Source organism: Marinobacter sp. OP 3.4, assembly GCF_036224885.1.
In the GTDB taxonomy this organism is placed as follows: Bacteria; Pseudomonadota; Gammaproteobacteria; order Pseudomonadales; family Oleiphilaceae; genus Marinobacter.
Genome location: NZ_JAVVLT010000072.1, coordinates 1 through 50,143 on the forward strand (window position 1 = coordinate 1; position 50,143 = coordinate 50,143).

45 protein-coding genes are annotated in these 50,143 nt (G+C 63.3%); 22 read left to right on the forward strand and 23 right to left on the reverse strand.

The window, feature by feature from the left end; genetic code table 11:
- Positions 1 to 400, reverse strand: a 400-nt coding sequence (locus tag RO069_RS12580) for a ZrgA family zinc uptake protein (RefSeq protein ID WP_328187943.1), incomplete at its 3' end; no start/stop codon positions are given.
- 150 nt (positions 401 to 550) lie between these two features.
- Here RO069_RS12580 and RO069_RS12585 point away from each other — a divergent pair.
- The 6 genes from RO069_RS12585 to fhuF all read left to right on the forward strand — a co-directional run bounded on the left by RO069_RS12585 (position 551) and on the right by fhuF (position 7,094).
- A complete protein-coding gene (locus tag RO069_RS12585) occupies positions 551 to 1,162 on the forward strand; it encodes a UPF0149 family protein (protein ID WP_328187945.1) in 612 nt (203 codons plus the stop codon).
- A gap of 21 nt (positions 1,163 to 1,183) precedes the next feature.
- Positions 1,184 to 2,503: a Xaa-Pro aminopeptidase gene (gene pepP, locus RO069_RS12590; RefSeq protein WP_328187946.1), complete on the forward strand. Its 1,320-nt coding sequence runs from the start codon at positions 1,184 to 1,186 to the stop codon at positions 2,501 to 2,503.
- 9 nt (positions 2,504 to 2,512) lie between these two features.
- Positions 2,513 to 3,796, forward strand: coding sequence for a 2-octaprenyl-6-methoxyphenyl hydroxylase (ubiH, locus tag RO069_RS12595; protein WP_328187947.1), 1,284 nt, complete (start codon positions 2,513 to 2,515; stop codon positions 3,794 to 3,796).
- The gene (locus tag RO069_RS12600; protein WP_328187949.1) at positions 3,793 to 5,016 is read left to right on the forward strand and encodes a UbiH/UbiF/VisC/COQ6 family ubiquinone biosynthesis hydroxylase; all 1,224 of its coding nucleotides are present in this window, start codon (positions 3,793 to 3,795) and stop codon (positions 5,014 to 5,016) included. Before ubiH ends, RO069_RS12600 begins: the two co-directional genes overlap by 4 nt.
- 274 nt (positions 5,017 to 5,290) lie before the next feature.
- Positions 5,291 to 6,193: a DUF808 domain-containing protein gene (locus RO069_RS12605; RefSeq protein ID WP_328187951.1), complete on the forward strand. Its 903-nt coding sequence runs from the start codon at positions 5,291 to 5,293 to the stop codon at positions 6,191 to 6,193.
- Between the two features lie 139 nt (positions 6,194 to 6,332).
- Complete coding sequence (fhuF, locus tag RO069_RS12610) at positions 6,333 to 7,094, forward strand: siderophore-iron reductase FhuF (RefSeq protein ID WP_328187952.1); 762 nt, start codon at positions 6,333 to 6,335, stop codon at positions 7,092 to 7,094.
- 44 nt (positions 7,095 to 7,138) lie between these two features.
- Here the strand turns inward: fhuF and RO069_RS12615 are convergent, their stop codons facing one another.
- From RO069_RS12615 to RO069_RS12650, 8 genes are all read right to left on the reverse strand, one after another.
- Entirely contained in the window at positions 7,139 to 7,906 is a 768-nt protein-coding gene (locus tag RO069_RS12615; protein ID WP_328187953.1) for an ABC transporter ATP-binding protein, read from the reverse strand.
- 91 nt (positions 7,907 to 7,997) lie between these two features.
- Positions 7,998 to 9,995 (reverse strand): Fe(3+)-hydroxamate ABC transporter permease FhuB, encoded by a 1,998-nt coding sequence (gene fhuB / locus RO069_RS12620; protein WP_328187955.1) that lies wholly within the window; start codon positions 9,993 to 9,995, stop codon positions 7,998 to 8,000.
- 8 nt (positions 9,996 to 10,003) lie between these two features.
- The gene (locus tag RO069_RS12625) at positions 10,004 to 10,939 is read right to left on the reverse strand and encodes an iron-siderophore ABC transporter substrate-binding protein (protein WP_328187957.1); all 936 of its coding nucleotides are present in this window, start codon (positions 10,937 to 10,939) and stop codon (positions 10,004 to 10,006) included.
- Positions 10,940 to 10,943: 4 nt separating this feature from the next.
- On the reverse strand, positions 10,944 to 13,121 hold the full coding sequence (locus tag RO069_RS12630) for a TonB-dependent receptor (protein ID WP_328187958.1): 2,178 nt from the start codon (positions 13,119 to 13,121) through the stop codon (positions 10,944 to 10,946).
- 44 nt (positions 13,122 to 13,165) lie between these two features.
- Positions 13,166 to 14,512 (reverse strand): lysine N(6)-hydroxylase/L-ornithine N(5)-oxygenase family protein, encoded by a 1,347-nt coding sequence (locus tag RO069_RS12635; RefSeq protein WP_328187959.1) that lies wholly within the window; start codon positions 14,510 to 14,512, stop codon positions 13,166 to 13,168.
- Positions 14,505 to 16,289, reverse strand: coding sequence for an IucA/IucC family protein (locus RO069_RS12640; protein ID WP_328187960.1), 1,785 nt, complete (start codon positions 16,287 to 16,289; stop codon positions 14,505 to 14,507). Before RO069_RS12640 ends, RO069_RS12635 begins: the two co-directional genes overlap by 8 nt.
- An 18-nt stretch (positions 16,290 to 16,307) precedes the next feature.
- Positions 16,308 to 17,279 carry a GNAT family N-acetyltransferase gene (locus RO069_RS12645; RefSeq protein WP_328187962.1) on the reverse strand — a complete coding sequence of 324 codons (972 nt, stop codon included), beginning with the start codon at positions 17,277 to 17,279 and terminating at the stop codon, positions 16,308 to 16,310.
- The gene (locus RO069_RS12650) at positions 17,257 to 19,026 is read right to left on the reverse strand and encodes an IucA/IucC family protein (RefSeq protein WP_328187964.1); all 1,770 of its coding nucleotides are present in this window, start codon (positions 19,024 to 19,026) and stop codon (positions 17,257 to 17,259) included. The genes RO069_RS12645 and RO069_RS12650 overlap by 23 nt, the downstream gene beginning before the upstream one ends.
- Positions 19,027 to 19,137: 111 nt before the next feature.
- Between RO069_RS12650 and RO069_RS12655 the strand changes: the two genes are divergently transcribed.
- The gene (locus RO069_RS12655) at positions 19,138 to 20,322 is read left to right on the forward strand and encodes an MFS transporter (protein ID WP_328187966.1); all 1,185 of its coding nucleotides are present in this window, start codon (positions 19,138 to 19,140) and stop codon (positions 20,320 to 20,322) included.
- Here RO069_RS12655 and RO069_RS12660 read toward each other — a convergent pair.
- The 9 genes from RO069_RS12660 to ubiE form a co-directional block, all read right to left on the reverse strand.
- A complete protein-coding gene (locus RO069_RS12660) occupies positions 20,294 to 21,013 on the reverse strand; it encodes a 16S rRNA (uracil(1498)-N(3))-methyltransferase (RefSeq protein WP_328187967.1) in 720 nt (239 codons plus the stop codon). The genes RO069_RS12655 and RO069_RS12660 overlap by 29 nt on opposite strands.
- The gene (gene tatC / locus RO069_RS12665) at positions 21,010 to 21,786 is read right to left on the reverse strand and encodes a twin-arginine translocase subunit TatC (RefSeq protein WP_328187969.1); all 777 of its coding nucleotides are present in this window, start codon (positions 21,784 to 21,786) and stop codon (positions 21,010 to 21,012) included. Before tatC ends, RO069_RS12660 begins: the two co-directional genes overlap by 4 nt.
- On the reverse strand, positions 21,783 to 22,379 hold the full coding sequence (gene tatB, locus RO069_RS22130; RefSeq protein WP_442915369.1) for a Sec-independent protein translocase protein TatB: 597 nt from the start codon (positions 22,377 to 22,379) through the stop codon (positions 21,783 to 21,785). The genes tatC and tatB overlap by 4 nt, the downstream gene beginning before the upstream one ends.
- Before the next feature lie 11 nt (positions 22,380 to 22,390).
- On the reverse strand, positions 22,391 to 22,636 hold the full coding sequence (gene tatA / locus RO069_RS12675) for a Sec-independent protein translocase subunit TatA (RefSeq protein ID WP_328187970.1): 246 nt from the start codon (positions 22,634 to 22,636) through the stop codon (positions 22,391 to 22,393).
- A 115-nt stretch (positions 22,637 to 22,751) separates the two neighbouring features.
- Positions 22,752 to 23,084 carry a phosphoribosyl-ATP diphosphatase gene (locus RO069_RS12680; RefSeq protein ID WP_328187972.1) on the reverse strand — a complete coding sequence of 111 codons (333 nt, stop codon included), beginning with the start codon at positions 23,082 to 23,084 and terminating at the stop codon, positions 22,752 to 22,754.
- Complete coding sequence (gene hisI, locus RO069_RS12685) at positions 23,077 to 23,508, reverse strand: phosphoribosyl-AMP cyclohydrolase (RefSeq protein WP_328188010.1); 432 nt, start codon at positions 23,506 to 23,508, stop codon at positions 23,077 to 23,079. Before hisI ends, RO069_RS12680 begins: the two co-directional genes overlap by 8 nt.
- Before the next feature lie 28 nt (positions 23,509 to 23,536).
- The gene (ubiB, locus tag RO069_RS12690) at positions 23,537 to 25,180 is read right to left on the reverse strand and encodes a ubiquinone biosynthesis regulatory protein kinase UbiB (RefSeq protein ID WP_328187973.1); all 1,644 of its coding nucleotides are present in this window, start codon (positions 25,178 to 25,180) and stop codon (positions 23,537 to 23,539) included.
- Positions 25,177 to 25,821, reverse strand: a complete 645-nt coding sequence (locus RO069_RS12695) for a ubiquinone biosynthesis accessory factor UbiJ (protein WP_328187975.1) — start codon at positions 25,819 to 25,821, stop codon at positions 25,177 to 25,179. Before RO069_RS12695 ends, ubiB begins: the two co-directional genes overlap by 4 nt.
- Positions 25,821 to 26,612, reverse strand: a complete 792-nt coding sequence (gene ubiE / locus RO069_RS12700) for a bifunctional demethylmenaquinone methyltransferase/2-methoxy-6-polyprenyl-1,4-benzoquinol methylase UbiE (protein ID WP_328187976.1) — start codon at positions 26,610 to 26,612, stop codon at positions 25,821 to 25,823. The genes RO069_RS12695 and ubiE overlap by 1 nt, the downstream gene beginning before the upstream one ends.
- A 207-nt stretch (positions 26,613 to 26,819) precedes the next feature.
- Between ubiE and RO069_RS12705 the strand changes: the two genes are divergently transcribed.
- On the forward strand, positions 26,820 to 27,095 hold the full coding sequence (locus RO069_RS12705; protein ID WP_328187978.1) for a polyhydroxyalkanoic acid system family protein: 276 nt from the start codon (positions 26,820 to 26,822) through the stop codon (positions 27,093 to 27,095).
- Here RO069_RS12705 and RO069_RS12710 read toward each other — a convergent pair whose 3' ends face one another.
- Positions 27,096 to 28,034 (reverse strand): alpha/beta fold hydrolase, encoded by a 939-nt coding sequence (locus tag RO069_RS12710; protein ID WP_328187980.1) that lies wholly within the window; start codon positions 28,032 to 28,034, stop codon positions 27,096 to 27,098.
- A gap of 223 nt (positions 28,035 to 28,257) precedes the next feature.
- Here RO069_RS12710 and RO069_RS12715 point away from each other — a divergent pair, with 223 nt between their 5' ends.
- The 3 genes from RO069_RS12715 to RO069_RS12725 are packed head-to-tail and all read left to right on the forward strand — an operon-like array spanning position 28,258 to position 31,833.
- Positions 28,258 to 29,697 (forward strand): WSD1 family O-acyltransferase, encoded by a 1,440-nt coding sequence (locus RO069_RS12715; RefSeq protein WP_328187982.1) that lies wholly within the window; start codon positions 28,258 to 28,260, stop codon positions 29,695 to 29,697.
- A gap of 37 nt (positions 29,698 to 29,734) precedes the next feature.
- Positions 29,735 to 30,901, forward strand: coding sequence for a nitric oxide-sensing protein NosP (gene nosP / locus RO069_RS12720; RefSeq protein WP_442915370.1), 1,167 nt, complete (start codon positions 29,735 to 29,737; stop codon positions 30,899 to 30,901).
- Positions 30,898 to 31,833, forward strand: a complete 936-nt coding sequence (locus RO069_RS12725) for a sensor histidine kinase (protein ID WP_328187984.1) — start codon at positions 30,898 to 30,900, stop codon at positions 31,831 to 31,833. The genes nosP and RO069_RS12725 overlap by 4 nt, the downstream gene beginning before the upstream one ends.
- A gap of 4 nt (positions 31,834 to 31,837) precedes the next feature.
- Here the strand turns inward: RO069_RS12725 and RO069_RS12730 are convergent, their stop codons facing one another.
- The gene (locus RO069_RS12730; RefSeq protein ID WP_328187985.1) at positions 31,838 to 32,515 is read right to left on the reverse strand and encodes a response regulator transcription factor; all 678 of its coding nucleotides are present in this window, start codon (positions 32,513 to 32,515) and stop codon (positions 31,838 to 31,840) included.
- 231 nt (positions 32,516 to 32,746) lie between these two features.
- On the opposite strand from RO069_RS12730, the gene exaC reads away from it, so the two are divergent.
- From exaC to RO069_RS12745, 3 genes are all read left to right on the forward strand, one after another.
- A complete protein-coding gene (gene exaC, locus RO069_RS12735; protein WP_328187987.1) occupies positions 32,747 to 34,267 on the forward strand; it encodes an acetaldehyde dehydrogenase ExaC in 1,521 nt (506 codons plus the stop codon).
- Positions 34,268 to 34,456: 189 nt separating this feature from the next.
- Positions 34,457 to 35,836, forward strand: a complete 1,380-nt coding sequence (locus tag RO069_RS12740; protein ID WP_328187988.1) for a class II fumarate hydratase — start codon at positions 34,457 to 34,459, stop codon at positions 35,834 to 35,836.
- A gap of 45 nt (positions 35,837 to 35,881) precedes the next feature.
- A complete protein-coding gene (locus tag RO069_RS12745) occupies positions 35,882 to 36,361 on the forward strand; it encodes a CDP-archaeol synthase (protein ID WP_328187990.1) in 480 nt (159 codons plus the stop codon).
- A gap of 9 nt (positions 36,362 to 36,370) precedes the next feature.
- Here the strand turns inward: RO069_RS12745 and RO069_RS12750 are convergent, their stop codons facing one another.
- On the reverse strand, positions 36,371 to 37,342 hold the full coding sequence (locus RO069_RS12750) for a metallophosphoesterase (RefSeq protein ID WP_328187992.1): 972 nt from the start codon (positions 37,340 to 37,342) through the stop codon (positions 36,371 to 36,373).
- A gap of 122 nt (positions 37,343 to 37,464) precedes the next feature.
- Between RO069_RS12750 and chrA the strand changes: the two genes are divergently transcribed.
- From chrA to RO069_RS12770, 4 genes are all read left to right on the forward strand, one after another.
- Positions 37,465 to 38,622 carry a chromate efflux transporter gene (gene chrA, locus RO069_RS12755; protein WP_328187994.1) on the forward strand — a complete coding sequence of 386 codons (1,158 nt, stop codon included), beginning with the start codon at positions 37,465 to 37,467 and terminating at the stop codon, positions 38,620 to 38,622.
- A 181-nt stretch (positions 38,623 to 38,803) separates the two neighbouring features.
- Entirely contained in the window at positions 38,804 to 39,430 is a 627-nt protein-coding gene (gene msrA / locus RO069_RS12760) for a peptide-methionine (S)-S-oxide reductase MsrA (protein ID WP_328187995.1), read from the forward strand.
- A gap of 57 nt (positions 39,431 to 39,487) precedes the next feature.
- Positions 39,488 to 39,910: a peptide-methionine (R)-S-oxide reductase MsrB gene (gene msrB / locus RO069_RS12765; RefSeq protein ID WP_328187997.1), complete on the forward strand. Its 423-nt coding sequence runs from the start codon at positions 39,488 to 39,490 to the stop codon at positions 39,908 to 39,910.
- A gap of 291 nt (positions 39,911 to 40,201) precedes the next feature.
- Positions 40,202 to 40,960, forward strand: coding sequence for a lysophospholipid acyltransferase family protein (locus RO069_RS12770; RefSeq protein WP_328187999.1), 759 nt, complete (start codon positions 40,202 to 40,204; stop codon positions 40,958 to 40,960).
- A 45-nt stretch (positions 40,961 to 41,005) separates the two neighbouring features.
- On the opposite strand, the gene RO069_RS12775 is transcribed toward RO069_RS12770, so the two are convergent.
- Positions 41,006 to 42,007: a calcium/sodium antiporter gene (locus RO069_RS12775; protein ID WP_328188000.1), complete on the reverse strand. Its 1,002-nt coding sequence runs from the start codon at positions 42,005 to 42,007 to the stop codon at positions 41,006 to 41,008.
- 369 nt (positions 42,008 to 42,376) lie between these two features.
- On the opposite strand from RO069_RS12775, the gene mqo reads away from it, so the two are divergent.
- The 3 genes from mqo (at position 42,377) to RO069_RS12790 (ending at position 47,426) form a co-directional block, all read left to right on the forward strand.
- On the forward strand, positions 42,377 to 43,864 hold the full coding sequence (gene mqo, locus RO069_RS12780; protein ID WP_328188001.1) for a malate dehydrogenase (quinone): 1,488 nt from the start codon (positions 42,377 to 42,379) through the stop codon (positions 43,862 to 43,864).
- Between the two features lie 244 nt (positions 43,865 to 44,108).
- Positions 44,109 to 45,347, forward strand: coding sequence for an ATP-grasp domain-containing protein (locus RO069_RS12785; protein ID WP_328188003.1), 1,239 nt, complete (start codon positions 44,109 to 44,111; stop codon positions 45,345 to 45,347).
- Positions 45,348 to 45,395: 48 nt separating this feature from the next.
- Positions 45,396 to 47,426, forward strand: a complete 2,031-nt coding sequence (locus RO069_RS12790) for a hypothetical protein (RefSeq protein ID WP_328188005.1) — start codon at positions 45,396 to 45,398, stop codon at positions 47,424 to 47,426.
- Positions 47,427 to 47,449: 23 nt separating this feature from the next.
- On the opposite strand, the gene RO069_RS12795 is transcribed toward RO069_RS12790, so the two are convergent.
- Positions 47,450 to 49,342, reverse strand: a complete 1,893-nt coding sequence (locus tag RO069_RS12795; RefSeq protein WP_328188007.1) for a methyl-accepting chemotaxis protein — start codon at positions 49,340 to 49,342, stop codon at positions 47,450 to 47,452.
- Between the two features lie 373 nt (positions 49,343 to 49,715).
- Between RO069_RS12795 and RO069_RS12800 the strand changes: the two genes are divergently transcribed.
- Positions 49,716 to 49,994 carry a hypothetical protein gene (locus RO069_RS12800; protein ID WP_328188008.1) on the forward strand — a complete coding sequence of 93 codons (279 nt, stop codon included), beginning with the start codon at positions 49,716 to 49,718 and terminating at the stop codon, positions 49,992 to 49,994.
- Positions 49,995 to 50,143 lie beyond the last annotated feature (149 nt).

Consider the following 50,143-nt stretch of genomic DNA (forward strand, 5'->3'; position numbering starts at 1 on the left):
CGTGCTCGTGCTCGTGCTCGTGCTCGTGCTCGTGCTCGTGCTCGTGCTCGTGCTCATCCCCACCCTCAAGGCCCCGCCCGTGATGGATGCTGCCAGCGGTCACGGTACAGTCGTTGCTGGCGGTCTGCACCAGCGGATTCGCAGTCAGCCACTCCCGGGTTTCCATGAGCACGGCTTCCTGTTCGGCGTTCTTTGGCTTGTGCTCGAACCCCAGCAGGTTGGCCGCCGGTGATTGCAGGATCAGCTCGGCGGTCCGGCCCTCGACAGCGACCTGGAGTTTTGCCTGGCCATGGACATGGGCCTGTTGATGGTGGCCGTGTTCGTCACCGGTTGCTGTGGTGGCAAAGCCTGCGCAGGCCAGGGCGAGCAGGGAAGCCCTGTAGATACCTGGAATAGCCATGTAATCGATCTCCTTTTGATATGTTATAACGTAAGTTACCTGAATCCGTTGCCAGGTCAAGCATGACGTCTTTCGGCGGATGGATATGCCGCTGCCACGGCGGAAATGCTAGGATTGGAGACCCATTCAACTGACAGGTACAGCGACTTCATGACCGACAACGCAGAACCCGGTGCCAGCGCTGGTGATTTCGAGGGCTGGGCGAACCTGTTTACCCGCTGCCGGGCGTTCAGTCATCCCTCAGAGCTACACGGCGGACTCTGTGGCCGGCTTGCCGCCGGTGCCCGCCTGAATCAGCAGCAATGGCTGGAAGTGGTGTGCGAGCATATCGGCATCGCACCGGAAACCCTGGCTCAGGGCGAAGACCTGCCGGCGGAACTGCCCGACTTCATGGCCGAGGCCTACCGGCAGACCCTGGACCAGCTGCGGGCAACCGATATGGCCTTCGAGCCCCTGCTGCCGGAAGACGACTATGCGTTCGAGCAACGCCTGCAGGCCCTGGCGGCCTGGGTGCGTGGTTTCCTTGAAGGCATGGCGCTGGCCGCCGGTGAGAAGCTGGGTCAGGCTCCGGACGAGATCCGGGAACTGATCGAGGACATGGTGGCCATCAGTCAGGTGGAAGAATCCGATGAGGGTGACGAGGCGGCGGAAGTGCAGCTTATCGACATTACCGAGTACGTCCGCCTGGGGGTGATTTCCGTATTCACGGAGTTCAATCCCCCGGAGTCGTCGACACCGTCCGCAGGCCAGACCCTGCACTGAGTTTGATGATCAGGAGACCCTATGAGTCCGTGGATTCCGATGAGTGAACATGCCGAGCGCCGTCGCCGGCTGATGGATGTGATGGCCAGGGACAGCATTGCCATCCTGCCCGCGGCCCCGGAACACACCCGCAACCGGGATGTGCTCTACCCGTTCCGGCAGGACAGTGACTTCCAGTACCTGACCGGTTTCAATGAGCCGGAAGCCGTGGTGGTGCTGATTCCCGGTCGCGAACATGGCGAGTCGGTACTGTTCTGCCGTGAACGGAACCCGGAGAAGGAACAGTGGGACGGTTCCATTACCGGCCCGGAGGGGGCGATTGAAAACTACGGGCTGGACGACGCCTTTCCCATCGCCGATATCGATGACATCCTGCCCGGGATGATCGAGGGCCGCAGCCGGGTCTACTACCCTCTGGGCCGGGACCAGGCCTTCGATGCCCGGGTCATGGACTGGGTCAAGCTGATCCGCAGCAAGGTACGGGCGGGTGCCCAGCCCCCCGGCGAGTTCGTGGCCCTTGAACACCTGCTCCACGACCTGCGCCTGTACAAGAGCCCGAAGGAAATCAAGGTCATGGCGGAGGCCGGCCGGATCAGTGCCGAAGCCCACTGCCGGGCCATGAAACGGGCCCGCAAGGGGGGCTACGAGTACCAGCTCGAGGCGGAGCTGATCCACACCTTCATGGAGCATGGTGCCCGCAACACCGCCTATCCCTCCATCGTGGGCAGCGGCGCCAATGCCTGCGTGCTGCACTATATCGAGAACAGTGCGCCACTGCGGGAGGGGGACCTGGTACTGATTGACGCCGGTTGCGAGGTGGACTGCTACGCCTCGGACATCACCCGTACCTTCCCGGTCAGCGGCCGCTTCAGCGAGGCCCAGCGGGCCATCTATGAAGTGGTGCTGGAGGCCCAGTACGCCGCCATCGACGCGGTGCAGCCCGGCCACCACTGGAACATGCCCCACGAGGCGGCGCTGGAAGTGCTGACCGAGGGACTGATTGACCTGGGGCTTATCGACGGCCCCCTGACAAAGGCCCTGGAGACGGAGGCCTACCGTCCGTTCTTCATGCACCGCACCGGCCACTGGCTGGGCATGGATGTCCACGATGTGGGCGACTACAAGGTGGGCGACGCCTGGCGGGTGCTGGAGCCGGGCATGGTGATGACCGTGGAGCCGGGGCTCTACATCGCCCCGGACAATATGGATGTGGACCCGAAGTGGCGCGGCATAGGCGTGCGCATTGAGGACGATGTGGTGGTCACCAAGGATGGCTGCAAGGTGCTTACGGACGCGGTGCCCAAGAACATCGCCGAAGTGGAAGCGTTAATGGCGGAGTGAAGCGGATCAATGGCTGACAGGCAGGCGTGGGACACGGACATACTGATCGCCGGTGGCGGGCTGGCGGGGGCGACCCTGGCACTGGCCATCTGCCGGCTGGTGCCCGGCTACCGCGTGACCGTGGTGGAGGCCTTCCCCCTGTCCGGCGATCCCGCGCCCGGCGATTACCAGCCCAGCTATGATGCCCGCTCCACGGCCCTGTCCTGGGGTTCCCGCCAGATCTTCGAGCGTCTGGGGCTGTGGCCGTCCATCAGTGCGCAGGCCGCAGCCATCCGGCATATCCACGTCTCCGAGAAAGGCCGTTTCGGCGTCACCCGCCTGGACGCATCGGACCACCAGCAGCCGGCATTGGGTTACGTCGCCGACAACCGCTGGCTGGGGCTGTGCCTGATGGAGTCCCTGGCACAACAGCCGGACATTCACTGGCTGGCACCGGCCCAGGCGGAGGGAGTGACCAGTCTACAGGGCGGTGTGCGTGTCATGATCCGGCAGGACGGCGAGGCGCGCAGCCTCACCAGCCGTTGCCTGGTGGTGGCGGACGGGGGTCGTTCCGGCTTGCGGGAGGCCCTGGGGATTGGCATCCAGAAGGAGGATTACGGCCAGTACGCGCTGATCGCCAATGTCAGTACCGAACAACCCCATCAGGGCGTTGCCTGGGAGCGGTTCACCGAGCGGGGGCCCATGGCCCTGCTGCCCCAGGTGGGCGGTCCTGAAGATGGTCACCGCTCCGCCCTGGTATGGACGTTGTCGCCGGCGGACCTGGAGGAGGTGCTGGCCCTGGACGAGGCTGGCCGTTGCGCCCGCCTGCAGCAGGTATTTGGCTGGCGCCTGGGGCGCTTCACCCGTTTTGGAGAGAGTCACCACTATCCCCTGGCCCTCACCACCGCCAACGAGTGCGTGCGCCCCGGCGTGGCCCTGGTGGGCAATGCCGCCCATGCCCTCCACCCGGTGGCGGGGCAGGGCTTCAACCTGGCGCTGCGGGGGCTGATGGCCCTGGTGGAGGCCTTCCGGTTTGCCCGTGACAACGACATGCCACCCGGGGACCTGCGGGTGCTGGAACGTTACCGGCAGCAGCATGCCCCGGACCAGCAGCAGACCATCGGATTCTCCGATTCCCTGATTCGCCTGTTTGGTGGCGGCTATCCCGCCCTGGGCCCGGTCCGTAACGCCGGCCTGGCGGGGCTGGATATCGTGCCTGGTGCCAAGCACTGGTTTGCCCGACGGGCCATGGGCGTGGCCGCCGGTGGACCATCCAGGCCGTCATCGGACCGCGACCGGGAGCACTGGCAATGAGCGATTTCGATATTATCGTGGTCGGCGGCGGTATGACCGGCAGTGCCCTGGCCCTGGGGGCCGCTGAACAGGGCTGGCGGGTGGCACTGGTGGAAGCCGCGCCGGTGGCAAAGCTGGTGGAGCCGCCAGGGCCGGCCCGCACGGTGGACGACTTCGAGCCCCGGGTCAGCGCCATCTCCGTGGCCAGCCAGCGCTTGCTGGAAGACCTGGGGGTCTGGCAGCGGGCGAGGCAATCCCGCCATTGCCCCTACACCGCCATGGATGTCTGGGACGGCGAGGCCATTGGCCGCATCCGGTTTGACGCCGCCGAGCTGGGAGTGCCCGCCCTGGGCACCATCATCGAGAACCGTCACCTGGTCCGCAGCCTGTTCGAGGCGGTCCGGGACAGCGACCTGACCTGTCTGGATGGCCAGTCGGTGGATGCCCTGGAGCAGCGCGGGGAGGGCTGGCAACTGACCTTGTCCGGTGGCGAGACGCTTACCGCCTCCCTGGTGGTGGGCGCCGATGGTGGCCACTCCCGCATCCGCCAGTGGGCCGGCCTGCCCACCCGGGAGTGGGACTATGACCAGGAAGCCATCGTCTGCACCGTGCAGACCGCACAGTCCCACCAGCACACCGCCTGGCAGCGGTTCACCGCCACCGGGCCCCTGGCTTTTCTGCCGCTGCAACCGGACAGTGGTGATGAGGGTGAACAGGGCGATCGGTTCTGCTCCATTGTCTGGTCCCAGGATACGCCGGAGGCCCGCCGCCTGCTGGCCCTGGACACCGATGCCTTCATGGCGGAACTGACCACTGCCCTGGAAGGGCGACTGGGCCCCGTGGAGGCCGTTTCCCGGCGGTTCTCGTTCCCCCTGCGGCAGCGTCACAGCAAACAGTACGTCCAGCCCGGTCTGGCCCTGGTGGGGGATGCGGCCCACACCATCCATCCCCTGGCGGGGCAGGGGGCCAATCTCGGGTATGGCGATGTCTCGGCCCTGCTGGCGGAACTGGAAACCGCCTTCCAGCGTGGGCAGTCGCCGGGCGACCTGCTGCTCCTCCAGCGCTACCAGCGTCGACGTAAGGGTGAGAACCTGTCGATGATGGTCGCCATGGAAGGTTTCAAACAACTCTTTGCCCGGGACGAGCTGCCACTGAAATGGCTGCGCAGCACCGGCATGCGCTGGCTGGACCGGGCGACTCCGCTGAAGAACCGGGTGGCCGCGGAGGCCATGGGGTTGTGACCGGTCGGCACGGTAGCCGCCAGCAAAAATCATTACATTCGCCCCGGGACGCTATATAGTGCCCGATAGCTTTCACTGTCCCATAGCAGCCTGTCGGACTTAAGGCTGATCTACTGCGCCGATGAGAAAGCGGCTCAAATTTCCCGGATTCTTCGTTGCATAGAACCACTATGCGCCTCAAAATCCGAAAAATTTGCGCTCACTTTCCCATCTTGCTCGCGACGATCGCTTAAGTCCGACAGGCTGCTAAGGTGTTGAATAGGAGTCCGATGCCATGGCCGGCGCCAGCCTGCTTACCCTGCTTGATGATATCAGTGTCGTTCTTGATGACGTTTCGGTGATGACCAAGGTGGCGGCCAAGAAAACCGCCGGTGTGCTGGGGGACGACCTGGCCCTGAACGCCCAGCAGGTGACCGGCGTCCGACCGGCCCGGGAGCTGCCGGTGGTGTGGGCGGTGGCCAAGGGGTCGGCCATCAACAAGGTAATCCTGGTTCCCCTGGCCCTGGCCATCAGTTATTTCCTGCCATGGCTGATCACGCCCCTGCTGATGCTGGGGGGCGCCTTCCTCTGTTACGAGGGCTTCGAGAAGCTGGTCCACAAGTGGCTGCACCGGGAACAGGAGGAGGCCCACCGGGCGGAACTGCGACAGGCCATGGCGGACCCGCAGAAGGACCTCAAGGCGGTGGAGAAGGACAAGATCAAGGGGGCCATCCGCACCGACTTTATCCTCTCCGCCGAGATCATTGCCATCACCCTGGGCACGGTGAGTGCCGAGCCCATCACCATGCAGCTGGCGGTGCTGGTGGTGATCGCGGTGGCGGTGACCGTGGGCGTTTACGGCCTGGTGGCGGCCATCGTTAAGCTGGATGATCTGGGGTTGCACCTGACCGAGCGTGATTCCTCATTCTCCCAGACCTTGGGCGCCAGCATCCTGACGGCCGCACCCTGGCTGATGAAAACCCTGTCGGTTGTGGGCACCGCCGCCATGTTCCTGGTGGGCGGTGGCATCCTGGTGCACGGTGTCCACCCGCTGTACGAATGGATCCGCGAGTTCACCGCCGGCCTGGGGTCTGTTATGGCCACCATCGGCCCAATGTTGGTTGATGGACTGATTGGGGTGCTGGCTGGGGCGGTGTTGGTGGCCCTGATATCGGGGTGGCAGCGGCTGAGAACCTGATCCCGTCCAGGCCACCGGTGGCCGATACCCTCGTTATCTCTGTCGCATTGCGTATAATGAGAAGCGTTTAGGCTAAGATTGTCGCAATTCATATTGGGCTCATGCCGAAAGCCTGAACGGACCACGACGCGGATACCTCATGACGATTCCTGCCCTCGCTCCCTTATTTGTCGGGGATTTCGAATACTATCGGGATATGCTGGTCTTGGCAGGCCAGGATCAGCGTCCGGGCATCCCGGCTGCGGACCTGGTTTCCGATGGCGGCCTGGAGTGGCTGTTATCGGGATATCGCCGGTCCCAGCCCGGTGATGATAATCGAGCCCTGCTGTCGCTCTGGTCCCGGTACTACTTCGTGAAACTCACGGTGCCGGTGGTGGCCGCCAACCTGGTGTTGGGCCGTGACCTGCCGGTGGCCCTGGACCGTATCGAGGTCGTCCTGGATGAGAATGGTTTGCCGGAGGCCTTCCGTCTGCCGGACGAAGGACGGCCATTTGAGGTGCCCCCGGAGGGGCCATTCGATCGTTTCCGGGAATTGCTGGAGGGCAACTTCGAGCCGTTGATCGAGGGCTGGTGCAGTCAGATCAAACTGTCACGTCGGGTGCTGTGGAACAACGCTGCCAACTACTTTGACTGGCTCATTGAAACCATGGCTGCGGGCGGTGTGCCAGACGCCATACTGGCGGATGGACATGGAATCATCGAGCGGGAAAAGCGCCCCGATGGCCGGCCCAACCCCATGGCGAATCCGGTACGTTACGTGGAGCGAGGCGAAGGCGGTGAGCCCCTGCGGCAACGGCGCCACTGCTGTATCCGCTATCGCCTGCCGGACCTTCCACTGTGCCGGAACTGCCCCCACATTGACCGTCCACCCAAGGGGGCTTTGCTGCCGGAAGACGTATAGCGCCTGTAACCGCGCCGTTGGCTGGGCGACCGTTTGGGCAGGACTCAGACCACGGCTATGCGCGCGCCCTGCTGCCGTGGATGGGCCAGGATCGACATGGGAATGCCGTATATATCCTTCAGGGTATCCTGATTCATCAGCTCGTCGGGAGTGCCCTCGGTTAGCAGGCGACCGCTATGCAGCGCCACCAGGTGATCGCAATAACTGGCGGCCATGTTGATATCGTGGAGCACCACGACCACGCCCATTTCCAGCTCCTTGCCCAGTTTGCGTACCAGTGACAGCACTTCCACCTGGTGGGCCACGTCCAGCGCCGACGTGGGTTCGTCCAGCAGCAGGTAACGGGCATTCTGGGCCAGCAGCATGGCGAGCCACACACGTTGGCGCTCACCGCCGGACAGTTCATCCACGCCGCGATCGCCAAACCTTTCCGTGTCCGTCAGGGCCATGGCGCGGTCCACCTGCTCGCGGTCTTCCCGGGAGAAACGCCCCAGGGCACCGTGCCAGGGGTAGCGACCGAAACTCACCAGTTCGCGGGCAGTCAGACCCTCGGTGGCCGGTGGCTGTTGGGGCAGGTAGGCGATCTGCCGGGCCAGGGGGCGGTCGCCCCACCGGTGCAGGTCCTTGCCCTCCAGGGAAATCTTGCCGGCGGACGGCTTCAACTGGCGGGCCAGCAATTTCAGTAATGTCGATTTGCCGGAACCGTTGTGGCCGATCAGCCCCACAATCTGACCATGCTCAATGGTGAGATCAATGGGATGCAGCAGGGTTTTCTCCGGTAGCCGATAGCTGACGTCGTCCAGTGTGAACATGGAAACGGACCTGTTATGTGAAAGCTCAGATACTAATTCAAGTGTAAATGGTTATCAATAACTGCTGCTGGCGGATCGCAGCCAGAGCCACCTAACGGGCGACCGGCAGGCGCATCATCCGCACCAGGAAATAGCCTCCGCCGATCAGTGTGGCCACCAGCCCGGCCGGCAGTTCATAGGGGTAGACCAGGGACCGGGCGAGCCAGTCCGCCCACAGCATCAGCAGACTGCCGATGACAAACGCCGCCAGCAGTTGCGGCAGGGCCCGCTGATAGCCCAGCATTCTTGCCAGGTGAGGCGCCATCAGGCCGACAAACGACAGTGGGCCCACCACTAGCGTGGCGGCTGCCGTCATCAGCGCTGCCAACAACAGTAGTGCCAGGCGGACCGGCGCAAGCGGCAGCCCCAGGGACTGGGAGGCGCTGTCGCCCAGGGGCAGCAGGTCGAGCCAGCGTACCGACAGGGTGGTCAGCAGTAACAGCGGCGGTGTCACTATTGACAGCACCAGCGCATCGGTGTCTCCGGACAGCCAGGTGGAGCCGGACAACCAGTTCAGCAGGGTGACCGACTGGGCGTCTCCCATGGCCAGCACCATGCGGATGCCCGCATCCAGCAGGGCGGACAGGGCGATGCCCCCTAATAGGAGTCTCTGGGGCGAAAACCCGTTGCGCCGGCTCAGCAACAGCAGCGCCAGCAATACCACAGTGCCGCCCAGCCCACCGGCCAGTATCTGCAGCGGACGGCTGCTGATGCCCAAGGTAAGCACCAGAACCACCATACCCAGGGCTGCACCGGTGCTGATCCCCAGCAGTTCCGGGCTGGCCATGGGATTGCGGGTCAGCCGCTGTACGATCACGCCGGCCCCGGCCAGCAAGCCGCCGGCCAGCAGGGCGGTGATCATGCGTGGCAGGCGCATGGCCAGTATGCCCGGATCGCCGCTGAAGCCGGTCCATTGCCAGCCGTTCCAGGCGGGACCCAGATTGAGGGTGATGGCAAGGCTGCCCAGAGTGGCCACGCCGAGAACGGCCATCCCGGCGAACGGTATCCCGCTTTTCCGGCGCGGTGTCGTCACCGACATGGATTCAGATGGGCGGGCGGGCATCAGTCTAGTCCGCGTGAGTACCCAGAGCAGAACCGGGCCCCCGATCAGGGCAGACGCCGCGCCGGTGGGGAAGAGCAGGTAACCAAAGGCGATAGTCAGTTGCTGGGCAATGCCATCCGCCACCAGGCAGAGCAGGGCGCCGGACAGGGCGCTGGCCAGCAGGCGCTGTCGCAGGGTGCGGGCACCCAGCAGTCGCACAATGGCCGGCGCGGCCAGGCCGATAAAGCCCACCACGCCCACATGGCTGACCGTCAGGGCGGTCAGGTAGACCGCCAGTGTTAAAGCCAGCACCCGGGTGATGCCCGGCGACAGCCCCAGGGAGCGGGCGCTTTCCGCGCCGAGATCCAGCGCCTGCAACGGCCGCCATAGCAGCAGGGTGAGGCCGGCGACCGCCAGCAGCCGGGGCAGCAGCTCCAGGGCGCTGCGCCAGTCGTTCTGGCTCAACTCGCCAGCGCCCCAGATAAACAGCCCGGCCAGTTGCTCCTGATTGAACAGCAGGATGACGGTATTGATGGCGCCGAGATACAGGCTGACGATCAACCCGCACAGGGTCAGTGACAGTGGATCGAAGCCCCGCCGGGCTCCCATCAGCAACACCAGTATCAGGGCGGTCATACCCCCGACCATGGCCCAGACTTCCCGCCAGACGAGCAGGGCGGGAGCCAGCAGCATCACCAGGCCGAGTACCAGTTGGGAGCCAGCGGCCACGCCCAGGGTGGTAGGCGCGGCCAGGGGGTTGCGTAGCACTTGTTGCACCAGGGTGCCGGCAAAACCCAGCGCCGCGCCGGTCAGCAGGGCCATGGTCAGCCTTGGCAGTTGGGTGTAATGCAGTACCGCCTGTTCAAAGCTGGCGGATGCGGAAAGCCATAGTGCCCCTGGCAGCCTGGCAAGGTTGTCGGGGCTGGCGAGGGGGGACAGCAACAGGCCAGCCGCCAGCAGTATCAGTACCAGCAGGGTCAGTCGTGCCCGGGGCTGTGGATGTGTCATGGGCTGGCTCATTCGCCGACCTCCCCGTTGCCTTCAATCAGTTGATCCGCCAGCATACGGGCCATCATCGGTACACTGAGCACGCCGCCAAAGGTCCATACCGGGCCCACGCCGGTGACGCGGCCGCTGCTGGCCATGGGCAGGTAGGGCCAGAGGTCGCTGGCCAGCAGGCGCTCCCGATCCGCCTCGGGCCAGGGCCGGATATAGATCAGCCAGGCGTCGGGGTGGCCGCCCAGGTCCGCCAGGGTGCCGGGGGTGAAGCCCCACAGGTTGGTGGCGCGCTGCCAGGCATTGCTGAGCCCGGCCTGTTCCAGGGCCTGGTCAAGCATGGAGTTGTCGCCGTGTATGCGCAGACGGCGGTCATCAAGGAAGCGGACGAGAAAGGCCTCCTGGCCTGCCAGTCCGGCGTTGGCGAGCCTGCGGCGGGTGTCGGCCAGATCCTGTTCGGCCTGTTCCAGGACTTTGTCCGCCTGCGCTTCCCTGTCCAGTACTTTGCCCAGGGTGATCAGATGGTCACGGGCCCGTTTCCAGGGATTGGATCCAGCCTCGTAGGTGGTCTGTACCAGCGTTGGAGCGATGGTTTCCAGCGCCGGAACCGCGGCCATCAGGTGACCGGTGACCAGGATAAGGTCCGGCTCCAGCGAGCGGATCGCCTCCAGGTTGGGGGATTGCCTGGCGCCGACGGATTTCACGCTATCGGGCAGGGGCGGTTGAGCCACCCACTCCCGGTACCCTTCGGCGTCTGCCACGCCGACTGGTGTCATACCCAGTGCCAGCAGGTGCTCCACCAGCCACCAGTTCAGTGCCACGATCCGTTGGGGCGGTTCCTCAAAACGCAGATCGCCGGCATCGTGGCTGACCACGGTGCCGGCGCTGCCTGTGCTGCAGAGCAGGAAAAGCACCAGGGCCCGCAGTGCGGGCCCTGGCCAATAGCGTTTCAGCATGCCATCAGTAGTCCACGGAGTAGGTCAGGGAGTAAGTGCGACCCTGGCCCTTGAAGTCGAACAGTTCTTCGTAGCCATAGAACAGCTGGGCGCGCTGACCCCAGACGGTGTCATACTGTTCGTCCAGCAGGTTGGTGACGGCAAAGTTGATCCGCCCCAGGGGCAGGCTGCGTGTTGCCATCAGGTCGAAGGTGGTGTAGCCCTCGATCTCATCACCAGCGTCGTCATCAATGTCGAACGCCTTGGAGCCCTGCAGCCGGACGGATGTCAGGCGATCCTGCCAGCGCACAAACGCGGTGGCATTGGGCAGGCTGGCGGCGGTGACCACATTCTTCTGCCAGTCGCCGTCGTCATCTTCCACTTCCGAGCGCACGTAGTGGCCGGTGCCGCCCAGGGACCACTGGTCACTGGCGTACCAGGTCAGCGCGCCTTCGAGCCCGTAGTCCCTGGTCTTGCGATCCACCACATCAACGGTCAGGGTGGTCCGGTTGGTTTCGGCTTCCTTGTCGGACCAGGTGTAATAGGCTGCAACCTGCGCATCCCACTGCGGCTGATAGGTACGCCAGCCCAGCTCGATCTGATTGGTTTCCAGGCCCGGGATCGGGTTGTCATCAATGTTCAGGGAATCGGTCAGCACATAGCGTCCGCCTGACAGGTTATAGGTGCCCCGTCCGGCTGCCTTGCCCGGATCCGGGATTTCGAAGCCCTGGCTGAAATTGGCCCAGACCTGATGGTCATCGGTGAGCTTGTAGATGGCCCCGGCGTTCACCAGGGTGACGTCGTAGTCGCTCTCCCCGCCGGGAATGGCGTCAGCGCCGCTGACCAGCCCACGACCAGACTCCACTGCCTGCTGAGTGCCAACAAAGTCTTCCATTTCAAGGCGCGCATGTCGCTGACGGATGCCGGCATTAAGCTGGAGCCGGTCGGTTGCCTGCCATTCGGCCTGAAAGTAGGCGGCGATCCCTTCAACCCGGTAGTCCGGGTAGCGGTCAACCGTGAACTCCTCGTCTAGGACCAGCCCGCCGCTGGGCATGGCGGTCGCGTTGTCAAAAATCATCTGGCTGGCGGAGAAGTCCTCGCGGTCCAGATCGATGCCGTAGGTCAGGTTGACGCTGCCCAGGTCTTTGGTCAGCAGCCCCTTGATGAGGTACTGGCGAGTGTCCTGCTTGGAGGCGCCGAAGTAGCTCTGGGGTACCGTCGCGCGAGAGTAGGGATAGGGGTAGAAACTGGATTCTTCGTTGCGCATGGACGCCTGGAGATACGCGGTATGGCCAAGAAAGTCGCGGTGCTGGTAGGCGGCGTTAACCATGTAGCGCTCGGTCGCGGGGTCCCGGTCGCTGGAAAACCCGTCGCGGATCTCAGGGGTGTTGATCGCCGTGGCGTAGGGCCCCAGCCAGACACCTTCGTCCCCTTCATACCGGGACCGGTAGAACTGCGCAGTCAGGTCCAGGCTCTGATTGTCATCAATGCGGATCTGGGTGCTGCCGAGTACGTCGACGCTGCGATTGTACTGCAGGTCGGTCTGTGAAATGTCGATCATGACCCGGTCGCCGTCACCATCGTACATGGCACCATTGTCCTGCACGGCGATGCCCAGCCGGCCCTTGATGGTCTCATTGCCACCCGCAATGGACTGACCGACCCGGAAGGTGCGGTCCTCGGTACTGTTGAAGCCGCTGGAGGCCCCCAGCTCGGTACTGAACCGGGTGTCGCCTTCGCGGCCTTTCTTGGTGATGATGTTGACGATACCGCCGGTGCTGCCGCCACCGTAGATGGCGGTGGCCCCGGACAGTACTTCAATGCGCTCGATATTGAACGGGTCGATGGAGTCGAATTGACGGCTCAGTCCCCGTGAACCGTTGAGGGAAACGCCGTCGATCATCACCAGCACGCTGCGACCACGCATGTTCTGGCCATAGTTGGTGCGGGTCTCCGGGGCCAGGTCCATACTGGGAACCAGCTTGCCGATCACCGTCTTCAGATCCTGCCCGGACTGGAACTGCTGTTCCAGCTCTTCGCCGTCCAGCACCCAGACGGTGCCCGGAATCTGACTGATCTGCGCCGGTGCCCGGCTGCCGACCACCACCAGTTCGTCCAGCGACTGGGAGGCGGCGTTGGCTGCCAGCGGTGCCGCCAGTGCCAGTGAAATCAGGGTTCTTGAGAAACGCGTTCGTACTTCCATCGGTATTTCTCCCTATGCAAATAAAGCGCAAGTGTAAACGATTATCAAAATGATTCAATTCCCATTTGCGCCGTTCTGCGTGGGACCTGTCGGTTCTGTGCAGTGGTTTGGGGTGTGCCGCTGCCCCAGCGGACGGACAGCCCCTCTTCTGACACCGGGTAGTGCTCGTGGCCAAGCAGGTGGTTCACGATGACGGCGGAGCGCCAGCTGGTCAGGCTGAGCTGGGATTCGGCGATGCCATGGCTGAAGCGGCCCTGGTTGACGGTATAGATGGTCCGGCCATCGGGGCCGTCCCAGTCCAGGTTGAATGACGGCTGCAGGCGCGGGCGGCCGTTGCTGTCCCCGCGGAGCCGGGATTTGATGGGCTCCAGACAGGGGGGAAGGCTGTGATCAAAGCCGGTACACAACAGCAGTTGGTCGGCCTGAAACTCTTCAAACTGGTCGTCAACCCGGTTCCGTGTCAGCAGATTCATGGGCGAGCCATCGGTCACCGCGTAGACGGAGCGCCCCGGCAGCAACTCGGGTACCGGGCGCCCGGGGTGTTCCAGGGGGTACTCGTACAGCCGCTGATAGAGTGCCCGCAGGGTGTCCGGGGAGATGCCGTCGGATGCCAGCTTCTGGTAGTGCACCAGCTCCCGCCGACGTTGCTCCGGCAGGTGGCGGAAGGTATCCACGTAACCGGGAGAGAAATACAGGTTGGTAAACGGAGTCTCATCCAGCGGCTCAAAGTTGGGTCGTCGGGAGAACCAGCGGATGCCGGCGGGCTGGCCCCAGAGGCCGTCGAGCAGACCCAGCATCACCTCGGCACCGGACTGGCCGCCACCGATCACCGCCACCTGCTGGCCGCTGAAATCCCTGTCCTGTTCCATGAGATGGATACAGTGCAGGCCGCGGTCGGATGGGAGCGCCTCGCAGGCGGGTGGTATATGAGGCCGCATGCCCGTGCCAACGCACAGGTTGCGGGCATGGACCGGAGTCTGCCCAGCCTGAAAGTCGAGCCGGAACAGGCCATCCTCGAGCGTCACCGATTTAACGCCATGGCTGAAATTCAGGCTGGGCAGGCGTCCGGCGACCCAGCCCAGGTAATCGGCAAACTCCCGGCGGCTGATGGCGGGCATCTCCGCGCTGAGAAAAGGGTAGAACCGCCGATGTTGCACCAGATAGTTCAGGAAGCTGTGAGGGTTGCAGGGATCGGCGCCGGTCACCAGATCTTTCAGGAAGGAGGTCTGTAGTCGGGCACCGGGGAGCTGCATGCCGGGATGCCAGTCGAACCTGGGCTTGCGGTCGAAAAAGGCAGCGTCCACGTGCTGATGCTGGTCCAGAAGGGCCGCCACACTCAGGTTGAATGGACCAATGCCGATGCCGGCCAGGTCGAGAATGTCCTTACTCATCGCAGGTCTCCTTGGTCTGATAACGGGGCTGATGGCTGGTTTCATGGGTGGATTGATCGCAAGCCTGATGGTTCGTCGCGTGCAGGGGGTTGGGTAGTTCCGGCCCCAGGGTCGGAGTCGGCCGGATCGCATCGTCGCCATAGCCGATCCGGAAACGCACACGGTTGAGGCAGACCCGTTCCATCACCGGTCGAAACAGGTCGAAGGTGCGGAACTGCTGCGCGAGGTCCGGGTGCGCCTGCTGGTACCGGACAATCCGCTCGTGGAGTAGCCGGTAGAAGTCCCGTTCCGGATAGCCGAGGTGATCCTCAAGCAACGGCGACAGGAAGCGTAGCCCGGTGACCAGGTGGCCGGTGTACAGATCGTGCAACAGGTGGGTGGCTGGCAGTCGTGGCAGGGCCCCGGCAAGGGCGTCTGGCATCCCCGCCTGTGACGGCAGGTCGCTTTCCACCAGGCGCAGGTCGCCGTGGAAATCCTTGATCACCACCCGGTCTGGTTGCCACTGGTGAAAGATGACCCCCAGGTTCTGGCCATGGGCCACCAGGCCGACGCCATAGCAACAGAGCAGGTGGTACAGCGGTAGGGTGACCCGATCGAACAGTCGGGTCAGCCAGTCCTTCACGGAACAGCCGGAGCGGCGGACCATCTCGGCGACCAGCGGGGTGCCATCCGCGTCGGTCTGCATCAGCATGGCGAAGATCCAGGCCTTCTCCCCGTCGGTGGTCTTGCTGGCCAGGCTTTCGCGCCACACCGCCCCGAGCATTTCCCGGTAGCGATAGGGCGTGCCGGCCACTTGCTGCTGATGCGGATGCGGCAGATGCACCCCGCCCAGTTCCCGCTGAACCGAGAGACCGGCAGCGGCCAGGAATGGGTCAGCGCTGGCGGTGGTTGCCAGCCAGGTGGACAGGTCCGGCGCCAGGGCCATGGGTTCCGGGGGTATGCCCCGGTAGCAGGAGGTGTTCAGAATGGTCAGCGACAGCTTCAGGTCGCAGGCCCCGGGGGCGTCAAGATCCGACAGGGTGCGGATCGACTGCTGGGGCAGGTAGCGGTGGCCCCGGGGGCCCAGATCCACCAGATTGCCACTCTGCAGCATGGCGGCGTACTGCGGCTGGATATGGTGCTGCCACTGCCAGGGGTGGATCGGCACCAGCTGCCAGTCCCGGGATCGCAGGTAGGGCGCCAGTTCCTTTCGCTCGCTGACGGTCAGGCACGGCTCAGCGGCAGGCTGGCCGAACACCCGCAACCCGGTGGCCCGGTGCGCGGCCAGCCAACGCAGCGTTACCGGCTGGTTGGCCTCCGGGCTGTATCGGTGCAGATCATCCATGCCCCAGCCGATGCGCCCACGGTTGGCCAGTACTTTCGGGTGACCGTCCAGCAGCGTCTCCAGCCGGGCGGGTGGCAGGTCGAGGAGTTCTGCAGCTTTACGGCCGGCCAGCGCCTGCTGGCGCAGCAGATCGCCGGCCAGGGTGTTGTTCAGTTCCTCGATGAAGTTGCCCAGGGTGATATCACCCATGTCGAATGCCTCACGGCAGTCCAGCACAAGCTGGATGGCGTCGCTGCAGGGGAAACCGTTGCGGAGCAGGGACTGCGGGCGGACCCACAGGAAGTCCCAGGGCGTGCGGCGGGCGTGGAACTGGTATCGGTTTTCGCCGGTGTCCAGCTCGAACCGATCTTCCCCTTTGTGTTCCGGCGTCAGCAATCCTTCATAGCTGCACTCGGCCACAATCCGCGCCATCAGGCGCTGGTTGACGGTCTGCCAGTGGTTGGCGTGTTCCATTTCAGTTATCCCTGTTGGTTACAGTCGTGTGTCGGCGAAGAATCGGCGGCGGGGATTGCATAACAACGCCGAGCGTTTGTGGGGAAAGTCGAACTCGCCGTGGTTTTCCCAGGTGGTGCTCCGCAGATAACGCAGCATGGCGCGGTTGTCAGACCTTGGCTCGCCCCACAGACTGCGGGTGCGCGGCTCCATCAGAAACAGGAAATGGCTGACGGTGTTGAGCCAGAGGTTGGTCTGGCCTTCGCCGAGGAATTGCCGCTCGCCGATCAGCACGTGCATGCCCTGATCAAACGGCCTCGCTTCACAGTAGGGCCCCAGCCGGTCTTCCGGCACGTAGTAGGTTTCGAAATAGCCGACCGCCTCGCCGTCGGCCTCGAGAATCAGTGGCAGCGAGTGCGGGTCGGCCCGTCGATCCTCCAGCATGGCGTCCAGTCGCTCTCGGCTCCAGGGATACTCCCAGAACCGGGCTGCCCGTGGCTCGTTCTGCCAGCGATGAAAGCGCTCACCATCGTGCGTGACTGTCGCCTGCCGGAGCGTGATGGTTCTGCCGGCGGACGGTGCGAAGCGTCGGTACAGGATCTGGTCGCCTACCGACGGGCGACGGGGATGACAGACGTCGTCGGTCTGCACGGTAGTTTCCGGCATGACCGGCCACAGGGCCGGATCCAGCCAATGTTCGCGGATCTGGTAGAAGGCGGCCCGCTCGATGGATGTGCTATCGGCGTGGTGTTCCCAGGCAGGGTGGCGGGTGTCAAAGGCCTCACGGGCGCTACCTGTCAGCTCTATCCTTGGTGCATCCAGTTCATGGAACAGGGCGTCCAGCACCCGCTGGCTGGCTGTGGTATCGAGGGGTGGTCCTTCCCACTCGAGCAGTTGTTCCGTATCGGGGCTGGTCTTTCGTTTCGCCTGCCAGTATTCACCGTCCAGGGCGATCTGCAGTTGCTGGCGGTCCGATGATGGCGTCAGTTCAATGGGCGGTAAGGGTTTCATGGTGGTCGCTGTCCTTGTGTTTTTCCGGCTGGTCAATCAGCAATGGGTTGGCCATGGGGTGATAGATGGATTCGAGGTCCTCGAGGGTGTTCTCGTTGACGGCCCGAAGGGAGCACAGGAAGTTGTTCTTGGCGTACAGGCACGGGCTGGTAAGCAGGTAGTCAAAGGCGCTGGTGTCAGCGGGCTGCTGTTCGCGCTGTTGCCGAAGCCATTGCCGCAGTTGGTGCCACAGACGGTCTTCGGCGCACAGCCCGCCCGCAGCCAGGGACGTAATGATATTGAAGGTGCTGTTGATGAACAGGTAATAGCAGAACAGTCGCACACCCAGGGTTTCGGGCAGTTCGTTCTCCCCGGCCTGTACCGACGCCGCCAGCCCGGGCCCAAAGCGCCGGTGGGCCAGCGACGAGAAGCCGGTGCCCTGGCAGTCACGGAACCAGGCCGCCACCGGCTGGAAATGCTCGTCCAGTCGCAGGATCAGGTTCTGCTGGTGGGCCCCGAACAGCAGTCCCAGGTTACTCTGGGCGTCGAGTAGTGGCTTTACCGTCAGCTCCAGGTAGGCGTGGAACCAGTCGGCTGCGTCTTCCTCGCTGGCGTTACGGGCCCTTAGGCAGGTGGCCAGGCGCGAGAGCCCTGTTTCCGGTGCGTCCTGCAGGAGTGAGGCGAGCAACTCGCAGTTGTGACTCACCCCACCGCGGAACGGATTGTCACGGAACACCACGGTGCTTTCGGCCATTGGCTCACCCTGGCGATCGCGGATAGCGGCAGTGACGGGCTCATTGAGAATGCGAAAGTGGCGGTGACGATCCAGCCAGTTCCGGGCCGGTGACGTCTTCAGCAGGTCGGCCAGTCCGGGCCCGCGAACGGCCTCCCGGGGTTGCAGGTGCCGGACGGAATTGGTGAGGCGAACGGACAGGGAGAATTTGAGCATCCAGTCCTGATCTTCGGCCCAGATCGCCCGCAGGGAGGATGTGGCCCGCCAGCGGCTGATCCCCATACCCAGGCATCGCAATTGCCCCGCCGACTGTAAGGCTTGTAGCTCGGGATGCGACTGCCACTGACGGTGTTGGAACGGGTGGCAGGGGATAAGGATGTGACCGTCCGCCCGGGCCGCTTCCGCTGCCTGTTGCACGGCGTGGGGTTCGTGTCGCAGCAGGGATTCAGCAGCATCGGTCAGCGAGATGGTCTCTGCGGCATGGGGTTGCAGTTGGTCGCCGGCCACGCCGTACCAGATTAGCGGAAACTCACCACTGTATTCCGGAGCAAAGGCGGTGGCTTCCTCCGTCGTCATGTTGCCGCGGTCCTTGGGGCAGGGATGAATCGAGTGGCCATTGACCAGGGCCTGTTCCGAGTCAATGAAGGCGAGTGGCGCCGTATCGGTGTGCGGTTGGCGGCTCGATCGGTAAGCCAGGGCATGATGCAGGTTGTCATGGCTGTTGCGCACTCGCTGGAGCAGATTCTTCAGTTCCCACAGAGACGCCTGGCTGGCGAGTTCGGGAAGTGTGAGGGTCCATTCCACGGCGTCGAGAAAGCTGACCGGGCCCAGGCCCTCGCTCCGGTCCAGCCAGAGGTCCGGGCCCAGCAGGTGGCGCCCACCCTGGCTGTGGAACCGACAGGGGATCAGCAGTGTTTCCCCGGTCTTTTGATGGGTGACGGCGTAGTGCCCTGGTGCGGGATGCCAGGGCCAGGGGCCGGTTTCCCGGAGCAGGGCGTTGAAGTAGGCGTTTACGGATGGGTCTAATGTTTCCATCAATGGAATCATGGCAATATCCTGTGCCGGTGAGTTGCAAATAACTGTAAAATAAATAATAATGATTCGCAATTACAATTCATGTGACGCAGAGCAGGAAATCAGATCAGGATGACGATTCGGGGAAGGGAAGCCTGGGGCCCGGTGCTGATGATGGGGGTGCTGCAGTCGGCGCTGGTGGCGTGTCTGCCGTGGCTGATGGAGCGTACCGGGCTCTCTGCGGGGGTTTGGTCGCTGATCCTGTCAGCGGGCATGATCCCGGTCCTGCTGGGCGCGCCACTGTGGGGGCGGTTGGTGGATGGCCGGGGGGCACGGCGGGTGTCCATGATGGCCTCGACGTTGGTGCTGGTGGGCTTCGGATCGCTGTTGCTGGTACTTGGAACGGGGCTGGAGGGAGCGGCTGCGGTCACCTGTCTGTTAGCGGCCCGGCTGATTCATGGTATCGGAGCGGGAGGCGTTTTTCCGGCTGCCCAGCGGATGGCTGTGGTAGGTGCTCGTCCGGAGGACTGGAGCTATCGGTTATCCCGCTTGCAGATGTCAGTACACGCCGGGCGTCTTGTCGGTCCGGTCCTGATCGCCCTGGCCGCCTGGCTGGGTATGATGACGGTGCTGTCACTCGCTGGCGTCCTGGCCCTGCTACTGGTTACTGGTAGCAGGAGGTCCGGGGAGCGGCCGTCACGACCTGATGTCGCGTGGGAGTCTGAATCGGTTGATCACGGTCGCCAGCCCTGGCTGGCTGGGTGGCCCTACTACCTCATGGCGCTGGTGCTGACGGCATCAGTGGGAGCCGTGCAGTTTGTGCTTGGGCCCAGGCTTACGGCAATGGCGGGAGTCTCCGCGGACATGGGGTCGTCCCTGACAGCGGCCGCACTCATCCTGGCCTCGGTTGTGGGGCTCGTGTTCGGGCCGTTGGTTCACGCCCGGGCCCGGACAAATCCGGTTCTGGTGGTAATCTGGGGGGGCGCGTTACTGGCGGCGGGTCTCCTGCTGGGCTATGGGCAAAGTCTGCCGGCCATGTTTGCCGGTATTGCGGCCCTGGCCTTTGGGGCGGCGGTACTGACCCCTTGGTATGGCAGTCTGCTGCGCCAGCGTTATCCGGATTTACAAGGCGAGGTGGCCGGTCGACTGACCAGCACCCATACCCTGGGATATATCATCGGAACCCTTGCTGGTGGCTGGCTGCTTGAGATCAGCCCCGAGCAACCGTTGCTTGCCCTGTTGCTGCTGGCACCCGCCCTGGTCATGTTGGCGTGGCGGGCGCGGGTGTTTATCCGCAGAGATCGTATAGTCTGCTGATCAGCACCGGCACGGCTGTCTCTACCCGCAGTATGCGCGGACCCAGATGAACGGATTGGCAGCCGGCCTCCACCAGCTTGTCCACTTCGTAGGGAATGAAACCGCCTTCGGGGCCAATACACAGGGTGGCCGGGTGCCGGATATGTACCGGGCAGGGGGTGTCGGTACCGGGGTGGGCCACCAGCCCGGGCCTGTCATGCAGCAACGACGGCAGCTCGTCTTCCACGAAAGGCTTGAACAGCTTGCGGGTATGGACCTTCGGCATACGGGTGTCCATGGCCTGCTCCAGGCCCAGGGTCAGGTTCTCACGCAGGTGCTCCGGCTGTAGCCAGGGCGTCTGCCAGAAGCTCTTCTCCACCTTGTAGCTGTTGATCAGCCAGATGTCCTTGACACCCAGGGCCGCCACCGTCTGCAGGACACGGCGGAACATCTTGGGGCGGGGCATGGCCAGGACCAGCGTCAGCGGCAGGGGAGACGGGGATGACCGGTCCAGCTCAAGATGGAGTTCCGCCACCGTCTCGGTCAGGCGGGTGACCGTGCCGGTACCCATGGGGCCGTCTTCCAGTCCGACCGGCAGGGTGTCACCCTCGCCGGCACGGAGTACCGAGACCAGGTGCTCCCGGCGCCGGCCGGTCAATCTGGCGTGGTTGTCGTCCAGCAGGTCCTGTGGTGACAGCAGGGCCAGGTTCATACGTCTTCGGGGTAGCCGTCGTCGGGCCGGTGGCGGACCGCCAGGCGACCGCACAGTACGCCAATCTCGAACAGCAGCCACATGGGCACGGCCAGCAGGGTCTGGGAGATCAGGTCCGGGGGGGTCAGCAGCATGCCGATGATAAAGCACCCCACCACCACGTAGGGCCGTTTGGCCGCCAGGTCCTGGGGTGTGGTGGCGCCGGACAGGATCATCAGCACGGTGGCAATGGGAATTTCGAAGGCGACCCCGAAGGCGAAGAACATCTTCAGCACGAAGTTCAGGTAGCTGGTGATGTCCGGCAGTTCCACGATGCCTTCCGGACCGATGGCCGTGAAGAAACCGAATACCAGGGGAAACACCACGTAATAGGCGAATATTGCCCCCAGGTAGAAGAGCAGTATCGAGGAGAACAGCAGCGGGAACGCAAGCTTCTTCTCATGGGCGTACAGCCCCGGGGCGATAAAGCTCCATAACTGGTAGAGGATGATTGGTATCGCCACGAACACCGACAGTACAAGGGCGAGCTTCATGGGGGCGAAGAAGGTGGCGGTGATGTCGGTGGCGATCATGCTCTGGCCCACCGGCAGCAGCTCCATCAGCGGGCCGGCCATGATCAGGTAGAGCTCATTGCGGAACGGGAACAGCACCGCGAAGCACACCAGCACCGCAAGCACCATCTTCAGCAGACGGTTGCGGAGCTCCAGCAGATGCTCAATCAGGGGCATTTCCTGCTGCTCGGGAGGAGGGTTGCCCGGGGAAGCTGAACTCATGAATCGCGTTCCGGTTTATCCTTTGGCGTCTCCGGATCTCCGGAGTCGGCGGCGGGGGCGGTCTGGCTGCCCTTGCGGATCATGGCGTGGGGGTCGTAGCCGGGTTTTTCCGGTGGTTCCCAGTCCCGGAACCGCTGGCGCTCGTCATCCCGGTGGTTCTCGTGATCATCGGGCTGGCCCTGGTCGGTGCCTTGGGGCGGATCTTCCTGCGGAGCCTGGTCACCCTCTTGGGGTGGCTCCGATGCCGTCTCCTGCTCACCGGCAACCCGGCGAGTGGCCGGGGCGGGTCTGGGCTTACGGGTGTCGTTGTCAGAGAGGATCATGTCCTCGTACTGTTTGGCTTCATCCAGCGCGCCGCGAACACTCTTTTCCACGTCTTCCAGACCGATATCCCCGGCCTTGCGCAATTCCTTGCGCAGTTCGTCGGCCTTGAGCTCCCGGTCCAGTTCGGTGGTGAACTGGGTGACCATGCGACGGGCACCGCCCACCCAGCGACCAGCGGTCCGGGCCGCCGAAGGCAGGCGTTCCGGTCCCAGGACCAGAAGGGCGATGACGGCACAGATCACCAGCTCAATAAAGCCGATATCGAACATGGGGGCGCGACTCAGCTATGGGTTTTTTCTTCGGTCTTTTCGGTGCTGGATTCCTGGGCCGTGGACTTTTCCTGGTTCTCGATGGAGTCCCCGTCGGTCCTGTCCTTGTCCTGCGGGTTTTCCTCGTCGCTCATGGACTTCTTGAAGCCCCGGATAGCACTACCCAGATCCGTGCCGATATTGCGCAGCTTCTTGGTTCCGAACAGGAGGATTACAATGCCCAGAACAATCAGAAGTTGCCAGATACTAATTCCCATCTCTCAGGACCCCTTTGGTTTACTTACCTGATGTTATTGTACGCCAACCCTGGCGTTAACCGAACACCCATGGAGGGAGACGCGGACACCAGGGGGTGCCTCGTCCGATTGACGGCTATGGTTTGTTGCGGGCCGCCTTTTCCTCCAACCCCGAGAGGTCGAAGCGACGGCCCAATTCTTCAAGAATATCATCCGGTCCAAGACCAAACCGTGACAGCATGACCAGAGTGTGGAACCAGAGGTCGGCAGTTTCGTAGACCAGCTCGTCGGTCTTGTCCGAGTGCTCGGCATCCTTGGCGGCAATCAGTGTCTCGGTGCATTCCTCGCCCAGCTTCTCGAGGATCTTGTTCAGACCCTTGGCGTGCAGGCTGGCCACATAGGAGCTGTCCGGGTCGGCGGCCTTGCGGGCCTCCAGGACGCGGGCGAGTTGCGACAGTATGTCACTCATGGTTATGGCCTCCCTTTCCGTAGATGGCGTCCGGGTCCTTCAGTACCGGGTCCTGGACGACCCAGGCACCGTCTTCCAGCACCCGGTAGAAACAGCTGCGGCGCCCGGTGTGGCAGGCGATGCCGCCCCGCTGTTCCACTTTCAGCAGGATCACGTCGTCGTCGCAGTCCACGCGGATTTCCCGGATGCGCTGTTCGTGCCCGGAACTCTCGCCCTTGCGCCAGAGCTTGCCCCGGGAGCGGGACCAGTAGATGGCCTGCTGTTCCCGGGCAGTGAGTTCCAGGGATTCCCGGTTCATCCAGGCCATCATCAGGATTTCGCCGGTCTCGGCGTCCTGGGCGATGGCGGGAACCAGGCCGTCGGCGTTCCAGCGGATGCTGTCGAGCCAGTCGGTGCCGGACACGGTAGAGGTTGATTCTTGCATTGTCATGACACAGTTCGGTTGTGTTGGTTTAGCGGCTTCCCCTGGCGACCAGCCAGGTGGCGCCGGCCAGCATGGCCCAGCCATACCAGGGCATGTCCCGGGCCAGGGGCTCCAGTTCACCCTGCAGGCCCAGCCAGGCGCCGACCGCCAGGGCCGCCGCGAGAGCCAGGCGTCGCCAGCGGCGGTCCGCCCGTCGCTCGGATGCCTTGATGGCTGCCAGTGTATCCTGTTTTGCTCCGGCCTGGCTGCCGGAATTGCGTAGCTGTACCAGGGTATCGTGCACCAGTTGTGGCATTTCCGGCGATTGTTCCAGCCATGAAGGCAGTCGTGACTGCAGGGTCTGGAACAGGCCGCTGGGGCCAATGCGGCGTTTCATCCAGGTCTCCAGGAACGGCTGGGCGGTGCTCCACAGGTCCAGGTCCGGGTAAAGCTGGCGGCCGAGGCCTTCCACATTCAACAGGGTTTTCTGCAGCAGTACCAGTTGCGGCTGGACTTCCATATTGAAGCGCCGCGCGGTCTGGAACAGGCGCAGCAGGAAGTGGCCGAAGGAAATATCCTTCAGCGGGCGCTCGAAAATGGGCTCGCAAACCGTGCGGATGGCGGCCTCGAACTCATTGACCCGGGTTTCCGGTGGCACCCAGCCGGACTGAATATGCAGTTCCGCCACCTGGCGGTAGTCGCGGCGGAAAAAGGCCAGCAAGTTGCGGGCCAGGTAACTGAGGTCGTCCGGCGCCAGGGTGCCGACAATACCGAAATCAATGGCAATGTAACGGGGATCCGCCGGATTGGTGGCATCCACGAAGATGTTGCCCGGGTGCATGTCGGCGTGGAAGAAGCTGTCCCGGAATACCTGGGTGAAGAAGATTTCCACGCCCTTTTCCGCCAGCACCTTCATGTCTACTCCGGCGGCGTTCAGGGCCTTGAGATCGGCGATGGGAATGCCCGACACCCGCTCCATCACCAGCACCCGCTGGCTGGTATAGTCCCAGTCGATGGTGGGGATGTAGATCAGCGGCGAGCCGTCGAAGTTGCGGCGCAGCTGGCTGGCGTTGGCGGCTTCCCGCTGCAGGTCCAGTTCGTCGTGGATGGTGTTCTCGTAGTCTTCAACCACGTCCACCGGGCGCAGGCGCCGGCCCTCGGACCAGTATCGCTCCAGCAGCCTCGCCATCAGGTACATCAGCGCCAGGTCCTGCTGGATCACCCGCTCGATGCCGGGGCGGATGACCTTGACCACCACGCGACGGCCATCGGGCATGGTGGCGGCATGGACCTGGGCTACCGAGGCAGAGGCCATGGGGTCCCGGGTGAACTCGGCAAACAGTTCGTCCACCGGTTTGCCGAGGGATTCCTCGATAATGGCCCGCGCGGCGTCACTGGGAAAGGGCGGGACATTGTCCTGCAGCCGGCGCAGGGATTCGGCCATGTCATCCGGCAGCAGGTCGCGCCGGGTGGAGAGGATCTGGCCGAACTTGACGAACACCGGCCCCAGTTCCTCCAGCGCCAGTCGCAGCCGGTCGCCGCGATCCAGCTTGCCCTTGGGGAACAGGTGCCAGGGGGCGAACAGGAAGAACAGTTTCAGGGGGGCGGGCAGCTCGGCGATGGGCAGGAAGGTGTCCAGCCGGTACTTGCAGAAAACCCAGGTGATGCGGAACAGGCGTTGCAGTCGGGTCACGGCGTCTCCGATCCGGACGGGCCGGAGGCTTTGGTTTCCAGGCGGTCGATGCGGGCGGCCAGGCGTTCGGTGCGCAGGCTGAGCTGGTCGATGTCCTCGAAGGTGGGCTCCAGTTCCCGACGACCGGGCAGGGTGCCGGTTTCCTCGTGGATGTACTCTTCCAGGCTGGCGGTGACCGAGGCCATGGCCTGGCGATTCCAGCGAACACTGCCACGAATCCGCCGACCGATGAAGTGGGCGGCGACATCGCCGGTATAGCGGGCCAGGGCCGCCTCCCAGTCCGGCGCCAGTTGCGCCAGGGCCTGCTGGAACTGGTGGGCAAGACCGGTATCGCCTTCCACCGTCAGGCGACCGTCGCTGATGGCCCGGTCATCACCCAGGGCGAGGGCGGCCATGGCCAGCGGGCGGCCACGGATCACCAGGGCCGGGTCGTCCGGACGCAGGCCAGATACCCGCACCCCGCGACGGGTGCCCTGCAGGCAGATGGCCATGGCCACTGGCTCGCTGACTTCGAAGCACACCGGGCCGGTCAGTGCACGCAGCAAGTCGCGGCGACCGGGCGGATCCAGCTCCAGGGCCCGGTTCAGCGCCAGCTCAAGGGTGCCGGTGATGGCTGCGTGCAGGGTGGGAATCCGTGACATCAGGGCTTGGTTCCCACGTGCAGGGCCACGATGCCGCCGGTCATGTTGTAGTAGCGGCAGTTCACCAGGCCTGCGGTTTCCATCATGCCCTTGAGGGTGTCCTGGTCCGGATGCATGCGGATGGACTCCGCCAGGTAGCGGTAGCTCTCCGAGTCACCCGCGAATAACTGGCCCATCAGCGGCAGGGCGCTGAATGAGTAGGTGTCGTAAGCCTTGCTGAGCAGCGGGTTGGTGGGCTTGGAGAACTCCAGCACCATGACCTTGCCGCCGGGCTTCAGCACCCGGGCCATATCCCGCAGGGCCTGGTCCTTGTCGGTGACGTTGCGCAGGCCGAAGGCAATGCTGACCACGTTGAAGGTGTTGTCCGGAAACGGCAGATGCTCCGCGTCTGCCTGCACGTATTCGATGTTGCCGGCATAACCCCGATCCAGCAGGCGATCACGGCCCACTTCCAGCATGGAGGCGTTGATGTCCGCCAGTACCACCTTGCCGTTGGTTCCCACCAGATCCGAGAACTTCATGGTCAGGTCACCGGTGCCGCCGGCAATGTCCAGCACCTGGTGGCCGGGGCGCACGCCGCTGAGCTCGATGGTGAACCGTTTCCACAGGCGGTGGATGCCCATGGACATCAGGTCGTTCATCAGGTCGTACTTGCTGGCCACGGAATGGAAGACCTCGGCCACCTGGCCCGCTTTCTGGCTCCTGGCCACCTTGCGGAAGCCGAAGTCGGTGGTGTCGTCCTGGGCAGGGCCGTTCTGATGTGAGGCCGGGGCTGACTGCTGTTCGCTCATGGGGCGTCCTGTGGAATGTCGCATCGGGGCGCTGGGTAACCCGCCACCGGACCCGGGGGCCGGTTATGGCGGGTGCAAGCGACCCTATTCTAGGGAACCTCCGGGCAAGTCTAAAGTTTTTTGCCGCAATATGTATCATCAGAGGCTGGTCTGGGCGTGTCGCTGCCCATAAACTGGAGACAAATCAACTTTCAGAGGGAATCGTTCATGTCCGCTATTGATGTCCGCCGCAGTCATTCCATGGACCAGGAACATGCCCGCGAGGCGGCTGAATCCCTGGCCCAGGACCTGTCCCGGAAGTTTGACGTGCACTACGAGTGGGACGGCGACCTGCTGAGGTTCCACCGGTCGGGGGTCAAGGGGCACCTGGACATCTCTCCCAGCGAGCTGCATGTTCACCTGGAACTCGGCATGATGCTGAGGCCGTTCAAGGGGCGGATCGAGGAAGAAATCCACAATGAGCTGGATCGTATCATCGTCTGATCAGACGGTGCCGCACTGGCCGCCATCCTGGCTTCCCGATGGGTGATCCAGCGCCGGGATCAGTGACTGGTCATCCAGGGCGATGAAGTGACTGGGGGCGTCGGTTTCCTGGATGGTCATGGTGGGGCAGGCCCGGGCACTTTCCAGCATGGCGGTCTTGTCCAGGATTCGGTCGGTGCCGGGAATCAGGAAGATGCCGTGGCTGACGTTCCGATAGATGTCCGTGGGCGTCTTCTCCATCCAGTCCAGCACGTCCTCCAGGTTGCGCACGATGGTGAGCTGGTCGCGGGTGGACGAGAACAGCTTGCTGAGCAGGGTCTTCTTGCGCGGGTTCATGCGACCGAAGAAGGTCTGCCCGTAGACCGAGGAGGGGGCGCTGTTGATCAGGCGGATGAGCCAGGGCCACATGCCGTGGCTGACGGGCTCCAGCATCATGCTGACCAGGGCATGGGTGCGGCCTTGCGGCAGGGCCGGGGCCTCCAGCAGCAGCTCCACATTGCGGAACAGGTCAGGGCGTCGCCGGGCCGCTTCCAGGATCACCGCGCCTCCCCGGGAGTGACCGTGGACACGGATGTGGTCGGAGGAGGGCAGGATCTCCATGGCCTGGATCAACAGTTCCGCGTCGTAGGCGACGGTGCCGGCGAGTTCATCGATCTCCGACTGCCAGCCGGCGTCTTCCGGTGTCACGCCGTTGACCGGAATGTGATAGTTGCTGCAGGTCAGCAGAATCAGTTCGGTGGTGGGCGCATCGTAGGTCTGGGTGAAGTAGCAGTGGTTTTCCAGGTAGCCGTGTACGCCGATGACCGTATGCAGGGCCTCGCCACTGTGGTTGCGCACCGACACCGCGCCTTTGCCGATACGATAGACCTGCCCGGAGAACATCTCCGAATAGGCAATGTCGATGGGCTTGATCAGTTTGCGTATATGGCTCGCTTTCATGTGCCACCTCCGGGGCCATACTGCCTGTCCCAGGGCGCCTGTGGCACCCTGCTCCAGAGTATACGATTACTTACCGGTCATGGCGTAATCTATATCAGTATCGCTTTTCCCATGATCGGGAGTGGAGCAGGTTTTTCGCCTCTGTCACAATGCCGGATCAGTGTTTTCAGACCTTTATCACAATTGATCATGACAATGATCAGGAAACCCGGGACCCGACACTTTGAGTGACGCCGTCAACGACAGGGAGCCGCTGCGATTACTGCCGATGGACGCGGCGTGGCTGAATCTGGAGAGTCCGCAGAACCCGTTGACCATCACGGTGCTGATGCGTGTCGATGGCCTCTCGTTTACCGAATTGCGTGCCTTCCTTCAACGTTACTGGCTGACCTGGGAGCGTTTTCGCATGATGCCGGTGGAGAAGGCCTGCGGCTGGTGCTGGGAGCGTGACCGGCACTTCGACCTGGTCAACCACCTGGTGCATGTGCCCGAGGCCATGGACGAGACCCGGCTGCAGCAGTGGGTGTCCGCGCGGCTGAACCAGCCGTTGCGCCGCAACCGGCCGCGCTGGGCCTTCTGGCTGGTGCCCAACGTTGAAGGCGGGGCGGCGCTGCTGTTCCGCATCCACCACTGCTACGGCGATGGCATGTCATTGCTGGATGTCTTCGACAGCATCTGCACACGATCCCCCGACGAGCGTCCCGAATCATTCGGAAGCCGTGAGTATCAAAGCGCCCGCCGATGGCCCCAGGTGATGCAGGCCTGCCGGGATGCGGTCTCATCTGGTCTTAGTGGCTGGTGGGGCCAGGCTACGGGGTCCGGTGAAGGGGTGCCGGATGGGCGACAGGACAGCGAGCTGCCGGAGTTCCACCAGGCCGGGGCCCTGGAGCAGGGGGCGATGGCCGGTCTGCGGGCGCTGAACGAAATGACCGGTATGGTCACCGAGCCGGAGGACACCCCGTCCAGCCTCAAGCGTCCCCTGTTGGGGCGCCGGCATTGCCGCTGGTCCGCGCCGGTGTCGGCGAGGCGCTTCCTGGCCCTGGCCCGCCGTTATGGCTGCAGTGCCAATGATGTCCTGCTGGCCTGTGTGACGGCGGCCATGCGTGATGCCATGGGTGTTCCGGAACGGCAACTGAACCAGGCCGTGGTCCACGCCGCGGTACCGGTGGATATACGCCGGACCCTGCCGGAGGCCCTGAGGCCGGCGAAACACATGCCCGGCAACTACTTCGGCACCATTTTCGTGCCCCTGCCGGTGGATGGCAGCTTCGCCCTGGAGCGGCTCTGGCGCATAAAGCACGAGACCCGCCGCCTCAAGCGGACCTGGCAGCCGGTTATTGCCTGGGGGCTGAGTGGTCTTGCGTCATTGCTGCCGGCACCCTTGCGAAAGCCTATTTCCGAACTGTTCTTCCGCAAGGCCAGTGCCGTGGTCTCCAACGTGCCGGGTACCCGCGAGCCCCGCTACCTGGCGGGCCACCGGGTGCGGGAGCAGATGTTCTGGGTGCCACAGGCGGGGGAGATCGGGCTGGGGGTGAGCATTGTCAGCTACAGTGGTAACGTGCAGTTTGGTGTGGTCGCCGATGAGGCCATACTGAGCGATCCGGATGCCTTCCTGAACCGGTGCCTGAAAGAGTTGGACGAGCTGGGACGGCCTCTGCTGTAATTCCTGTTCTTCAACAACAATAACAGGGGTATTATCCATGCCTGTCATGTCCCCCACCCACGAACTCCCGGCACAGATGCCGGCCGTGACCGCCGGCACCTCCGCAAGAGATCCGGCCATGGCGGTCCGGGAACTGCAGCAGGCCTTGTTGTCGCCCACCCTTGGCGCCGTTCTTTTCTTCTGTTCGGCGGAATATGATCTGGACCGACTGGCCAGTGTCATGGCCCGGGGGTTCCCGGGTGTCACGCTGGCCGGCTGTACCTCGGCCGGGGAGATCACCCCACAGGGTTATGACCGCAGGTCCATTGCCGCCATCGGGTTCGACCGACGCTGGTTTTCGGTCCAGTCCGCGCTGATAGGAGGGCTCGACCACTTCGACCTGGCCCAGGCCCAGGGGCTGGTTGAGCGCCTGCTGCATGGATGCCGACAGGCGGATCTGGCGTCGGTACGGGACAATACGTTCGCCATCACCCTGCTGGACGGCCTGTCCAGCCGGGAGGAACTGGTGCTATCGTCCCTTAATGCCGCCCTGGGTGCCATTCCCCAGTTCGGTGGTTCCGCCGGCGATGACGAACGTCTGGCCAATACCCACGTTTATCATGAAGGACGCTTCCATAGCGGCGCGGCCACGGTGCTGCTGGTCAACACGCCACTGAAGTTCCAGGTGTTTACCACCCACCACCTGGCACCAACCGGCGACAAGCTGGTGGTCACTGCCGCGGATTGCCAGACCCGCACGGTACACGAGCTGAATGCCGAACCGGCGGCTGTCGCCTATGCCCGGGCTGTCGGGGTGTCGCCCCGGGATCTGGACCGGGAGGTCTTTGCCCGCAAACCCATGGCGGTGAGAATTGGCGACCAGTACTTTGCCCGCTCGGTGCAGCGTGTCAACGCCGATCTGAGTCTGACGTTCTACTGCGCGGTGGAAACCGGCATCGTGCTCACCCCCATGCTGCCAGGCTCCCTCCGGGACGACCTGTGCCTGCGGCTGGAACAGGCCGAGGCCACGGTGGGCAAGCCCTTGGTCACCCTGGGCTGCGACTGCTTCCTGCGTCGACTGGAAGCCGAGCAGGCCGGCGAGGTTGCCCGGTTGTCGGAATTTCTCCGTCAGCACCGGGTGCTGGGGTTCAGCACTTACGGTGAACAGTTTGATGGGGTCCACCTCAATCAGACGTTCACCGGTGTGGTCATCGGGCGGCCATGACCACCCGCCGTGGTACCCGTACCGCCGAGCTGGAGGCGGAGAACGCCCGCCTGCGGAAGATCCGCGATGCGCTGATCTCCCATGTGGAATCCGGGTCCGCACGCACCCTGGACCCGTATTCGGTGTTCGAGCATTCCGTCATCCTGGCGGAGCAGGTAAGGGAACGCACCGAGGCCCTCAACCAGCTGATGGACGACCTGCGGGAGAGTAACAGTGCCCTGGAGCAGGCCCGTGCCGAGGCGGAACGTGCCAACCACGCAAAGTCCCGGTTCCTGGCGGCAGTCAGTCACGACCTGCTGCAACCCCTGAATGCGGCCCGATTGTTTGCCGATGCCCTTCGGGAGGAAGGCTTGCCAGAAAGTGCCGAAGGACTGGTGCGTTCACTGGGCTCCTCACTTGAGGACGTGGACCACCTGCTGGGTACGCTGGTTGACATCGCCCGCCTGGATGCCGGGGTGATTGAGCCGGATCCATCCGTATTCAGCCTCGGGGACCTGCTGGCCAATCTGGCTGGGGAGTTCGGGCAACTGGCCTCCCGCAAGGGGCTCGGGTTTCGCTATGTGTCCGCCACCGGGCAGGTGTGGTCCGACTCCCGGCTGCTGGCCCGGGTGATTCGCAACTTTTTCAGCAATGCGCTTCGCTATACTGGATCCGGTCGCATTCTGATGGGCTGCCGGCGCCGTGGCCGGAACATGGAGATACAGGTATGGGATACCGGGCCAGGTATCCCCGGTCACCAGCAGGCTGAGATCTTCCAGGAATTCCGCCGGGCGCGGCCACAGGATGCGGCCCCGGATTCTGGCCTGGGGCTGGGGCTGGCGATTGTCGACCGCATTGCCAGCCTGTTGGACCACCCGGTGACGATGGTGTCGCGGCCGGGGCACGGATCCATGTTTGGTATATCGATACCCCTGTTCGACGGCACTCGCTGAACACTCAGAGGGCTGGCCGGGATTTTTGTCGCTCCAGCCACTCCCCGGCCACCAGAACCGCCTGTACCCGATTGGTCACGCCCAGTTTGCCGAGGATGGCGGAGACGTGTGCCTTGACGGTGGTTTCGGTGATATTGAGTGCCCAGGCAATCTGCTTGTTGCTCTCACCAAGCGCCATGCGTTCCAGGACCCGTCGCTGGCGGTCGGTCAGCCGTTCCAGGGTTGCGTCCGAGAGCGGTGGTCCACTACCGGCGGAGGTGGCTGAAGAAGGCGATCCCCGAATAATGTCCGGAGGGAGATAAATGTTGCCTTCCAACACCTGCCGGAGAGCCTGGCGCATTCGTTCCCGGGGTGATGATTTGGGAATGTAGCCAACGGCGCCGGCATTGACCGCCCTCAATACCAGTTGCTTGTCTTCCTCGGCGGAAATGATCACCAGTGGGGTGTCGGGCAGCGCGTCGCGGATGCTGGCCAGGCCGTCGAGTCCCAGGACACCCGGGAGGTTGAGGTCCAGCAGCACCAGGTCCGGTGCCGGGGACCGGGCAACAATGTCCAGGGCCGCCGGCAGGGTGCTGGCTTCCGATAACCGGCTGTCCGGCAGCTCGGCACGGATGACCAGCGCCATGGCCTCACGGAACAGCGGATGGTCATCCACGACCAGGATGTGGGGTGACGGGGTCATCGGCGATCTCTTTATTATCAGGTTGTCTGATCGAAAGCCCGCATGCTGTCAAGAATACCCTGAATGCCTTCCTGTTGGCACCGTCCTTTTACCAAAGGCGTAGTACTAAAGAAGGACCCCGGCAAGGCCAAGGAACGATACCGGTGAGCCCGGTGAATGGCTAGTGTGGAGGCGACAGCTCCCGCCCCGGGAGTTGTGACGATCCCGACCACAACAACAAGGGTGATCACCATGATCTACATACAACCGGGCAGGGACGGCGCAGTCGTCTCCTTCAAGAACCAGTACGAGAACTACATTGGCGGCGAGTGGGCCGCACCGGTAAAGGGACAATATTTCGACAACATTACCCCGGTCACCGGGGAGGTTTTCTGCCGTATTCCCCGCTCCTCCGCCGAGGATATCGACCTGGCGCTGGATGCCGCCCACAAAGCAGCGCCGGCCTGGGGCCGTACGTCAGTGCAAGAGCGCTCCAATATCCTGCTGAAGATTGCCGATCGCATCGAACAGAACCTGGAAATGCTGGCCGTGGCGGAAACCTGGGACAACGGCAAGGCCGTCCGCGAAACCCTCAACGCCGATATTCCCCTGGCGGTTGATCATTTCCGCTATTTTGCAGGTTGCATCCGGGCCCAGGAAGGCCATCTGGGTGAGATTGATACCAATACGGTGGCCTATCACTTCCATGAGCCACTGGGGGTGGTGGGTCAGATCATTCCCTGGAACTTTCCACTGCTGATGGCCACCTGGAAGCTGGCACCATGCCTGGCTGCGGGCAACTGCACCGTGCTCAAGCCAGCGGAACAGACCCCGGCTTCCATCCTGGTGCTGATGGAGCTGATTGGCGACCTGCTGCCACCGGGTGTGGTCAACATCGTCAACGGGTATGGCACCGAGGCCGGACAGCCCCTGGCCACCAGCAGCCGAATAGCCAAGATCGCCTTTACCGGCTCCACGCCGGTGGGTGCGCGAATCATGAAATACGCAGCCGAGAACATCATTCCCTCCACTGTGGAGCTTGGCGGCAAGTCCCCCAACATCTATTTCTCCGATATCCTCGATGCCGAGCCGGAATTCATCGATAAGGCCGTGGAGGGACTGGTGCTGGCATTCTTCAACCAGGGCGAAGTATGCACCTGCCCATCCCGGGCGTTGATCCAGGAAGGCATGTACGATGATTTCATGGCCCGAGTGGTGGAACGCACCAGGACAATCAAGCGCGGCAACCCCCTAGACACGGATGTGCAGGTGGGGGCCCAGGCCAGCAAGGAGCAGTTCGACAAGATCCTGTCTTACCTGGCTATCGGCAAGGAGGAAGGGGCAAAAGTGCTCATTGGCGGGGACCGGGAGGACTTGGGCGGGGAATTCGGCAAAGGCTTCTATATCCAGCCCACTCTGTTCCTGGGGGACAACAGTATGCGGGTCTTCAAGGAGGAGATCTTCGGACCGGTTGTGGGAGTGACCACCTTCCGGGATGAAGCCGAGGCAATGGCTATCGCCAATGACACCGAATTCGGGCTTGGGGCCGGCGTCTGGACCCGGGACACCAACCGCGCTTACCGCATGGGCCGCGGTATCCAGGCGGGCCGGGTGTGGATGAACTGCTATCACGCCTATCCTGCTCATGCCGCCTTTGGCGGTTACAAAAAGTCCGGCGTCGGCCGGGAGACCCACAAGCTGGCGCTTGAGCACTATCAGCAGACCAAGAACCTGTTGGTGAGTTACGATATCAACCCGCTGGGCTTCTTCTGACCCTCTTCGCCGATCTGCAAGGGTTAGCACTTCCGGTTCGGGGCCATAGGGTCCCGTACCATGACTCTCCTCTGGCCGACGTGGTTGTCGGCCTTTTTTCTTTCCTGGTTGTAGTTGCCGCCTTCAGACCCAATGGCTAAAAGTATGCGTATGGAAAGACATTCCTGACGTCAGGAAAGGAGGCACGTCATGAGCGATACCCGAATCGAGAAAGACAGCCTGGGCGAGGTGCAGGTACCGACCAACGCCCTGTGGGGGGCCCAGACACAGCGGGCTGTGGATAATTTTCCGGTCAGCGGCCAGCCGATGCCGCCTGGCTTCATCGAGGCGGTGGTGCTGATCAAGAAGGCGGCGGCCGGGGCCAATCACCGGCTCAGGCACCTGGATGATGATCGTCACCGGGCCATCGTTGGCGCCTGTAACCGCATCCTTGAGGGGGGATTCGAGGACCAGTTCCCGGTGGATCGTTACCAGACTGGGTCCGGTACCAGCACCAACATGAACGTCAACGAGGTGATCGCGAATCTGGCCAGCACTGAAGAGCTGGCGGTGGACCCCAATGATCACGTCAACATGAGCCAGAGCTCCAACGACGTCATTCCCACGGCGATCCACGTGGCCGCCGTCAAGGCGCTGCAGAACCAGGTGCTGCCGGCGCTGACCCACCTGGAAGGCTGTATCTATGAGCGGGAAAACCTGCTCAATGGCCAGGTCAAGACCGGTCGGACCCACCTGATGGACGCCATGCCGGTCACCCTGGGGCAGGAGCTGCGGGCCTGGCGGGAACAACTGGAAGGGGTGAGCCGACGCCTGGAATACTGTGGCGAGGACCTGCTGCCCGTGCCCCAGGGGGGAACCGCTGTCGGTACTGGCGTGAATGCCGATACCCGCTTTTCCGGGGAATTCGTCAAGATCATGCATGATCTTACCGGCTTCCGGTTCCGGGAAATGGAGCACAAGTTCGTGGGTCAGAGCGCCGTCGACGCGCCGGTGCACCTGTCGTCCCAGTTGCGGGGCATGGCCATTGTGCTGATGAAGATCGCCAATGACCTGCGCTGGATGAACAGTGGCCCCATCCACGGCCTGGCGGAAATCAGCCTGCCGGCCCTGCAGCCCGGCAGCTCCATCATGCCGGGCAAGGTCAACCCGGTGATTCCGGAGTCCGTGGCCATGGTGGCGACCCAGGTCATGGGGCTGGACAGCGCGGTTGCCATCGCCGGCCAGTCCGGCAACTTCCAGCTCAACGTGATGCTGCCCCTGGTGGGCGCCAACCTGCTTGATATGAGCCGGCTGCTGGCCAGCAGTGCGAGACTTTTGGGGGACAAGGTGATTGCCGGCTTTACCGTGAACGAGGAAACCCTGGATGAAGCCGTGGGCCGGAACCCGGTGCTGGTGACGGCACTGAATCCGGAGATCGGTTATGCGAAGGCCGCGGAGATTGCCAAGGAGGCCTACGCCAGCGGGCGGTCGATCATGGAGGTGGCCGAGGAGAAAAGTGGGTTGAGTCGCGACAGGCTCGAAAAACTGCTCAACCCGCTGGCGCTGACAAAGGGTGGCCTCAAGGACTGACCGGTCAGGAGTCCGGAAAACATTGGCAAGGGAGAGCGTCGGCGAATGATCATTGTCTGGTTACTGGTGTTGTTGATCCTCGCCAATGGCTCGCCCGTTGTGGCCGCCAGGCTGGCCAGTCATCGCTTTTCCGGTGCCGTGGATGGGGGGCGCCGGTGGCGGGATGGCCAGCCGGTATTGGGCGCCAGCAAGACCTGGCGGGGGCTGGTGGCCGGTTTCGTGACCTGCACGGCGTTTGCCCCGGTGGTGGGGCTGGACCTGGCCTTCGGGGCCATCTTCGCCGCCCTGGCCCTGGGGGGCGACCTGCTGAGCAGCTTTATCAAGCGCCGCATGGGGCTTGAGGCCAGTGCCCGCGCCTCGGGCCTGGACCAGTTGCCGGAGTCGGTGCTTCCGGTGGCCTATGCCTGGGCCTCCCTGGACCTGCCAGCCTGGCAGGCGACCGGGGTAGTGCTGCTGTTCGTGGCTGGCAACATGCTGTCCTCACCACTGCTGTATCGGCTGGGTATCCGCAAGCGGCCGCACTAATGTCCGCAGCTACTCCGGCCCCCGTGTCAGCACATGGATGGTGACCTCGGGCGGGCAGTTCAGGCGCGCATTGACCACCGAGGTGCCGGCGCCGGGGGAAGTATAGCCCTGCATGCCGTTGTGCTGCCAGTAACCCCGGCCCATGGCGCGGGGGCAGTTGGCATCCAGGGTCACGGGGATGCCGCCGGGCAGGCAGATCTGGCCGCCGTGGGTATGACCGCAGAGGAACAGGTCGTAACCGGCGTGGGCGGCCTCGCGCCAGATTTCCGGGCTATGGCTGAGCAGCATGGACACGGCGCCTTCGGGAATGTCATCACCGGCCCGCTGCAGGTTGTGGACCTTGTAGAAGTGGGGGTCGTCCACGCCGGCAATGAACAGGGATTGGTCGCCCCGGGTGATGCAGTGGTGTTCGTTCAGCAGCAGGCGGAACCCCATATCCTCCAGGCCGGGCACCATGCGGATGCTGTCATGGTTGCCCAGTACCGCCACGGCCTCGCCCTTTATGGCCTCCCGCAGCCGTGCCATGCCTTCCAGGGCCGCATCCACCGGTCCCCAGGTCAGCTTCCTGTAATCCCCCGTCAATACACACAGGTCATAATCCAGCGGTTCGATCTGCCGGAGCACCGCGTCCAGGTTCTCCGGGTCCATATCCACATGGAGGTCGGTGAGATGAAGGATGCGGAATCCCTCGAAGGCCTCGGGCAGGGACGCGATCCGGAATGGGTGCTCCACGGTGGTCAGGCGACGGCTGTTGTCCTGGCCCCGCCCCAGCAGCCCGGACAGCTTCAGGCAGGTGCGGATGAAACCGTGGGCGGAATAGAGGTTTTCCAGGTGGAAGGAGCGGCGGTCGCGGCCGGTCACCCGCTGTTCCGTCTCCTGTTCTATGCTGAGTCGCTGGCGGGCGTGCACCGGCCCCAGGCGGAGGCTGAGCCGGTATCGCAGCAGGTCTTCATCGTTGGGGGCAGGCGCCTGTGCAGTCATGGATCAGTGCCCGGTTCCGTCGGTTTTACAGGGGTCTGGGAATCAGTATGGTTGCTGAACCATGAATCGACAATGTGAGTTGTCCTCACCGTAACCTGAATTGTCACAGGAGATCCACTGACGTGTTATCCACATTCCGGGACGTGTTCCTGGTGTTCCTTCGCCTTGGCCTGACGTCCTTTGGCGGACCCGCGGCCCACCTGGGCTACTTTCACGATGAGTTTGTCCGCCGCCGGCAATGGCTGAGCGAGAGCGCCTATGCCGAACTGGTGGCGCTCTGCCAGTTGCTGCCCGGGCCGGCGTCCAGCCAGGTGGGGCTCGCCATCGGGTTCCTGAGGGGGCACTACGTCGGCGCGCTGGCGGCCTGGCTGGCCTTCACCCTGCCATCCGCCATCCTGATGGCCCTGTTCGCTCTCGGGCTCGGGGTCTGGCCGGATGCCGCCGAGGGTGGCTGGGTCGCCGGCCTGAAGCTGTTTGTGGTTGCGGTGGTGGCCCAGGCGGTGTGGCAGATGGGTGGAAAACTGTGCCCGGACCGGACGCGCCAGGGGCTGGCGTTGATGGTGGCCATTATCCTGCTGGTGGCGGGATCGGCGGCCATGCAGGTGGTGGCACTGGCGATGGCGGGGCTGGCGGCGTGGATGTTGAAGGTGCCATCGGGCCAGCAGCAGGAATCCCTGTCGCTGCCGGTCAAGGGACGGCATCCGATGGTGTTTGTGGTCCTGTTCGGCCTGCTCCTGCTGGTGTCGTTCCTGCCGTCGCAACCGGGCTCCATGGGTTGGCTGGCAGCGGAGATGTACCGTTCCGGGGCACTGGTGTTCGGGGGCGGGCATGTGGTCCTGCCCTGGTTACAGGAGGGCTTTGTCGCCTCCGGCCAGATGCCCGCCGACACCTTCCTGGCGGGTTATGGTGTGGCGCAGGCGGTGCCGGGCCCGCTGTTCACCTTCTCCGCCTTCCTGGGGGGCGTCAATGGCGGTGTCTGGGGCGCCCTCGTGGCCCTGTTGTCGGTGTTCCTGCCCGGCGTGCTGCTGGTGTTCGCCGGGTTACCCCTGTGGCAGTGGCTGCGCCACCATGAGACTGCCCGGTCGGTGCTGGCTGGCGTCAACGCCGGCGTGGTGGGCCTGCTGCTGGCCGCCCTGTTCGATCCGGTATGGACGTCCGCGGTGCATTCGCCGGCGGGGGTCGCCTTCATTCTGGCCACCTGGTGGGCACTGGCCATTGCCAGGGTGCCGGTCTGGGTACTGGCACCGATCAGTGCATTGGCCGGCGCGGTACTGTTTTGAGGGGCGGATTGTGGTTCAAGTGCCAGGCAGGATCGCGACCGGGTCACAACCCCCGCAATAAGGCTGGCCATAAGGCCATAAAGGTTACAGAATGGTCACCTGAGGTGCGCAGCGTGCCTGGTCACGGGAACCCGGAACAGGGCACGCTGTCGAAGGCCCTGAGCATAGGAGGAAGCAGGCAATGAGTACGACCTGTAGCGTTCCAGGCTTGACCATTCCGAGGAGCCGTTTCCCGGTTCCTGAACATGACCTGCCATCGACGGGGGCCGGCCTGGCCACGGCGGTGTTCGCCGGCGGCTGCTTCTGGTGCGTGGAGGCGGTCTTCCTTGCCCTGGATGGAGTGCAGGGGGCTGTGTCGGGTTACACGGGTGGCGACGCCGACTCCGCCAACTACGATGCGGTCTGCACCGGCAGGACCGGGCATGCGGAAGCGGTGGAAATCCAGTACGATCCGGCAGTGATCAGCTACGGTGAGTTGCTACGGGTATTCTTCTCCGTGGCACATGATCCGACCCAGTTGAACCGGCAGGGCAATGACCGTGGCCCCCAGTACCGATCGGCCATTTTCTTCTCGTCGCCGGAGGAAAAGCGGGTCGCCGAGGACTATATTCGCCTTATCGACGAGGCGGGCGTGTACCCCGATCCGGTGGCCACGACCCTGGAACCGCTGGACCGGTTCTACCCGGCGGAAGACTATCATCAGAACTTTGCCGGCAAGCACCCCCAGCAGCCCTATATCATGGCGGTGGCTGCACCCAAGCTCAGGAAGGTCAGGGAAATTTTCCCGGACAGGCTCAAGCAGGCCTGATCCGGCAGCCTGGACAAGGGTGAGGGGGCCAGCCGGCTTGCCAACAGAGGTGAACCTATGACCACATCCGCTTCAGGATACGACCTGACCCCCCTGTCTCCCAGTGAGATTGACAGCCGTGCGGCCAACCTCACCGATGAGGAGCGTACGGTCCTGCTGGACCACGGCACGGAGAGGGCGTTCTGCGGCACCCTGCTGGATAACAAGCAGAACGGTGTCTATCACTGCCGCCTGTGTGACCTGCCGCTGTTCAGTTCCCGCTCCAAGTTCGATTCCGGCACCGGCTGGCCCAGCTTTTTCGAGCCTTTCGATGCGGACCACATCCGCTATCTGGAGGACAACAGCCTGGGCATGACCCGGACCGAGATCCGCTGCCCCCGCTGCGACAGCCACCTGGGCCATGTGTTTCCGGATGGCCCGCCCCCGACCGGGCAGCGCTACTGCCTCAACTCCGTGGCTATGGAATTCCGCCCGGAGTAGGTTGGTTGCCCCTTGCGTTACGTCATCCCTGTCAACCAGGTCAGGGGTGACATGTGGTCTTTCCCGTCCTGACGTTTCCGGCGTCAAATCTCCCGGCACCATGGGGGCGCCCCCGAGGTGAATGGGGCCATCGTTGTGGTGAGATACATGCGGGTGATCAAGAAATGGACGACCACCCCTTGGATCATGGCTGGCTCCACCGGCTATAATTCCCCGCTTTTCCAATAGCGTTCCGTACGGCCAAACAATGGACCTGACCGGGGCGCCCGGCCCGGCAGGAGCTGTCCCACCATGCAACCCAGATCCAATCCACTCACGGAATCGGCGACGCTGCTCAGGCGGGTGGTGGTCATTCTCGGTTCCTGCGGGCTGACCGCCCTGTATTGCCTGCTGATCCTGGGGCGTGCCGCCGTTCGCCGGCTGGACCGGGAGACGGTGGACGCCTATACCCGGGGCTGGTCGACCACCCTGCTGCACATGGTCCGGGCCAATCTGACGGTGCGGGGGGAAGTGCCGGAATTCGGTGACGGGCGGCGTTACATGATCATGAGCACCCATGCCAGCCATTACGATATCCCGGTGACATTCGTGTCCATGCCCGGCTCGGTCCGCATGCTGGCCAAGAAGGAACTGTTCGGTATTCCACTGCTGGGACCGGCCATGCGCGCGGCGGAGTTTCCCTCCATTGACCGCCACCAGCGCAATCGCGCCGTTCAGGACCTGGCGAGGGCCAGGGCGATGATGGAAAGTGGCATCGTCTTGTGGGCGGCGCCGGAGGGTACCCGATCATCGGACGCCCGCCTGCAGCCCTTCAAGAAAGGGTGTTTCCACCTGGCGCTGGATACCGAGGCGGTGGTCGTGCCCATGGCGATCTGTGGTATCCACCGGGTCCTGCAGGCCCGGAGCTGGAAGATCAACCTGGGCCAGCCGGTGGAAGTGCGGGTCGGCACACCGATCGACACCTCGGGCATGACCAAGGAGCAGCTACCGGAGCTGATGGCCCAGGTGCGCAGCCAGCTTGAAGACCTGCTGGGTGACGGTGAGGCGTGACAGTGCCCCGTTCGGGTCGTTCACTGACGGGGCACTGGAAGGCTGTTACAGGGCCGGCAGCCCGGTGGCCCTTGCCGCACTGACAACGGTGGAGGCCAGGTAGCCGGTGTAACCGATGTAGGCCGCCATCAGCACCGCCCCCTCCCAGCGGAGGATAATGCGCCGGCTTCCCAGGGCACCGTACCCCATCAGGAACAACGCCACCGTGACGGCCATCATCACCGACCAGTCGCGGTAGAGGACCACCGATTCCGCGGCCATGGGCTCAATGGCCGCGGCGATTCCCACCACGGCGAGGGTGTTGAAAATCCCGGAGCCGAGGATGTTGCCCAGGATCAGGTCGTGCTCTTTCTTGCGTACGGAGGCGATGCCGGCGGCCAGTTCCGGCAATGAAGTGCCGATGGCGACAATGGTCAGGCCGATGATCAGGTCACTGACACCGAGGGACTGGGCGACATACACCGCTCCCCACACCAGCATGCGCGAGCTGACCAGCAGCAGCACCAGTCCGATGACCAGCCACATCAGGGCCCTTGGCAGGGGCATGGGATGGGCGGCCAGCTCCGTTTCTGCCTCGCCTCCGAGGGGGTCACCCTTGCCCTTGATGCCCTGGATGATGGACCACCCCATGATGACCGCGAAGACCGCCAGCAGCACCCAGCCATCCAGGCGGGTGAGCTGCCCATCCAGGAGCTGCCAGCCGGCCAGCAGGGTAATGCCGATCAGGATGGGGAGTTCCTTGCGGAGTATCTGCGAGTGAACCTCAATCGGGCTGACCAGAGCCACCAGGCCCACGATCAGCGCGATATTGGTGATGTTGGAGCCGTAGGCGTTGCCCAGCGCCAGCCCCGGGTTACCGTCGGTGGCGGCGATGGCGGACACGGCCAGTTCCGGTGCGGAAGTGCCAAACCCGATGACCACCATGCCGATCAGCAGGGGCGACATACCCAGGTGGGCGGCGGTGGCCGCGGCCCCATCCACGAATCGGTCCGCACTCCAGACCAGCAGGACAAGGCCTGCGACAATAGCGAGCAAGGCAAGCAGCATCAATATTTCCTGTGTTGGAAGCTCAGACTCCTATGCCACTGAACGGGCCGGTTATCACGGTCGTAGTGACTGGTGGCAGACGTTACCGCAAAAGCGCGTCAAACGTAAGCACCGGGGTAATCCCCTATGGCAGGATCTGGCGTTTTCCCAGACCATCCGACTAAAGTTGCGATGACTCCGTACGTATTAGCACGGATGATAGCGCCAACGCCGGAATTCCCAGGAGCATGTCTGTTGTTTTGCAAATGATTGTCATGCTCAGCATTTTGTTATCCCCCCCAAAAAGGGGATAATGGCCTCCTTTTCAGGGAACCGCTGCTGATCGTGGCGGCCCCGACAGGTTCGACAACTCGCTAAGGTGACTAGCAAATGGCTGTAAGACAGGCAGACGTAGTGCTGGTCGGCGGTGGCGTCATGAGCGCCACTCTCGGCATGATGCTCAGGCAGCTTGATCCGTCCCTGGACATCGTCATGGTTGAACGTCTCGATCACGTGGCCCATGAGAGCACAGACGGATGGAACAACGCAGGGACCGGCCACGCCGGCTACTGTGAGCTGAACTATACCCCTGAGGGCGATGACGGTGACGTGACCATCGACCGGGCACTGACCATCAATGCCTCCTTCGAGGTTTCCCTCCAGCTCTGGTCCTGGCTGGTGGAGCAGGGGATCCTCCAGGAACCCAAGTCCTTCATCAATCGCACGCCCCATATGAGCTTTGTCTGGGGGGATGACGGTGTCCGTTTCCTCAAGCGCCGCCACGAGAAGCTCAAGGCCCACCACCTGTTCCGTGAGATGGAATACACCGAGTCCCCGGAGGTGCTCCAGCAGTGGATGCCCCTGGTGGTCAAGAACCGGGATCCCATGCAGAAGGTGGCGGCCACCCGCATTGGCCATGGTGCCGATGTGGACTTCGGGTCCCTGACCCGGAGCATGGTGACGTACCTGGAGAGCACCCCCAATTTTGAGCTGATGCTCAGCAGCCCCGTCACCGACCTTCGCAAGCGCAAGAACGGACGCTGGAAGGTGGAGTTGAAGGACCAGAAGACCGGCGAGCAGAAGAAGGTCGAGGCCGGTTTCGTGTTCCTGGGTGCCGGTGGCGGCGCCCTGCCCATGCTGCAGAAGTCCGAGATCGACGAAGCCAAGGGTTACGGCGGCTTCCCGGTCAGCGGCCAGTGGCTGGTCTGCCAGAAGCCCGATATCGTCGAGCAGCATCGGGCGAAGGTCTACGGCAAGGCTCCCATCGGTGCACCCCCCATGTCGGTGCCCCACCTGGACACGCGCATTATCAATGGCGAACCGGCCCTGCTGTTCGGCCCGTTTGCCGGCTTTACCACGCGCTTCCTGAAGAAGGGGTCGGTATTCGACCTGTTCGGTTCGGTCAAACCCACCAACCTGCGCCCCATGCTGTCGGTAAGCCGGACCAATATGGACCTGACCCGGTACCTGATCGGCGAGGTGTTCCAGTCCCACGGTGACCGTGTGGCGTCCCTGCGCAATTTCTTCCCGGACGCCCGGGAGGAAGACTGGAAGCTGCAGAATGCCGGCCAGCGGGTACAGATCATCAAGCGCACCCAGGACGGTGGTGGTAAGCTGGAGTTTGGTACCGAAATCGTTGCGGCGAAGGATGGCACCCTGGCGGCCCTGCTGGGGGCCTCTCCCGGTGCGTCCACGGCGGCCCACGCGATGCTGGATGTCATTCACCGCTGTTTCTCCGAGCGGGTCCAGACCGAGGAATGGCAGGCGCGCCTGCGTGAGCTGATCCCCTCCTACGGCCAGTCCCTGGTGGACGACGAGGAATTGCTTACCCGTGTGCGTGAGCGCACCCTGAACACCCTCCGCCTGAGGGAAGACTGATCGGTCGTCCGGTACCGGGTCGGTGGTTTGCCGGCCCGGGCCCATCCATCTGCCTGCCGTTATATCCCCTCTGGTTATCCAGCCCGCGTTTTTATAGCCAACCGGTCTGTTTCTTTTGCTTTCTGTGCTAGCTGTCTGATAAGTCTTTGTTTTTTCCGCTTTCTGCCGTTTATCGGCCAAGTGGAACGGCCGATTCTGGTCTATCCTGACAGAAGCGTTATATCCCAAATGACTGGAATCCGTTATGAGTGAACGCGAATCGAACTTTAACCCCGACAAGGGTTACGTGGCCTTCCTGGGCTGGAGTCTGAGCGCCGTGGAAGCGGCCGAATCCTTCGACCGTCGTTATGTCGTCGTTGCGCCGGACTGGGCGGAAGCCTACTGCAAGGAGCATGACATTCCCTATATTCCCTGGAACTTCGAGCGGCTCAATGACCGCTCGGTGGAGATTGCGCAAACCCTGAAGGACATGGGCGTTGACGTGGCTATCCCGCTGTTCGAGGAGACCGTGGAATGGGCCGGCGCCATCAACTCGGTGCTGATGGACAAGCCCCGCCTGTTTGGCCAGGCCATGCTGCTGCGGGACAAGGCCCTGATGAAGCGACGGGCCCAACTCGGGGGAATCCGGGTCGGCATCTTTGAGGAGGCCCACGACCGGGGGGACGTTATCCGTTTCCTCAAGCGGGTGAACCAGACCCTGCTGAAACTGGATGGCGACCCCAACGACCCGATCCACCTGAAGGCCTTCGACAAGGCCGGTTGCCTGGGACACCGGGTGATCCGGACGCCGGATGAGGTGGATACCATCCCCGAGGAGGAATTTCCGGTACTGATGGAATCCCACCTGGACGGCTGGGAGTTTGCCGTCGAGGCCTGGATCCACAAGGGCAAGATTGCCTTCCTGAATATCTCCGAGTACGTGACCCTGGGTTATTCCGTGTTTGTGCCGGCCACCCCGGACCTGGAGAAATACCGGGACCAGATCAGGGGCGAGATCGAAAAGCTGATCAAGACCTTCGATATCGACTTCGGCTTTATTCACCCGGAGTATTTCGTGACCAGCGACAGCACCATGTACTTCGGTGAGGTGGCCTACCGGCCGCCGGGGTTCAAGGTGTTTGAGCTGCTGGAACGGGCCTATGGCTTCAACGCCTACCAGGCCCTGATCATGACGTTTGACCCGAAAACCACGGAAGAGGAGGTCAAGGCCTTCTTCCCGAAAGAGGTGGTGGATGCCAAGGGCTACGCCGGTTGTTTCGGGGTCTATCCGCGTCGCCGGGTGGTCAGCAAACTGGAAATGCCGGAGGAAACCGAGGATCACGAGTATTTCGAGTCCCACGAGTTGACCTCTCCGCTGGAGGAAACCGTGACCAAACGCACCGCCTTCGGGACCCATTGGGGGCTGGTCTACTTCTTCGGGGACGATCCCTACCGCATGAGGGACCTGCTGAAACATCAGGAGGAGCTGGACTTCTATGTATAATCAACCTGAAGTACTGGCGAAGGGCGGAACGCCCCAAGGATTTCGGGTTTGACCAATAACAACGAACAGTCGCCAGCGGGTGATACGGAACAGAAGCTGGCGGTCAGGGTCGGGCGCCTGGACGAGGCCATAGAACGGGTGTCGTCCAGTCCGGCGTTCTCGCGCCTGTCGAAGATGCCCCGGCTGATCGACAGTGCCCGCCAGGTATTGATGGTGGAGGGCGGTTGTGCCGCCGTGGAAGCCCGGGCCGAGGCGATTGAGCAATGTGGGGTGTTCGAGGGCTCCGACTGGGCTGATCCCCAGATCCTGCTGCCGTCCCTGACCACCTATTCCCTGCGCAGCCCGCACATGGAAACCGTGGTGATCGAGGCCCTCAGCGAGCTTCGGCTGCTGGCCATTGCCAAGGCGGACTACCAGCATCCCCACCTGTCGGCGGAACAGGCCCACCACTACCTGGCCCAGGTGCTGGCCATCAACCTAGAACTCCTGTTCGGGGTGCCCACGGAAGCCGAGCGGGAACAGCAGGGAAAGCTGGCCACCATCAGCCGCGGCGTTATCCGTCACCTGGCCGACCGCATCGGTTACGAGCACATCATCGACCGCCTGATCGACGAGATCTGGCGGGTGCTGAACCAGCGCCCGATCCAGGTGGCGGGCGTGCACCGGATGATTACCCAGATCGCTGTCTGCCGTAACAATCCGGACATTGACCTGGGCAGCAGTGGCCAGGGTGCCGAACGACTGATCAGCAGCCTTTTCGGTCCGACCCAGGCCTGCCGGGAAGACCCCGGCGTCGAGGTGTACCGGGAACGGCTGGCGGCCATGGATAACGTCGCCCTGCAGAGTGAGGCCACCGGGTGCGCCCGGGCCATGCACGATACCGGCCTGGTGTCCCCCTACCATGGTGAGCTTGTCCGCTACCTGCTGGAACATTCGCCGACACTCCTGTCCGAGGCCCTGGGACTTTCCAGTACGGGGCGGGATTGCCTGCTGTGCTACCAGGAACTGGTGCACGCCATGGTCGACCAGGGCATCTACCCGGCAACATGCCAGGGGCTCTATGGCCTGGCGCTGATGCTGGAGCGGGGCATCCTCTACCAGCCCCCGGTGGCACCGGCCCTGTGGCGCCAGGTACAGCTTCCCCTGTCGCCCTACAGCCGTGAAAGGATTGGTATGGCCTACGGTGCGGTGCCTGATCCCCGCGCCTGGCTGATCCAGGGTGTACTGTCCATGATGGGGCAGCCGCTCGGGGTGGGGCAGGGCAACAACCCGACCTGCCAGTCAGCACGGGCCTTGTCCATGTGGGCCTACAACGATCCGGACTACCTGCTGCAGATGGTGGCCTGGGCGGCCCGGGACGACGAGATCATCATGCACTTCGAGGGGCAGCCGGTGTCTTCCCGCCAGAGTGGGGCCGGTGTGGCCCAGGAGATCACACTGGACCTGGACCCGGTCTCCCTGCTGGTGGTGCCGCACCTGGACCGCATCTACGCCGAAATGGGCCGGTTATGCGCGGACCGGGAGGGCGACCCCCATCGCTGGGTCAACCCTGAATTCCACGGCTGGTGGTCGGGCCGGGGGTTCCGGATCAACGTGGATGTGGCCAGTGGCCAGTTGGAAGACCTGGAAGGGTTCCTGCGCCACTTCTACGTGAGCTATCACCCCTACTACAACGGCAACCAGCCGCTGATCCATCCGCAACCGGCGGGCATTGCCGTGACCGACAGCGCCGCCCGCTTTATCGGGTGGCATGCCATTACCATCCTGCGGGTGGGCCTGGACCAGCAGGACCGGATGCGGGTGTATTTCTTCAACCCCAACAACGACAGTGGTCAGAACTGGGGGGACGATATCGTCGTCAGCACCGCCGGTAACGGCGAGCGTTTCGGGGAAGCATCACTGCTGTTCGAAGAGTTCGCCTCGCGGCTGTATATCTTCCACTTCGATCCCCTGGAAAGGGGCAATCTGGAGGCGGTAACCGCCGAGGAAATCGAACGGATCACCGCCATGGTCCACCGGAGCTGGGGGGCGGACAGGGTTGACGGTGAGAGGTTGCAGGCGGATCAGGGGCCGGTCTGACCGCCCCCTGATCCGGACGGGGCTCAGGACACCCTGAAGCCCGAGGAGGCCTGGTTGAGGCCGTCGGTGCATTGTCCCAGTGCCTGGGCATGGTTGGCCAGGTGACCCCGCACCGAACGGGATTCCAGGGTATGGCCGTGAATATGCTCCACTTTCTGGGCAATCTCCTCCGTGGTGCTGGAGATACCCTCCACGGATGTGACCACCTGCTCCATATCACCCGCCAGGGACTGGATGGACTGGGTGATGCGTTCGATCACCGATACCGCCTCACCGGCGCCTTCTTCGCCGGCACTGGCCTGCTTCAGGCCCTGCTCCATCAGGGTGGTGATTTCACGGGTTTCCCGGTTCAGGGCGTCGACAATGTCCGCGATACCACTGGTGGCGGACACGGTCTTCTCCGCCAGTGAGCGCACCTCGTCGGCCACCACCGAGAAGCCACGACCGGCCTCGCCCGCCCGTGCCGCCTCGATCGCGGCGTTGAGGGCCAGCAGGTTGGTCTGTTCGGCCAGCCCGTTGATGGTGTCCACAATGGTGTTCACCTTCTCGCCGGTCTTGCTCAGGCTTTCCACCTGGCCATGGGTCTGGCGAATCTTGCTGGAAAGATCCTGCATCACCTCGCCGTTATTGCGAACCACCTGGGCACCGTGCTGGGCCGCCTCGTTGGCGTCCTGGGTGGACTGGTTCACCGTGTTGGTCAGCTTGGCGATATCGGACGCGGTGTGGGAGATTTCCTGCACCGCCGCGGCGGCCTGCTCGGTCTGGGCTTCCACCTGTTCGCTGCTGGCGCTCATCTGGTTGACCAGCTGTTGCAGTTCTTCCTGCAGGCGGGACAGGTCACGATTGCCGTCGAGCACCTCACGGATGACGCCGGAGACATCATCCACCATCTGGTTGGAGGCACTGCCCAGGGCGTTGAACTCGTCATTGGGGTTGCTTCCCACGCGCAGGCGCTGGCTCAGGTCACCCGCGGCCACCTGCGACAGCAGTCCGGCGGCATCACGCAGTCGGCTCACCAGCGTGCGGGAGGCCTGGGTGAGGGTGACCACCAGGATCACAAGGACCACGACCGACACGATCACGATCAGCCAGGCCGACGCCTGGCGGGCCTGTTCCGCCTGGGCGATGGTCTGGGCAATGAGGCCGCTTTCCAGGGACTGGTTCTGCTGCTCAATCACGGCCTCCAGCTCGTTGCCCAGGGCATCAAGCTGCTGCTCGCTGTCGAGGATCGCGTTGATCTGGGTTTCGGCCCGTTCAAAGGCCTGGGCAAACGTCTTCACCGCCAGGCCCAGGTCGTTCTCTGCCCAGTCCATGTCGGTAATAACCTTCTGCATCCCCTCAATGGCCTTGTGGGTCTGCTCCGCAGCCTCCGGCGTGAAGTTGTTCAGGTAGTCCGAGTAGGTGGTCATGGCCAACTCGATATCATCGTTCATGATCGAGATGCTGATTTCCCGCAGCCCTTCGTCCATGGCCTTGGCCAGTTCTCCCCGGATACCTTCCGATGAACTCAGCCCCAGGGCCTGGCGTTGTTCAAGCCAGTTCCGGCGAAGCTCCACATAGGCGGTAATCCGCTCCCTGATCTGCCGGGCGGTGGACTGGATTTTATCGTCGGAGATGTTGTTGGTCAGCGACACCAGCTGGCTGGCCTGTTCCACCAGGGCGTTCAGCCCTTGCTGGTAGGTGTCGACCTCATCGGGTTCCAGTGACGCGCTGAGGCTTTCGATCTTCAGCCATTCGCTCCAGAGTGTCAGTGAGGCGCTCTCATAGGCGTTCGCGGTGGCCCGGGCCTCATAGGATTCGGACACCTGGTCCAGGCCGCGCAGCGCCGCCAGCGCAACCATCACCAGTCCGATGAACGTGGCCGCGATCAACAGCCAGAACTTCTGCCGCCATGACAGGGAAAGCGTGCGTTTCAAGGGGTTACTCCTGATGTTGTTCTTGGGCTCGCCTTACTATAGTGCACACCTTATCGGCAGCGAGTGGATTTTCTTGAAACAGTTCGTTAACGAACTGTTTCAGGTGGGATGGTTTATGCGCCTGGATGGCACTCGTCGGGTGAGGCTGATGCCGCCCTTCAGGGAAGCGAAAGGGCGGTCAGGTCACGAAGGTTCTCCTCCACGGGCACCAAGAAAGCCCGCCCAGCGACGGACGCTTTGTTAGTACCTTGGCACCCAATCTGACCTTGTATATACTTTGTATATACAAAACTTTTAGGAAAGTGAACGCGCTCAAGTGCTTATCGGCAGTGAAGCATAAGCTGGGATAAATGAGCGCGACGGGGAGGGCGGCATGAGCAAGAAAATCGGAAGCACCCCGGAAGCCTGGGAAGACGGTTCACTGGGCCGTGCAGAAGAGTATGTCCGTGTGGCTGGATCTGTAGATGAACAGGCTCTTAACGAGGCTGCGGGACTTCAGCCAATTTCCATTCGTCTGCAAAAGTCCCTGATCGAGGACTTTAAGATGATTGCGGAAATCAACGGTATTGGCTACCAGCCACTGATTCGCCAGGTGCTGAAGCGGTTTGCCGACGATGAGAAAAAGCGTATTCTCCGTGATAAAGTCCTCTGAAATGCGCTCCCTGGGTGATGACGATCATAGTCATGATCCAGGCAATGGCGAGGGAAAAATGGCATTTGGCTAATAGCCTGCGCTGACACTGACGCAATCGGGATAGGGGGGAGCCATAAGGCACCGCCCCTCCCACACCACCCGGCAAG

What these genes read in the sequence shown, in the direction of transcription:
- RO069_RS12695 (WP_328187975.1), bottom strand. Translation starts at nt 25,821, where the DNA reads ATGTCACGGATTCCCACCCTGCACGCAGCCATCACCGGCACCCTTGAG.
- tatC (WP_328187969.1), bottom strand. Translation starts at nt 21,786, where the DNA reads ATGAGTTCAGCTTCCCCGGGCAACCCTCCTCCCGAGCAGCAGGAAATG.
- tatA (WP_328187970.1), bottom strand. Translation starts at nt 22,636, where the DNA reads ATGGGAATTAGTATCTGGCAACTTCTGATTGTTCTGGGCATTGTAATC.
- RO069_RS12730 (WP_328187985.1), bottom strand. Translation starts at nt 32,515, where the DNA reads ATGACCCCGTCACCCCACATCCTGGTCGTGGATGACCATCCGCTGTTC.
- RO069_RS12660 (WP_328187967.1), bottom strand. Translation starts at nt 21,013, where the DNA reads ATGAACCTGGCCCTGCTGTCACCACAGGACCTGCTGGACGACAACCAC.
- RO069_RS12645 (WP_328187962.1), bottom strand. Translation starts at nt 17,279, where the DNA reads ATGAAACCCTTACCGCCCATTGAACTGACGCCATCATCGGACCGCCAG.
- RO069_RS12725 (WP_328187984.1), top strand. Translation starts at nt 30,898, where the DNA reads ATGACCACCCGCCGTGGTACCCGTACCGCCGAGCTGGAGGCGGAGAAC.
- RO069_RS12650 (WP_328187964.1), bottom strand. Translation starts at nt 19,026, where the DNA reads ATGGAAACATTAGACCCATCCGTAAACGCCTACTTCAACGCCCTGCTC.
- RO069_RS12750 (WP_328187992.1), bottom strand. Translation starts at nt 37,342, where the DNA reads ATGACTGCACAGGCGCCTGCCCCCAACGATGAAGACCTGCTGCGATAC.
- RO069_RS12740 (WP_328187988.1), top strand. Translation starts at nt 34,457, where the DNA reads ATGAGCGATACCCGAATCGAGAAAGACAGCCTGGGCGAGGTGCAGGTA.
- RO069_RS12615 (WP_328187953.1), bottom strand. Translation starts at nt 7,906, where the DNA reads ATGTTCACACTGGACGACGTCAGCTATCGGCTACCGGAGAAAACCCTG.
- RO069_RS12640 (WP_328187960.1), bottom strand. Translation starts at nt 16,289, where the DNA reads ATGGAACACGCCAACCACTGGCAGACCGTCAACCAGCGCCTGATGGCG.
- RO069_RS12630 (WP_328187958.1), bottom strand. Translation starts at nt 13,121, where the DNA reads ATGGAAGTACGAACGCGTTTCTCAAGAACCCTGATTTCACTGGCACTG.
- RO069_RS12800 (WP_328188008.1), top strand. Translation starts at nt 49,716, where the DNA reads ATGAGCAAGAAAATCGGAAGCACCCCGGAAGCCTGGGAAGACGGTTCA.
- RO069_RS12605 (WP_328187951.1), top strand. Translation starts at nt 5,291, where the DNA reads ATGGCCGGCGCCAGCCTGCTTACCCTGCTTGATGATATCAGTGTCGTT.
- RO069_RS12585 (WP_328187945.1), top strand. Translation starts at nt 551, where the DNA reads ATGACCGACAACGCAGAACCCGGTGCCAGCGCTGGTGATTTCGAGGGC.
- fhuF (WP_328187952.1), top strand. Translation starts at nt 6,333, where the DNA reads ATGACGATTCCTGCCCTCGCTCCCTTATTTGTCGGGGATTTCGAATAC.
- RO069_RS12770 (WP_328187999.1), top strand. Translation starts at nt 40,202, where the DNA reads ATGCAACCCAGATCCAATCCACTCACGGAATCGGCGACGCTGCTCAGG.
- tatB (WP_442915369.1), bottom strand. Translation starts at nt 22,379, where the DNA reads ATGTTCGATATCGGCTTTATTGAGCTGGTGATCTGTGCCGTCATCGCC.
- hisI (WP_328188010.1), bottom strand. Translation starts at nt 23,508, where the DNA reads ATGCAAGAATCAACCTCTACCGTGTCCGGCACCGACTGGCTCGACAGC.
- mqo (WP_328188001.1), top strand. Translation starts at nt 42,377, where the DNA reads ATGGCTGTAAGACAGGCAGACGTAGTGCTGGTCGGCGGTGGCGTCATG.
- pepP (WP_328187946.1), top strand. Translation starts at nt 1,184, where the DNA reads ATGAGTCCGTGGATTCCGATGAGTGAACATGCCGAGCGCCGTCGCCGG.
- RO069_RS12680 (WP_328187972.1), bottom strand. Translation starts at nt 23,084, where the DNA reads ATGAGTGACATACTGTCGCAACTCGCCCGCGTCCTGGAGGCCCGCAAG.
- RO069_RS12705 (WP_328187978.1), top strand. Translation starts at nt 26,820, where the DNA reads ATGTCCGCTATTGATGTCCGCCGCAGTCATTCCATGGACCAGGAACAT.
- RO069_RS12600 (WP_328187949.1), top strand. Translation starts at nt 3,793, where the DNA reads ATGAGCGATTTCGATATTATCGTGGTCGGCGGCGGTATGACCGGCAGT.
- msrA (WP_328187995.1), top strand. Translation starts at nt 38,804, where the DNA reads ATGAGTACGACCTGTAGCGTTCCAGGCTTGACCATTCCGAGGAGCCGT.
- RO069_RS12635 (WP_328187959.1), bottom strand. Translation starts at nt 14,512, where the DNA reads ATGAGTAAGGACATTCTCGACCTGGCCGGCATCGGCATTGGTCCATTC.
- ubiE (WP_328187976.1), bottom strand. Translation starts at nt 26,612, where the DNA reads ATGAGCGAACAGCAGTCAGCCCCGGCCTCACATCAGAACGGCCCTGCC.
- RO069_RS12655 (WP_328187966.1), top strand. Translation starts at nt 19,138, where the DNA reads ATGACGATTCGGGGAAGGGAAGCCTGGGGCCCGGTGCTGATGATGGGG.
- RO069_RS12625 (WP_328187957.1), bottom strand. Translation starts at nt 10,939, where the DNA reads ATGCTGAAACGCTATTGGCCAGGGCCCGCACTGCGGGCCCTGGTGCTT.
- RO069_RS12710 (WP_328187980.1), bottom strand. Translation starts at nt 28,034, where the DNA reads ATGAAAGCGAGCCATATACGCAAACTGATCAAGCCCATCGACATTGCC.
- msrB (WP_328187997.1), top strand. Translation starts at nt 39,488, where the DNA reads ATGACCACATCCGCTTCAGGATACGACCTGACCCCCCTGTCTCCCAGT.
- exaC (WP_328187987.1), top strand. Translation starts at nt 32,747, where the DNA reads ATGATCTACATACAACCGGGCAGGGACGGCGCAGTCGTCTCCTTCAAG.
- RO069_RS12775 (WP_328188000.1), bottom strand. Translation starts at nt 42,007, where the DNA reads ATGCTGCTTGCCTTGCTCGCTATTGTCGCAGGCCTTGTCCTGCTGGTC.
- RO069_RS12745 (WP_328187990.1), top strand. Translation starts at nt 35,882, where the DNA reads ATGATCATTGTCTGGTTACTGGTGTTGTTGATCCTCGCCAATGGCTCG.
- RO069_RS12785 (WP_328188003.1), top strand. Translation starts at nt 44,109, where the DNA reads ATGAGTGAACGCGAATCGAACTTTAACCCCGACAAGGGTTACGTGGCC.
- ubiH (WP_328187947.1), top strand. Translation starts at nt 2,513, where the DNA reads ATGGCTGACAGGCAGGCGTGGGACACGGACATACTGATCGCCGGTGGC.
- nosP (WP_442915370.1), top strand. Translation starts at nt 29,735, where the DNA reads ATGCCTGTCATGTCCCCCACCCACGAACTCCCGGCACAGATGCCGGCC.
- fhuB (WP_328187955.1), bottom strand. Translation starts at nt 9,995, where the DNA reads ATGACACATCCACAGCCCCGGGCACGACTGACCCTGCTGGTACTGATA.